46 protein-coding genes (1 of these 46 cut by a window edge) are annotated in these 48318 nt (G+C 70.4%); 33 read left to right on the plus strand and 13 right to left on the minus strand.

Going from position 1 to position 48318, the window contains the following annotated elements; all coding sequences use genetic code 11:
• The 3 genes in view from IF06_RS0127430 to ssd are tightly spaced (each overlapping or abutting the next) and all read right to left on the minus strand, a layout consistent with a single transcriptional unit that may run on beyond the window.
• On the minus strand, positions 1-108 hold the start of the coding sequence (locus IF06_RS0127430) for a hypothetical protein (RefSeq protein WP_030274456.1). 801 nt of this gene lie to the left of the window's left edge; 108 of the gene's 909 nt are visible here — the first part of the coding sequence; it begins with the start codon at positions 106-108; its stop codon lies beyond the left edge, outside the window.
• Positions 105-1316, minus strand: a complete 1212-nt coding sequence (locus IF06_RS0127435) for a TadA family conjugal transfer-associated ATPase (RefSeq protein WP_030274458.1) — start codon at positions 1314-1316, stop codon at positions 105-107. The genes IF06_RS0127430 and IF06_RS0127435 overlap by 4 nt, the downstream gene beginning before the upstream one ends.
• A complete protein-coding gene (gene ssd / locus IF06_RS0127440) occupies positions 1313-2416 on the minus strand; it encodes a septum site-determining protein Ssd (protein ID WP_030274460.1) in 1104 nt (367 codons plus the stop codon). Before ssd ends, IF06_RS0127435 begins: the two co-directional genes overlap by 4 nt.
• A 379-nt stretch (positions 2417-2795) precedes the next feature.
• Here ssd and IF06_RS32350 point away from each other — a divergent pair, with 379 nt between their 5' ends.
• Complete coding sequence (locus IF06_RS32350; protein ID WP_232236778.1) at positions 2796-3359, plus strand: hypothetical protein; 564 nt, start codon at positions 2796-2798, stop codon at positions 3357-3359.
• Between the two features lie 42 nt (positions 3360-3401).
• Positions 3402-4370 carry a phosphotransferase enzyme family protein gene (locus IF06_RS0127450; RefSeq protein WP_030274463.1) on the plus strand — a complete coding sequence of 323 codons (969 nt, stop codon included), beginning with the start codon at positions 3402-3404 and terminating at the stop codon, positions 4368-4370.
• A gap of 115 nt (positions 4371-4485) precedes the next feature.
• On the opposite strand, the gene IF06_RS33275 is transcribed toward IF06_RS0127450, so the two are convergent.
• The gene (locus IF06_RS33275; RefSeq protein ID WP_084588854.1) at positions 4486-5028 is read right to left on the minus strand and encodes a very short patch repair endonuclease; all 543 of its coding nucleotides are present in this window, start codon (positions 5026-5028) and stop codon (positions 4486-4488) included.
• 62 nt (positions 5029-5090) lie between these two features.
• On the opposite strand from IF06_RS33275, the gene IF06_RS0127455 reads away from it, so the two are divergent.
• The 5 genes from IF06_RS0127455 (at position 5091) to IF06_RS34995 (ending at position 11267) form a co-directional block, all read left to right on the plus strand.
• A complete protein-coding gene (locus tag IF06_RS0127455) occupies positions 5091-6188 on the plus strand; it encodes a DNA cytosine methyltransferase (protein WP_036311689.1) in 1098 nt (365 codons plus the stop codon).
• 177 nt (positions 6189-6365) lie between these two features.
• A complete protein-coding gene (locus IF06_RS33280) occupies positions 6366-7337 on the plus strand; it encodes a NaeI family type II restriction endonuclease (protein ID WP_198039688.1) in 972 nt (323 codons plus the stop codon).
• Between the two features lie 162 nt (positions 7338-7499).
• Entirely contained in the window at positions 7500-9506 is a 2007-nt protein-coding gene (locus IF06_RS33285; protein ID WP_084588856.1) for an ATP-binding protein, read from the plus strand.
• 643 nt (positions 9507-10149) lie between these two features.
• Positions 10150-10890: a TIGR02391 family protein gene (locus tag IF06_RS0127470; RefSeq protein WP_030274468.1), complete on the plus strand. Its 741-nt coding sequence runs from the start codon at positions 10150-10152 to the stop codon at positions 10888-10890.
• Between the two features lie 116 nt (positions 10891-11006).
• Positions 11007-11267, plus strand: a complete 261-nt coding sequence (locus tag IF06_RS34995) for a helix-turn-helix domain-containing protein (protein ID WP_084588857.1) — start codon at positions 11007-11009, stop codon at positions 11265-11267.
• Here IF06_RS34995 and IF06_RS0127475 read toward each other — a convergent pair.
• Positions 11254-12498, minus strand: coding sequence for a helix-turn-helix domain-containing protein (locus tag IF06_RS0127475; RefSeq protein ID WP_232236780.1), 1245 nt, complete (start codon positions 12496-12498; stop codon positions 11254-11256). The two genes, IF06_RS34995 and IF06_RS0127475, sit on opposite strands and share 14 nt — an antisense overlap.
• Positions 12499-12717: 219 nt before the next feature.
• Between IF06_RS0127475 and IF06_RS0127480 the strand changes: the two genes are divergently transcribed.
• From IF06_RS0127480 to IF06_RS0127545, 14 genes are all read left to right on the plus strand, one after another.
• Positions 12718-13035 carry a hypothetical protein gene (locus tag IF06_RS0127480; protein WP_030274472.1) on the plus strand — a complete coding sequence of 106 codons (318 nt, stop codon included), beginning with the start codon at positions 12718-12720 and terminating at the stop codon, positions 13033-13035.
• A gap of 297 nt (positions 13036-13332) precedes the next feature.
• Positions 13333-14226 carry a hypothetical protein gene (locus IF06_RS0127485; protein WP_036311691.1) on the plus strand — a complete coding sequence of 298 codons (894 nt, stop codon included), beginning with the start codon at positions 13333-13335 and terminating at the stop codon, positions 14224-14226.
• Between the two features lie 82 nt (positions 14227-14308).
• Positions 14309-15184, plus strand: coding sequence for an FtsK/SpoIIIE domain-containing protein (locus tag IF06_RS0127490; RefSeq protein ID WP_030274475.1), 876 nt, complete (start codon positions 14309-14311; stop codon positions 15182-15184).
• Positions 15181-15390 (plus strand): hypothetical protein, encoded by a 210-nt coding sequence (locus tag IF06_RS0127495; RefSeq protein WP_030274477.1) that lies wholly within the window; start codon positions 15181-15183, stop codon positions 15388-15390. Before IF06_RS0127490 ends, IF06_RS0127495 begins: the two co-directional genes overlap by 4 nt.
• Before the next feature lie 86 nt (positions 15391-15476).
• The gene (locus tag IF06_RS0127500; protein WP_030274478.1) at positions 15477-15917 is read left to right on the plus strand and encodes a DUF6197 family protein; all 441 of its coding nucleotides are present in this window, start codon (positions 15477-15479) and stop codon (positions 15915-15917) included.
• Complete coding sequence (locus IF06_RS0127505; protein ID WP_030274480.1) at positions 15914-16213, plus strand: hypothetical protein; 300 nt, start codon at positions 15914-15916, stop codon at positions 16211-16213. Before IF06_RS0127500 ends, IF06_RS0127505 begins: the two co-directional genes overlap by 4 nt.
• Complete coding sequence (locus IF06_RS0127510; RefSeq protein ID WP_052166222.1) at positions 16210-16614, plus strand: RRQRL motif-containing zinc-binding protein; 405 nt, start codon at positions 16210-16212, stop codon at positions 16612-16614. The genes IF06_RS0127505 and IF06_RS0127510 overlap by 4 nt, the downstream gene beginning before the upstream one ends.
• 70 nt (positions 16615-16684) lie before the next feature.
• Positions 16685-16978 carry a hypothetical protein gene (locus IF06_RS0127515; RefSeq protein ID WP_030274484.1) on the plus strand — a complete coding sequence of 98 codons (294 nt, stop codon included), beginning with the start codon at positions 16685-16687 and terminating at the stop codon, positions 16976-16978.
• Positions 16968-17720 carry a hypothetical protein gene (locus IF06_RS0127520; protein WP_030274485.1) on the plus strand — a complete coding sequence of 251 codons (753 nt, stop codon included), beginning with the start codon at positions 16968-16970 and terminating at the stop codon, positions 17718-17720. Before IF06_RS0127515 ends, IF06_RS0127520 begins: the two co-directional genes overlap by 11 nt.
• Positions 17717-17986 (plus strand): hypothetical protein, encoded by a 270-nt coding sequence (locus IF06_RS0127525; protein ID WP_030274487.1) that lies wholly within the window; start codon positions 17717-17719, stop codon positions 17984-17986. Before IF06_RS0127520 ends, IF06_RS0127525 begins: the two co-directional genes overlap by 4 nt.
• The gene (locus IF06_RS0127530; protein ID WP_030274488.1) at positions 17986-19764 is read left to right on the plus strand and encodes a replication initiator; all 1779 of its coding nucleotides are present in this window, start codon (positions 17986-17988) and stop codon (positions 19762-19764) included. Before IF06_RS0127525 ends, IF06_RS0127530 begins: the two co-directional genes overlap by 1 nt.
• A 28-nt stretch (positions 19765-19792) precedes the next feature.
• Complete coding sequence (locus tag IF06_RS0127535; RefSeq protein WP_052166223.1) at positions 19793-20065, plus strand: helix-turn-helix domain-containing protein; 273 nt, start codon at positions 19793-19795, stop codon at positions 20063-20065.
• Positions 20065-21336 (plus strand): site-specific integrase, encoded by a 1272-nt coding sequence (locus tag IF06_RS34470; RefSeq protein ID WP_157551542.1) that lies wholly within the window; start codon positions 20065-20067, stop codon positions 21334-21336. The genes IF06_RS0127535 and IF06_RS34470 overlap by 1 nt, the downstream gene beginning before the upstream one ends.
• Positions 21337-21669: 333 nt before the next feature.
• On the plus strand, positions 21670-22476 hold the full coding sequence (locus IF06_RS0127545) for an HAD family hydrolase (RefSeq protein WP_013283636.1): 807 nt from the start codon (positions 21670-21672) through the stop codon (positions 22474-22476).
• Positions 22477-22489: 13 nt separating this feature from the next.
• Here IF06_RS0127545 and IF06_RS0127550 read toward each other — a convergent pair whose 3' ends face one another.
• Positions 22490-23236 (minus strand): hypothetical protein, encoded by a 747-nt coding sequence (locus IF06_RS0127550; RefSeq protein WP_013283635.1) that lies wholly within the window; start codon positions 23234-23236, stop codon positions 22490-22492.
• 222 nt (positions 23237-23458) lie between these two features.
• Between IF06_RS0127550 and acs the strand changes: the two genes are divergently transcribed.
• The 5 genes from acs (at position 23459) to IF06_RS0127575 (ending at position 32795) form a co-directional block, all read left to right on the plus strand.
• Positions 23459-25447 carry an acetate--CoA ligase gene (acs, locus tag IF06_RS0127555; RefSeq protein WP_030274493.1) on the plus strand — a complete coding sequence of 663 codons (1989 nt, stop codon included), beginning with the start codon at positions 23459-23461 and terminating at the stop codon, positions 25445-25447.
• Between the two features lie 232 nt (positions 25448-25679).
• The gene (locus IF06_RS0127560) at positions 25680-28463 is read left to right on the plus strand and encodes an immune inhibitor A domain-containing protein (protein WP_225319751.1); all 2784 of its coding nucleotides are present in this window, start codon (positions 25680-25682) and stop codon (positions 28461-28463) included.
• Positions 28464-28819: 356 nt separating this feature from the next.
• A complete protein-coding gene (locus IF06_RS0127565) occupies positions 28820-31222 on the plus strand; it encodes an immune inhibitor A domain-containing protein (RefSeq protein WP_030274498.1) in 2403 nt (800 codons plus the stop codon).
• Positions 31223-31392: 170 nt separating this feature from the next.
• Positions 31393-31731, plus strand: a complete 339-nt coding sequence (locus tag IF06_RS0127570) for a hypothetical protein (RefSeq protein WP_013283631.1) — start codon at positions 31393-31395, stop codon at positions 31729-31731.
• Between the two features lie 131 nt (positions 31732-31862).
• Positions 31863-32795: an alpha/beta fold hydrolase gene (locus tag IF06_RS0127575; RefSeq protein ID WP_013283630.1), complete on the plus strand. Its 933-nt coding sequence runs from the start codon at positions 31863-31865 to the stop codon at positions 32793-32795.
• 1 nt (position 32796) lies between these two features.
• Here IF06_RS0127575 and IF06_RS0127580 read toward each other — a convergent pair whose 3' ends face one another.
• Positions 32797-33162, minus strand: a complete 366-nt coding sequence (locus IF06_RS0127580) for a hypothetical protein (RefSeq protein WP_013283629.1) — start codon at positions 33160-33162, stop codon at positions 32797-32799.
• A complete protein-coding gene (locus IF06_RS0127585) occupies positions 33159-36350 on the minus strand; it encodes an SseB family protein (protein WP_030274500.1) in 3192 nt (1063 codons plus the stop codon). The genes IF06_RS0127580 and IF06_RS0127585 overlap by 4 nt, the downstream gene beginning before the upstream one ends.
• A gap of 152 nt (positions 36351-36502) precedes the next feature.
• Here IF06_RS0127585 and mycP point away from each other — a divergent pair, with 152 nt between their 5' ends.
• Entirely contained in the window at positions 36503-37717 is a 1215-nt protein-coding gene (mycP, locus tag IF06_RS0127590; protein ID WP_030274502.1) for a type VII secretion-associated serine protease mycosin, read from the plus strand.
• A 61-nt stretch (positions 37718-37778) separates the two neighbouring features.
• On the opposite strand, the gene IF06_RS0127595 is transcribed toward mycP, so the two are convergent.
• Both IF06_RS0127595 and IF06_RS0127600 read right to left on the minus strand, forming a co-directional pair.
• Positions 37779-38072 carry a WXG100 family type VII secretion target gene (locus IF06_RS0127595; RefSeq protein WP_013473567.1) on the minus strand — a complete coding sequence of 98 codons (294 nt, stop codon included), beginning with the start codon at positions 38070-38072 and terminating at the stop codon, positions 37779-37781.
• Between the two features lie 20 nt (positions 38073-38092).
• Positions 38093-38410 carry a WXG100 family type VII secretion target gene (locus tag IF06_RS0127600; protein ID WP_018787788.1) on the minus strand — a complete coding sequence of 106 codons (318 nt, stop codon included), beginning with the start codon at positions 38408-38410 and terminating at the stop codon, positions 38093-38095.
• A gap of 245 nt (positions 38411-38655) precedes the next feature.
• On the opposite strand from IF06_RS0127600, the gene eccE reads away from it, so the two are divergent.
• The 4 genes from eccE to rarD all read left to right on the plus strand — a co-directional run bounded on the left by eccE (position 38656) and on the right by rarD (position 42427).
• Positions 38656-40458 (plus strand): type VII secretion protein EccE, encoded by a 1803-nt coding sequence (eccE, locus tag IF06_RS0127605; RefSeq protein WP_030274504.1) that lies wholly within the window; start codon positions 38656-38658, stop codon positions 40456-40458.
• 67 nt (positions 40459-40525) lie between these two features.
• Positions 40526-40912, plus strand: coding sequence for a phage holin family protein (locus IF06_RS0127610; RefSeq protein WP_013283623.1), 387 nt, complete (start codon positions 40526-40528; stop codon positions 40910-40912).
• A gap of 103 nt (positions 40913-41015) precedes the next feature.
• Positions 41016-41504 (plus strand): GNAT family N-acetyltransferase, encoded by a 489-nt coding sequence (locus IF06_RS0127615; RefSeq protein WP_013283622.1) that lies wholly within the window; start codon positions 41016-41018, stop codon positions 41502-41504.
• Positions 41501-42427 carry an EamA family transporter RarD gene (gene rarD, locus IF06_RS0127620; protein ID WP_030274506.1) on the plus strand — a complete coding sequence of 309 codons (927 nt, stop codon included), beginning with the start codon at positions 41501-41503 and terminating at the stop codon, positions 42425-42427. Before IF06_RS0127615 ends, rarD begins: the two co-directional genes overlap by 4 nt.
• A gap of 89 nt (positions 42428-42516) precedes the next feature.
• Here the strand turns inward: rarD and IF06_RS0127625 are convergent, their stop codons facing one another.
• Positions 42517-43206, minus strand: a complete 690-nt coding sequence (locus tag IF06_RS0127625) for an anti-sigma factor family protein (RefSeq protein ID WP_013283620.1) — start codon at positions 43204-43206, stop codon at positions 42517-42519.
• Positions 43203-43772: a sigma-70 family RNA polymerase sigma factor gene (locus IF06_RS0127630; protein ID WP_013283619.1), complete on the minus strand. Its 570-nt coding sequence runs from the start codon at positions 43770-43772 to the stop codon at positions 43203-43205. Before IF06_RS0127630 ends, IF06_RS0127625 begins: the two co-directional genes overlap by 4 nt.
• A gap of 170 nt (positions 43773-43942) precedes the next feature.
• Between IF06_RS0127630 and IF06_RS0127635 the strand changes: the two genes are divergently transcribed.
• Positions 43943-46069: a PhoX family protein gene (locus tag IF06_RS0127635; RefSeq protein WP_030274510.1), complete on the plus strand. Its 2127-nt coding sequence runs from the start codon at positions 43943-43945 to the stop codon at positions 46067-46069.
• A gap of 117 nt (positions 46070-46186) precedes the next feature.
• On the opposite strand, the gene IF06_RS0127640 is transcribed toward IF06_RS0127635, so the two are convergent.
• Entirely contained in the window at positions 46187-46969 is a 783-nt protein-coding gene (locus IF06_RS0127640; protein ID WP_013283617.1) for an IclR family transcriptional regulator, read from the minus strand.
• Positions 46970-47122: 153 nt separating this feature from the next.
• Here IF06_RS0127640 and IF06_RS0127645 point away from each other — a divergent pair.
• On the plus strand, positions 47123-48318 hold a 1196-nt coding region (locus IF06_RS0127645), incomplete at its 3' end, for an MFS transporter (protein WP_030274512.1).

A 48318-nucleotide genomic window follows, 5' to 3' on the forward strand; every position in this document is an offset into this window, starting at 1 on the left:
ACTGCCCAGGACCGCCAGCCGCCGGGCGCGAGCGGCCCGTACCGGCCAGGCGACGGCGACCGCCGCAGCCACCAGGAGCAGGACCGCCGGCCAGAGGTGGCCGGTCACGACGGTTCTGCCGGACCGGGCCACGCCGCCTGGAGGATCGGCGGTACCGGCGCTCCCCGCTCCCGCAGCAGGCCGGCGAGCAGCAGGGCCGCCGGGGCAAGACCCCGGCCGCGCGCCCAGGCCGGAACCACCGTCACCACCCGGTCGGGCCCGTCGGGCAGCAGCAGGCCGATGGAGTCGAGGACGCGCCCCTCGCCGGTACGGCGGAGCTGGAGGACGACCTGCAACGCGGCGGCGACCTGGGCGTGCAACGCGAGCCGGGGCAGGCCGCCGAGCATCCCGAGCGCCTCCAGCCGGGCCGGAACGTCGGCCGGGGCGTTCGCGTGCAGCGTTCCCGCCCCGCCGTCGTGGCCGGTGTTCAACGCGGCGAGCAGGTCGACCACCTCGGCGCCCCGGCACTCGCCCACTACCAGCCGGTCCGGCCGCATCCGCAGCGCCTGCCGGACCAGGTCGCCGAGCCCGACGGCTCCGGCGCCCTCGACGTTCGCCGTCCGGGCCTGCAACCCGATCACGTGCGGGTGCACCGGGCGCAGCTCGGCGGCGTCCTCCACCAGCACGATCCGCTCGGTGCCGGGCACCAGCCCGAGCAGCGTGTTGAGCAGCGTCGTCTTGCCGGATCCCGTGCCGCCGCTGACCAGGTACGCGAGGCGGGCCGCCACGAGTGCGGCGAGCAGCGGGGCGATCGGCCGGGGCACCGTGCCCCGCTCGACGAGTTCGTCGAGGGTGAACGGCCGCTGCCGGAAGGTACGCAACGACAGGTAGGGCCCGTCGGTCGCCACCGGAGGCAGCACCGCGTGCAGCCGGGTGCCGTCGGGCAGGCGCGCGTCGGCGTACGGGGAGGCGTCGTCGAGCCGGCGACCGGCCGCCGAGGTGAGGCGCTGCGCCAACCGGCGTACGTCGTCGAGCGTGCCCAGCGGCACGGCGACCTGCCGTAGCCCTCGTCCCCTGTCGACCCAGACCCGCACCCCGTTCACCAGCACGTCGGTGACCTGCGGGTCGGCGAGCAGCGGTGCCAGTGGACCGGCGCCGACCAGGTCGTCGTGCACCCGGTCGGCGATCCGCAGCAGCGTGGTGTCGCCGAGCACCGCCGTCGCCGGTTCGGCGCGTACCGCCGAGACGATCGCCGCGGGCGTGACCGGGGTGGCCTCGGCGGCGAACCGGTGCCGGACCCGGGCGGCCAGGTCCCCCGGGTCGGCCGGCGCGGTCATGCCGCACCCGCAGCCGACGACTCGACCAGCTCGTCCACGATCCGCTGACACAGCGCGGCGAGCGGCCCCTTCCCGCTCGCGCCCGGCGCCTCACCCCGCTCCAGCCCACGGCACAGCCCCGGCTCGGGTCGCAGCGTGCCGGCGAGCGGCAGCCCCAGCGCCCGGGACACCTCGGCCGCGCGCAGCCGACCGGGCGCCGGACCACGCACGATGACCGACAGGTCGACGCAGTGCGGCGCGGCGACGGCGGCGACCCGGGCCGCGGCGGCCGCCGCCCGCAGCTCGGCCGGTACGACGAGCAGCGCCCGGTCGGCGGCCTGGAGCGCGACCACAGCCGCGTCGTCGAGGTGCCGGGGCAGGTCGAGTACGACCAGGTCCCGCCCGCGTCGGCCGGCGTCGACTGTGGCGGCCATCGCCTCGGCCGGCAGGTGCCGCAGGTCGCCCCGGTCCCAGGAGAGCACCACCAGGTCGCCCCGGCTGGGCAACGCGCGGATCAGCGACGGCGGGTCGACCCGCCCGTCCGTGCCGGCCAGCTCCGGCCAGCGCAACCCGTCGAGCTGCTCCCAGCCGAGCACCAGATCGAGACCGCCGCCGAGCGGGTCGGCGTCGACGAGCAGCGTGCGGAGCCGGGACCGGGCCGCGCTGACGGCGAGCCCACCGGCAAGCACGCTGGCTCCGGCGCCGCCCCGGCCGCCGAGCACAGCCACCACCCGGCCCTGACCCGGGCCCGCCGGACCGGCCACGCACTCGGCGAACCGGTCGACCAGCCAGGGCTCGGCCGCCGGCAGCGTCGCGACGTGCTCCGCGCCGATGAGTTCGGCCAACTCCGTACCCGGATCGAGCTCTCCGGAGCGACCGACCAGGACCGTGCGGGCGCGGCGGGGAAGGCGCGCCCGCAGGCAGGCCGCCGCCTGGTCGGCGCCGATGAGCACCAGCGGCGCCGGCGCCCAGCGGGCCCGGGCGGCGGCCGGGTCGGCCGCCAGCTCGACCTCGGTGCCGCCGGCCGCCGCGAGTCGCAACAGCTCGTCGAGAAGGTCGCCGTCGGAGGTGACGAGCAGGGGCAGGCGACGGTACGGCGGGAGCGGGGTACGGGGCGGCATGGCGGCCTCCATCGGTCGGACTCGGACGTGCCGCGGTGCAGCCTGCCCGGCCGAGGGATGCGGGACCGGTGCCCTGTGGACAACGGAGGGCGTTGTGGACAGACCTCGGTGGCCCGGTTGATCTGCTATGTGCCGGAGACGGAGGCAACGAGTGGCCCGTCGGCCATTGACGACAGGGATGATCAGTAGCGGATAATCGGGGCCCCTCGCCGCTCGATGAACGGCACCGGCTTGCGGAATCGAGGCCATGACCGATTCACCGCACCCCCTCACGCCCCCCTCGGTACGACCCCACTCACGGTCCGCCCCAACGGCCGGCGGCGAGATCTGGCTCCGCGATACGTCGCCGACGTTGCTCGCCGCCATCGCAATCGGGCTCGTGGTCGTGGTACTGGCGAGCATCGTCAGCGTCTTCGCCACGCCGCGTCGCCCCGACCTCCCGCCGCCGCTCGAGGGCCAGGCGATCCTGGCGTCCCCGACGAGGGCGGGGTCGGTGACGGAGACGCCCGCCGAGTCCTACGCGCCGCCGTCGGTGTCGTTCTCCAGCCGCGCCGTCGCGCCCAGCCGCACCGCCGCACCGACCCGCCGCCCCACCCCGAGCAGCCGGCCGACCTCGCCGAAGCCGTCGATCCCCCGGTCGAAGCCGCCGGTGGTCGGCCCGGGGGAACTGGCCCCGCTACCGGCCTCGCGTGAGTCGCGGCTGCGCTCGCACGGCGGTGGCCCGTCGACCTTCATCGACTTCGTCAACAGCCACGGGTCGACAGTCGTGGTCCACTGGATCAACTACGACGGCCGTCGACAGCAGTACGCGGTGCTGCGGCCCGGGCAGTCCTACCGGCAGCAGACGTACGTCGGTCACCCGTGGGTCGTGGCCGACGAGCGGGGCCGAGGCTTGGTGTGCTTCGAGCCGGACCGGCAGACGCTGCGCGCGGTGATCCGGTAACTCCCTTGCCCGGCCCAGCCAGCGGCTGCGACGCTCCGCCGGGTGATCGACAAGCCGGACATCGACGAGCGGCTGCTGGCGGCCGAGGTCGCCGCCGCCTGGTCGGTGGACGTCGTCGACCTGGCGTTCATGCCGGTCGGCCTCGACGGGCACGCGTGGGCGTACCGGGTGGAGACGTCCGACGGCGGGCGCTGCTTCCTGAAGGTACGCCGCGGCGACTTCACTCCGGCCGCCGTCCTGCTGCCCGGCTTCCTCCGCGCGCGGGGCCTCCGGCAGGTGGTCGCGCCGCTGGACCTTCGCCTCGATGGCGGGGTTGCACGTCGGTTCGGGGACTACCGACTACTGCTCTACCCGTTCCAGGACGGCGACAGCCTGTGGGGCCGCGGTCTCACCGACCGCCAGTGGACCGAGTACGGCGATTTCCTGGGCCGGCTGCACCGGGTCACGCCGAGCGCTGAGGTAGCAGCCGTCCTGCCGGTCGAGACGTACCGATCGAGCGCGGGCGACCGACTGCGGACCCTCGGCGGGCAGGCCGCAACGAGCGAGGTCCTGGGCGCCTTCTGGGAGCGGTACGGTGCCGCGCTGCGCCGATTGGCGGAGACTGTCGACGACCTGGCGTCGCGCGTGACGCCGGGACAGCACGTCATCTGCCACGCCGACATCCATCCCGGCAACCTGATCGCCGACGGCGACGGTCCGCTGCACGTCGTGGACTGGGACGCGCCGATCCTCGCGCCGCGCGAGCGGGATCTGATGTTCGTCCACAGCGCCGACTTCGGCGAGCACCCGATCGACGCGCACCGGGCTGAACTCTTCCGCGAAGGCTACGGGGCGCTGGAGCCGGACCCGGTCCTGCTGAGTTACTACCGCGGCGAACGGCATCTCGACGATGTCGCCGCGTTTCTGGGCAGCATCCTCAGTCCCGAGGCGAGTGCGAAGTCCCGGGCCAACGATCTGCACTGGCTCATCCGCATCGCCGAGGCGGTCGCCGACCCCGGCTACGCGCCCTGAGCTGACGCGGAACGCTCGTCCCGCAAAGGGACGACCCCCGTCGGGGGGATGCGGTCTCAAGCTGTCGCGTGATGTCGGGCGGTGGCAGCCAGCAGCGACGAGCAGGCGTCGGAGGTTATCGGTTCGCGTCCGGGTCCGACCCGCGTCGACGCTTGCGCTGCCTTCTTGCTGCCTCAGAGTCAAGTCCTCGGAGGTTAACGCGCTCGGTCAGGCGTTCGTCGTGCTGGTCTGGCGGAGTGCTGCGCAACGCACGCACTGTGCTGGCGATCCTGCCAGCGGCTTGATCGGAGGGTTCATGCTCCCAGACTCGGACGACGGTCCAGCCCGCAGCTTCCAGGACTGCGTTCGTCTCAACGTCTCGTCGACGGTTGGTAGCGACCTTCTCCGCCCAGAACTCTGCGTTGGTCTTCGCAACCGTGTGATGTTCGGGACAGCCATGCCAGAAGCATCCGTCGAGGAACACGGCGAGTCGGAGCCGAGGAAAGACCAAGTCGGCCGTCCGGCGAACAGCCTTGATGGGGCGTCTGCCGACGTAGAAACGAAGTCCAAGGGCATGAACGGCCTGCCGCAGACGCACTTCAGGCTTGGTGTTACGCCCCGTGTTCGCCTGCATGCACTTTCGTACCGCTGGCGAAGACGCCCAGGATTGATCAGACATTTGTTCTATTCCACCGGTGCGGCTAGGGGATTCTCACGTGAGCGGAGGCTAGTATGTCGCGGATGAGCGACAGTCCCAGCATGATCGACCTCTTCGCAGGATGCGGCGGCATGACCGTCGGCTTCCACGCGGAGGGTTACCGTCCCGCGCTCGCCGTCGAGTGGGACCTGGCGGCTGCCGCCACGTACGCGGCCAACTTCGGAGAGTCACATACCCACTGGGGAGACATCGCCGAGGTAACTGAGGAGAAGATCCCGCAGGCCGACGTGATCATCGGCGGACCTCCTTGCCAAGGCTTCTCGAACCTGGGCAGCAAGGACGTGGACGATCCTCGGAACAAGCTCTGGAAGGAATACCTGCGGTTCGTAGTGACGGCTCGACCACAGGTCTTCGTCATCGAGAATGTCGAGCGGTTTTCGAAGAGCAGCGAGTTCCAGCTTCTGCTCGACGAGGCCGACCACGGCATCATTAAGGAGTACCAACTCACCCCCGGGGTCCTGCTCGCCGCTGACTACGGTGTAGCGCAACGCCGTCCACGCACCATCGTGATCGGCTCGCGAGTCGGCAAGATTCCCCTTCCGTCACCGACCCATGCGAAGGTCCCGACGGACGGACTGAAGCCGTGGGAGACGGTGCGCAGCCGCATCGCAGGGCTAGACGAACGGCCGGCCACGACGGAACTGCCGCAGACGACGACGGAGTACTTCGGCCAACGCATCCGTGGGGTCTTCAAGGGAAGTGAGATCCACTTCGGGCGTAACCCCACGCCGCTGTCCCTGGACCGGTACGACCACATCCCACCTGGTGGCGGCCGCTTCAACCTCCCTGACCATCTGCTATCCAGATGCTGGCGGGAGAAGAAGACCGGGACGACGGACGTCATGGGACGCATGCGCTGGGATGCCCCCTCGCTGACTATCCGCACCGAGTTCTTCAAGCCCGAAAAGGGTCAGTACCTACACCCGCAGTGGGATCCCGAAGACCCCACACGTCGGGTCAACCGCGTCATCACGCACTACGAGGCGTCCCTGTTGCAGGACTTTCCCAAGGAGTACCTGTGGTGCGGGTCGAAGACCGAGATCGCGAAGCAGATCGGCAACGCCGTCCCGTCAGGTCTCGCTGCGGCGATCGCTCGGCACATCAAGCCTCGGCTGACCTGACGCGGCAGCCAGCGAGCATGGCACGTTGACCTAGGGAAGCATCGCCGGCAATCTCCGTGGATGCCATTTCCACAAGATCCGCTCTTCCTGGCTGAGGCAGCGGAGGAGCCGGCGACTCTTCGCACACGTTTACGACGCCTTCGACCTCCTCGCCCCACCAGCAAGGACCGACCGAAGGTGGCCTACGGCCCAAAGCCCTTCGTCACCGATGCCAGACCCCCTACACGCGACGAAGATCCCGAGCTGTGGGCCGTCCGCGACGCGCTCGTTGACCTGGACCCCGACGGCGTCCGCACCGGCTACGCGATCCGCGAGGCGCTTGACCAGATCTACGACGGGCAGCGCACCGGCCGCTGGGACTACACGCAGCTGCTAAAAACCGAGAAAACCCATATGGGCACACTCGTCGAGATCTGGCTTCAGCGAGAGTTTTGTTTCGAGGACGGCATCGATCTGGACTACCTGATCGCAGGCGTCGACGTCGACTGCAAATGGTCACTCAACCTCTACGAATGGGAAATTCCAATTGAGATGTACAGATATGGAGCGAAAGTAGCACTCGTCGTCTGGGGCAACGACTACACGGCTCGCTGGGCGGCTGGGCTGATCCGCATTTCAGAGGCGGATCTGAGAGAAAAAGGCAAGCAGCGCGACGGCAAGCGCAAGCTCAATGATCACGGCCGGGACCGTATCCTCTGGCTTCATCGAGAGGCCGAGCTTGTCAAGAATACCCTATTGCACATCCCAAACCCCGCGAAGCTAGACAGCATTGTCTATGCCGACAGCGGCCAGACTGCCGTCAACAATCTGTTCCGAGAACTCACCGGCGAGCTGGTCAATAGGGCAACAGTTCTGACCGCGGCACAGCAGGTTGACAGCGCTAAGCGGGTTCGTGACGCACGTAAGCATCTCCGGCCCGATGGCATCGTAATCTTCGGGCATTACAACCCTCACCCACGCATGGCGGCTGAACTGCACCTACCGATACCAACCTTGGGCAGGTTTGTCAGCACACGAGTAGCTCCTTGGAGGACGGGCGACCCAGAGCCTTACACCGAAATTCAAGGGAATAGATGGCGACGTGCTCGCACCTCGGACGCGATCACGCCGGCGCCCTTGCTGCCACGTCAATCAAGGGAACAGAGCTGAGCATACCGGCAAGAAGGAGGGGTGGGGCGATGCAATCTGTCGCCCACCTCGACTGCATCAACACAATTCATCCCTTTCTTTCCCAAATCGCACATCTCTGCCACGACTGAGCCAGAATGCGAAGCGGAAGGCTCCTTACCCAAGGGCTTGTAAGCGTCTAACATGGACGGCTACCTGACTCATACGAGAGTGGTGGCGCACTTGGAAGCCAAACTTCGAATCGAGTTCCACGGCAGGGTCATCGAACACCTTGGCATCGACATGTACCAGTCTCCGGTAGCAGCCATTGCGGAGCTGGTTTCCAATGCCTGGGATGCAGATTCTACGGTCGTCGACATCTCGCTTCCGAAGAACGTACGAGACGGCGCAGAAATTAGAATTGCCGACAACGGCGATGGCATGACATTGGAGCAATGTCAGGATCGATACCTAAAGGTAGGTTACAACAGGCGCAAGGACAGAAACAGCGACAAGACCACGGCAGGCAGGCCCGTTATGGGTCGCAAGGGAATTGGGAAGTTTGCCGGTTTCGGAATCGCTTCATTAGTGCGGGTCGAGACAGTCAGCAAGGAAACCGGCGAGAAAACCGTTTTTCAACTTGACGTGGAAAGGCTGACCGGCGCTGGCGACGGACCAGAGAGCCGACGCCCCATGGAAGTCGAGGTGCTTCAGTACCTTCCGCCCGACGAGACTCGCAAATCCGAGCACGGGACGAAACTGGTTCTATCGCAGCTAACCATGAAGCAGACGCCAAACCCTGCCCAGTTCCGCAGGAGCATGGCGCGACGTTTCTTACTGCTTGAACGCGCTGATCAATTCTCAGTCCTGGTAGACGGAGTCCGGATATCCGAAGATGAGGACGCAGAGAAGATCCAGTTCGACTTTCCTTCAGCATACAAGGACGAGGAGATGCCTCCTGGTCTGGTTATCAATGATGGCTGGGGAGAAGAAGTGCTTAGCAATGGGCAGCACATCCGCTGGCGCTTCGTTTTCTACCGCGACACTCTTTCTGACGAGGACCTGTCCGGTATCGCGGTGTTCAGCCACGGAAAGCTGTCACAACGACCATTCTTCTTCAATCTAAGTGGCGGAATCGGCGGCCAGCAAGCACTCAGCTACATGTCGGGGAGAGTGGAGGCAGATTACATCGATGATCAAGAAAAGGACCTAATCTCAACAGAGAGACAACGGATTAATTGGGATGCTGAGGCCGCACAGCCCCTCCTGGACTGGGGGCAGAAGCGGGTCAAGAACCTGCTTTTGCGATGGCAGGAGCGAAGAGCCGAAGATAAGGTCAAGAAGATCAACCTAAAGCTTTCCCCCTTCTCGAACAGGCTTCAAAAGCTTGAATCTCATGAGAGGAGGATCGTCGATCGAGCACTAAAGGCTATAGCGAGAATATCGGTCCTATCTGACGATGATTTCGCTCAATTGGCAAATGCCATCCTTTCAGCTTGGGAAGGCGGCCGCCTCCGCGAATTGATCGACAAGCTGTCGCAGACCGCTGAGCTAGATGCCGAAGTGCTCGTGAAGATTCTGGCAGAGTCGCGGGTCATGAATGCACTGCATGCGGCTGAGAGGGTGCGGGTGCAGCTCAACCTAATTGCGGGCCTTGAAGAGAGGATCAAGAATAAGGAACTTGAGAATGCCGTGCGTGACTATATCGCCGAGAACCCTTGGATGATTTCCCCCGAGTGGGACACATATAAAGTCGAGAAGAGCCTTAATACGATTGCGCGGGATGCAGGCACTCACACTCTGGATCAGATGGACGGCTGGGACCGGAGAATCGATTTGCTACTGTCTTCCAATGACAAGGTCTTGGTCGTCGAATTCATGCGTCCAGGCCTAACCGCCAACTGGGATCACATTAGTCGCTTCAAGCAGTACGTCCTAACTCTGCGAAACTCCATTTATCCAAGCACTGCCGGGATCTTTAAACATGTCCAAGGCCTGATGGTTGCGGACAAGCTTGACAGCCAGGGGGCGATCCGGGAGGAGATCGACGACCTGAGGTCTCGGGGTATGGATGCCACCGACTGGAATGGACTGCTCTACAGCTCCAAGAAGCGTTGGCAGGACTATTTTGACATCCTGGTTGATCGGGCCCCGGATGATGAACGAGTTCTTGCTCTCGTCGACAGTGCGGGCAGTGAAGGCGAAGCTTGAGATTCGCTCAGCTTTAGCCTATTTCCATCCCGTCTGCCCTCGACCCGCCCTGCTGGGGAGCGGGCCGCCGCCCGGCCCGCCACGTCAAGCGGACCTTGACATACGTTCGGACGCTGGCGGGTCGGGCGGTGGTCTGCTCGGCTTGCTCGGGTCGATGGCAGACGGGATGGCCTACCGCAACCACCCACGGACCTGGACCCGCCGACGGAGCCCCGGCCATCCTGGAGCCGGAGCGCCCCCGCCGGAGGCGCAGTAGCCGCAACCCCCGACTGCCGCCAGCTCGCCGACGCGGCCGGCGTGCGCTCCCCTACGCCGCGCGGGCTTGTGGCCGCGCGGCCCGGCCGGCTGCCGGCCCACCCTCACCGGTAGACGCCCCTGTCGTTCTGCGGCGGCCCCTTGGGCTTCCCGCTTCCGCGCCAGACGCCGGGCGTGTTGCGTGGCCGGAGTCGGAGCGCCAGCGGAGCGACGGACGCGCGCCCAGGCGGCGGCGCGTGCGGCCCGTTGCGGGCCGCCTTGAAGACGTACAGAAACTTTGAACCACTTTCGCCGGCAGCCGCCGGCAGCCGACCACTTGCCCTATCGGTGGAGCAGGTCGAGCCGGTTCTGTCTGTGCTAAGCGCTGCGCTTGATCGATACTGCAACGGTGAGCAAGCTGGACAAAGATTGGGCGATCGAGCAGATCGATCGCTTCCTGCACGTGACGGAGCAGGTCGCGCCAGACATGCGCGGCTCAGGCATCGTCTACTTCGGCACCGTGCAGCGAGGTTCAGAAACCGAAGCGGCTGAGGCGGCCCATGTCGTAGAACAGATCCTCGACCGCGTTCTTCCTAGCTGGCGGGATGATCGTCGCTCCTCCGGTAAGAAGCACGAGGGCTGGGAGGATCTGCGAGAGTGGGCGTCTCGCGGCAAGGTAACGATCGAGCGGGACGCGGAGTTACGCGAACGGCTGGGCGATGGAGCACCCGAGATGGACGCCGGCAAGCTCCACCCCTGGGTCTGGGAGAGCGCTGCTCCCCTATGGCGCACCAAGCACTTCCGGCAGGCGGTGTCCCAGGCGGCGATCCAGGTCAACGCCGAGACCCAGGCGAAAATCGGGCGGCGAGATATCTCCGAGACGGATCTGTTCAACCAGGCTTTCTCTCTTGATCCACCTAAGAGCAGTGCTCCTCGACTGCGGGTGATGGTGGACGACGGCAGCAAGACCTACCAGAGCCTTCATCGAGGCGTTCGGTCGCTAGCTGAGGGACTCTATGCAGCCGTCAGGAACCCGGCCATGCACGCGGCCCTGGGCGAGGTAGACGAGCAGCAGGCCCTTGAACAGCTAGCCGCCTTCAGTCTCTTGGCCCGCTGGGTGGACTCGGCGAAGGTTGAATCTGTCCCCTGACGCTGCCCTACCCCCCGTCGGCGGCTGGGTGCTGCATCGGGACCTACCTCAGCCAATGACGCTTCCGTGCCGTGCAGCCTCCACCTGCACACCGGGGCTAATGCGAGAATGGCCGTGTGGAAGCTGGCCCTGACCTCACCGCGGAGTGGTGGACGACCTCTGATGTAGCTGCGTACCTCGGTGTCAAGGTGGCGACGGTCAGCAACTACCGGAAGCGGGGTCAGATGCCGGAGCCCGACGCGACGGTTGGGCGTACTCACATGTGGCGCCCGAAGCGGGTCGTTGAGTGGCATGAGAGTCGGCCGCGTCCTGGTGTCGGCGGTAGACCTGTACGGGAATCCGCCGAGGGTAATCCTGATGGAGTCAGCTCGCGCTGAGGGTCCGGACCTCGTCGAGGTATAAAACTGCCTCTGGCTCCGTCGGGTATCGATCCCGGAGCAGGGTCGCCAGTTCCTTGGAGCACATCAGCAGCGACGGCAGAGACTTGCGATCTCCCTCCAAGGCTCGACGGCCGTACGAGACCGCCTGGTCGAGATCCCCGCTGCGCGCCGCCACGACGCCGAGCGTGATCCGGGCTTCGGCGTTGCGCATGGGCTTGCGCTCGGTCCCGTCCGGGTCCGTAGACGAACGGATGACCTCACGGGCGTACATCTCCGCGAGACGGTCCTCACCGGCGATGCGGTAGCAGTCCATCGCGTAGAAGTCGAACTTCGCCGGGTCCACCACGAAGTGATGGTCGGTGTCCTCCGGGTACGGCAGCGACTCCAGCAATGATCGACCCTTATCCAGCGCCGTTTCGACCTGCCGCCTGTCGCCGAGCCGCGCCCAAGCCTTAGCGCGCTGCGCCGTCAACTGGACCGCCGCCCCATCGTGCGCTGCTACTGCTTCGCCGGCCTCGGCGGCTGCGATCACGCCTCGGTAATCGCCCTGGGTAAGCGCGTACCACGCCCGCATCTCGTACGCCCAGCCAGAGATGGCGGCGTTCCCGGCTTCGTCGCCCAGCGTCAAGGCAGCCTTGCGGGTGCCTTCGGCAATGCGGCGTAGCCCCATGTCGTACTCCACGCAGCCAACGAGAAGCGCGACCCATCCTGCGAGGCTCAACACCTCCTGGTGCTGGGCAAGAGTCAGCCGACGATCCATCAGTGCGGTGATTCGACGGAGCCAAGCCCGCCCCTCCACCCGTAGCTGCTCCGACGCCATATAGGGGTACTCGCAGCAGAGGCGGTCAGCGGTGATTCGGAGCGCTTCGAGCGTCGCTGCCGAGACGTCGGAGCTGCGCAGGCGAGCGAGAATCTCGACTGTCTCCATGCCGGTGCCTGCGATCAGTGCCGCGTCAGCCTCATGAGGCGTCGCGGGTGGGAAGAAGGCGGCGGTGACGGTGCCGAAGGTCTTCGCGATCAGGGCCTTGTAGAAGGCGTCAGGCTCGGAACTTCCCGCCTCCCACCGCTTCCAATTCCGCAGCAGGGTGCTATCGGTCGGAAGCTGTTCGGTGGCGTGCACCCGCATCGCTCGGACGGCTTCTCCCTGTGACCATCCTCGGGCAGTGCGTTCAGCCCTGAGCCTGGTAGCCCAGACGGGGCGGTCGAGGTCAGCAGCTACGTCAGCCATAGGGCCAGTATCGCCCCATCGCGGGGGCATGGCGAGGGGACTTAGACCTGTCACCAGAGTGACACCTGTCGTTCTATCGCAGCGAAAGAGATCGTTGTGTGTGCCAGCGAAACGCCGAAACGATTCCGGCAAGAGTCTGGCGTAGTACCAACTGAGTTGGTACTTTGACGGCAGGGCAGTCATCCAACAGGGGATGCGCCCAGACACAGGAGGTCTGTTGTGAAGCTGTACGTGGACACCAAGGGCAAGCAGGTGACGGTGTCGAAGGACCCGGAGCCGAAGAACGACCAGAACGGCAACCAGCGGTCGGAGAAGGGAACGGGCCGGCTCATGTGGGCGACCCAGGTCATCGTGCTCGACGAGACCGGCGGTGAGGTCATCAGCATCACGACGGCGGGAGAGAAGCCGGGTGTGATGGTGGGGCAGCTCATCGAGGTCGAGCAGTTGGAGGCCATTCCGTGGGCGACCAACGGGCGCAACGGCGTCGCGTTCCGTGCGATCTCGCTGAAGCCGAAGGCTGGTTCGGCGGCCAAGTAGTCCTTCGCACAGCGTGCTGTGTGAAGCCTGGTGGTGTCTGACCTCCAGCGGCCTGAGGTCCGCTGATCGAGCCAAGTGAACAAGCAGTCCGAGGACGGCTCCGGCGTCCAACGTTCTCGGCCTGGTGACCACGACCGGTGGTCACATCCCGCGAGAAATGGCGCGGGGTCGGTACCGGCGTCCAAACCTGCCGACCCCGTGCCCTCCAACTCATCCGACCCAACTCGCGATTGGGAGGGATTCGTCGTGTCCAAGTCTAGCCCTCGCCGCTCCTTCGGACGGAAGTCCAGCGGCACCATCACCGTGATCGAGGCCAGAGTTCACCGGTCCTCGGCACGGAACGCCCGGTTGGCGTTCATCCTCACGGCGGTCATCGTCGGCCTTCTGTCGGCCGTGGTGGCCGCTTCCTACATCCACCCCATCCTCGCCGTCTTCGTCGGCGCGCTGATCGGGGTTCCCCTCGGCGGCCTGGCCTGGCTGCTCGTGCGGATCTGGCCGGTGCTGCGGCTGCTGTGGTGGTGGACTCCCGAGATCGGGATCACCACGCTTCTCGGCGTCTGCTGGGTGCAGCTCGTCAACCACACTTCGACCCTGGTCACGCTCATCGTGGTCGCCCTGGTCGTCGGCGTCCCCGCCGCCGTGCCGGTGTCCCGCCGGTTCCTGGTCGCCTGGACCTGGTGCCTCGTGGTGCGGCACCGGCTGCGCGTGTGCTTCGCGCAGTTCATCATCGCCAACCAGTCCGGCAGCCTGCCGCTCATCCTCTGGGCCAAGCCCACGCCCGTCGGCGAGCGGGTCTGGGTCTACCTGCGCCCCGGTCTGTCCCTGGCCGACCTGGAAGGCCGCCTCGACCGCATCGCGGTCGCCTGCCACGCCTCCACCGCCCTGGTGGAGCGGGCCTCCGACCGTAACGCCGCCTATCTGCGGTTCGACATCAAGCGTCGTGAGGTGCTGACCGCTCAGGTCGGTTCCCCGCTGGTCGACGTCATCGACGACACCATCCCGGCAACCGAGCGGATCCCGGCCACCGTGCCGACCGCCCTGGACCTGCCCGACATCGACGCCCCGACCGTCACCCTGCCCACCCAGCAGGGCAGACCGGCCGCCAAGAAGCCGCCGGCCACGACCGCCAACGGCAGCAAGCCCGCGGCTGCGTCCTCGGCTGTCGAGGACGACGTCTCCGACTGGATCTGACCTTCACCCAACCGGTCGCGGAGAGCCCTGCGGGGTTCGTTCGTGTGGCTCTCCGCGCCCACACCTCGCCCAAGGAGGGCAACTGATGACCACCACACCCGCCCCGACCTCGGGGGTTCCGGTGGGGCCTGGCCTGTCGATGTTCGACCCCATCTTCGTCGGCATCGACGAGTTCGGTCACCCCGTCTACATCACCCTCGCCTACCGCAACCTGCTCGCCGGAGGCGAACCCGGCGGCGGCAAGAGCGGTCTGCTCAACACGATCGCCGCCCACGCCGCCCTGTCCGTCGACAGCCGCCTGGTGCTGCTGGACGGCAAGCTCGTCGAACTCGGCCAGTGGGAGGACTGCGCCGACGCGTTCATCGGCCCCGACATCACCGCCGCCCTCGACATCCTCCGCCGTCTCCAATTGGTGATGAACAACCGCTACGCCTGGCTGCGCGCCCACGGCCGCCGCAAACTCACCGCCGCCGACGGCCTGTCCGTCATCACCGTCCTCGTCGACGAGATCGCCTACTACTCCGCCACCGTCGGTTCGAAGCAGGAACAGGAAGAGTTCGTCGCCCTGCTCCGCGACCTGGTCGCCCGTGGCCGTGCCGCCGGTATCCCGGTGGTTGCCGCGACTCAGCGGCCCAGCTTCGACATCATCCCCACCTCGCTGCGGGACCTGTTCGGCTACCGGGCCGCGTTCCGCTGCACCACGCCGAACACCTCCAACATCGTGCTCGGGCACGGCTGGGCCGAGCAGGGCTACACGGCCACCGACATCGCCCCCACCAACCAGGGCGCCGCCTACCTCATCGCCGAAGGCGGCACCCCGAAGCGCATCAAAGTCGCCTACCTCACCGACACCCAGATCGCCGGGATCGCCGACTACGCCGCCTGGATCCGCCGGCCCCGCCGGTTACCGACCCTGATCCCGGACCTGACCCGGGTGGATTTCGAGGTGGCGGCATGACCACCCGCGAACAGGCCTACGCCAAGGCCAACCAGCAGCGTGCCGCCCAGTACGTCGAGATCTGGATCGTCGCCCAACCCGGCGAGATCGCCTCGATGGTCCAGGTCGCCTCGGCCAGCGGCCGACTCGTCTACCTCGGCCCACCCCACCCGGTGGGCGGCGACGACACCCGCCAACGCCGCTACCTGCGGCTCCGCACCCGATAAATCGGCCGACGGAACCGGCTTCAGCCCTGCAAAAGCGATCCGGTTCCGCCGACCTCCACCAACAGCCCCGAAAGGACGTGGCTGCCATGAAGGCTACCCAACACCCCACCACCGGAGTCCAGGTCACACCCGCTGACCTGCTGCGGATGGCTGCCCTCTACCTACGCCGGCACGGCTGGCACCAGGGCACCTACTACCCCCACCACACCGACACCCCGACCCCGCCGGCCTGCGCCGTCGGAGCCATCGGCATGGCCTGCACCGGACACCCGGTGCACCACTGGTACGACCTCGACACCGACGAGCGGATCACCTACCTCGCCGCCATCGCCGCGTTCGTCGACTACCTCGACGACTTCGCGCCGGTCTTCCACATCGACGAAGACGGCTACCTGCTCGACGAACACATCTCCCCCTACTCCTGGAACGACGACCCCGCCCGCACCGCCGAGCAGGTCATCACCGCCCTTGAGAACGCGGCTGACGAGTGGGACCGCCTCCACAACCAGGAAGGCGGAAACCGGTGAACACCGTCAAGAAGCCCTTGACTCCGCGCATCCCGGTACAGCGTCGCCGGGACGTCGTCGAGAACGACGCCTTCGCCGCCTTCGCCCGGCGCATCATCCGCGCCCACGGCCGCCGCGTCGCTACCGGCGACGTCGAAGCCCTCCGCGACCTCGTCGCCCTCTCCTCCGTCATCGACGACGCCATCACCGACGCCGTCATCGGGCTGCGGGCCTTCGGCTACTCCTGGGCCGAAATCGGCTCCCGGCTTGGCATCTCCCGCCAGGCCGCCCAGCAGCGCTGGGGAGGCCAGTCATGACCGACCTGCGTTCTCCCGAGCTGGAGCAGCTCGCCGACCGCACCGGCATCCGGGTCGAGTTCTACGACCCGACCGGTACCCGCTACGGGTTCCCCACCTTCCCCTTCCACACCGCGCCTGCGGGCCTGGCCACCCGCCGACAGTTGCGCGCCGCAGGCCTTCGCCCCGGCGGACACGACCCCGTCGCCCAGATCCTCTGGCGACACCGCACCAACCGCCGGGTCGCCTACCTCTACCGCCTCGACTGGGCCAAACCGAAGCGTGTCGCCACCCCCGCCCAGCGGGAGGCCATCGCCAAAGCCCTGCTCGCCCGGCGCACCTGCCGCGACTGCGGCCAGATCAAGCCCTACTACATCCCCCGCCGCTACGGCTGCTGCCTCGACTGCCACGGAGGCCACTGATGGCTGTCCTGATCACCTTCGCCGTCGTCCTGCTCATCGGCATCGCCCTGGCCTACATGGGAGGCGTCCGGTGACCACCACCACCGCCGTCAACTTCGCCGCCCAGGAGCGGATGACCCCGGACGACTACGTCGTCACCGCCATCGCCCGCGACTTCGCCGCCCGAGGCGAACTGTCCTTCGAACGGTTCCTGTCCGGCTACTACGCCGAAAGCCTGCGCCTCATCCACGACGCCCACCTCACTCAGTGCATCGCCGGACCCGACCAGCACTGCCCCACCTGCAACGGCATCCGCGTCGGCCTCGCCGGACTCGCCGCCGAACAGCACGCCGTCACCACAGGGCAGGTGACCCATGACCACTGACCGACACACCACCACCGGCCCCCGCATTGAGGGCCTGGTCCTGGTGCTCATCCTCATCGCGGTCGCCGGTTTTGCCGGGGCCGCCTCCTTCACCCACGTCAAAGACTGGACCCTCGCCAACAGCCCGGCTGGGACCGGGGCGTGGTTCGGCTGGGCCAACGCCGTGATCTCCGAGCTGGTCCCGATCGCGTGTCTGTTGACCATCCGCCGACGCCGCCGCAGTGGCGCACCGATCGGCTACCCGCTGTTCCTGCTCATCGCCGCTGCCAGCCTTTCCCTCGCCGCGCAACTCGCGGTCGCCAAGCCCGGCGTCTCCGGGTGGCTCCTATCCGCAGTCCCCGCGCTGGCCTTCATGGCCCTGGTGAAACTCGTCCTCGCCCCGGCACCCAGACCGGAACAACCCACCACTCCGGCGGCTGCCCCGGCTGAACCCATCCGGGTTCAGGTGGCCGAGCAGGTCACCACCGAGCCGGTACCACCGGCTGCCATCACCCCGACCCCGGCGGTCGAGCCGGAACCCGTCGCCACTCCGACCACCACGCCGGAGTCCGTCGCTGCGCCGGCCGAGCCGGTCGACGTCCCTGTCCCTTCTCATCTGCTGCCGATGGCTCGGTTTGCCGCCGTGCAGCACGAACAGGCCACCGGCCACCCGATCACTCCGGCCGAGCTGGCCGACCGCCTCGACGTCACCCCACCCGTCGCCGGACGCCTCCTGGCCAGCATTGGCGGTGGTGTCCGGTGAGCATCCACACCGTTGACGTCGTGCAGCTCCTGCACACCTGCCCGGCCGAGCCGGAGCCCCACCCCTACGACATCCGCCGCACCGTCATCGACGTCATCGACGGCGGACCCTGCCGTAACCCGGTCACCATCCGCTGCGGCGACACCACCACCACGATTCCGTGCCGACGGCACGAGCCGGCCAAGCGCCAGTGCGGCGCCTGCCGGGTCATCGTCATCGAACGCACCATCACCAACCTGCACCCCACCGTTGGGGTGGCCGGTTGATGGCCTCGACGCTGGACCTCACCCCCCGCGCTTCGGCCCGGGGGGTGGGCTCGAACGCCGATGTCCCACCCGTCTACAGCTGGACCGCTGCCGGGGCCGCGTTCGAACGCGCCACCCGACCCGACTACTACGGCTGGCTCGAACACGTCCGCGCCGCCGCCGGCTGCACCCGCCCCATCCGCCTAGCCGGCCAGATCCTCACCGTCGAAGCTTCGACCGGCCGGGTCCTGGACTCCCGGCACACCGACGCGATGCCTGACGCGGCGATCTACACCGCCTGCGGCAACCGCCGCGCCACGGTCTGCCCCGCCTGCGCCCAGACCTACCAACGCGACGCCTTCCAACTCCTCCGCGCGGGATTGGTCGGCGGCAAGGGCGTACCGGAATCGGTGGCATCGCATCCGGCGGTGTTCGCCACCTTCACCGCACCGTCCTTCGGCACCGTCCACACCCGGAAGGTCAAGCGGCACACCTGCCGCAACCGACGCCGCTGCGACTGCCGCGCCGAACCCTGCCACGCCCGCCGCGACACCGGCCTCTGCCCCCACGGCCGACCCGCCGTCTGCTGGGCCCGCCACGAGCAGGGAGATGCGGTGCTCGGGCATCCGTTGTGTCTGGACTGCTACGACCACGATCACCAGGTCGTCTGGAACATCTTCTCCGGCGAACTGTGGCATCGCACGAAGCAAGCCGCGGAACGCTGGCTGGCGAAGCTCGCCCAACGCCGTGGCGTCCCTCGGGTCGAAATCCGCACCGCCTCCGGCAAGACGCGCAAGGTCGCTCCGGTGCGGCTGTCGCCCGGGAAGGTCGCCGAGCTGCAGGCGCGGGGTGCGGTGCACTTCCATGCCATCGCCCGCCTCGACGGCGTCGACGCCCTGGACCCCGACAACGTCGTGCCCCCACCGGCCGGGTTCACCGTCGACGACCTCGTCGACGCGCTGCGCCACGCCGCCTGCCAGATCGCCTTCCACACCCCGCCCCACCCCGACCGGCCCGACGGATGGCCGATCGCCTGGGGCGAACAGGTCGACCTGGAACCGATCGCCACCGACGGCTCCGGGGAAGTCACCGATGGCATGGTGGCGGGCTACCTTGCCAAGTACGCCACCAAGAGCACCGAGGCCACCGGGCACACCTCCACCCGACTGACCGCCGACACCATCGGCGACTACGCCGACCCCGACGGCGACCACACCGCCCGCCTCATCGACGCCTGCTGGCGCATTGGCCGACCCACCACCCCGGCCCCACTCACGCAACGGCCCCGGGAACCCCGGCCACGGCCCGGCTTCGTCCAGCGCTGGGAATGCCCCGACTGCGGCACCCACACCCGATACGCCGCCTGCCCCGTCTGCATCGCTCAGCGTCAAGCCGCCCTTGACACCGAACCGACGAAACCAGCAACGACCAACCCTTACGCCCGGCTGCGCCGATGGGCGCACATGCTCGGCTACGGCGGCCACTTCCTCACCAAAGCCCGCCGCTACTCGGTGACCTTCCGGCTCCTACGCGACACCCGCATCGCCTACCGCCGTCACGAGCACCAGGACCACGAACACCCAGCCGCCAGCGGCCCACCCGTCGACCACGTCGACGAGGACACCACGCTCATCGTCGGCACCCTCACCTTCGTCGGAGTCGGCTGGCACACCTCGGGTGACGCGCTCCTCGCCAACACCGCCGCCGCTATGGCACGCGAACGACGAACCACCGGCCGCGAAGAACTTGCCCACGAACTCGCCACTACCTCGGCCGGTATCGCGCCGGCCGCCGCTTGATCCCGACAGACCGAGGAGGTCACCCGTCATGAGCACCACCGCCCGCCCCAATCCGGTCGTCCGGCTCGTCCCTCGTACCGGGACCGTCGTCGTCGAGCCGGTCACCTACACCGTCCGGGAGGTCGCCAAGCTCCTCGGCCTCTCGCTGGGCAGCACCTACGCCCTCGTCCGCGACGGAACCATCCCGGCGACCCGCCTCGGGGGTCGCTGGCTGATCCCGCGTGCCCGGTTCCACGCCTGGCTCGACGGCGTCACCGAGCAACCCGCCGCCACCGGCACTGAGCATGGCCGGAGGCGCTGATGGGCTTCGTCCGCAAGACTCCGGCCGGCACCTTCCGCGCCTGCTGGCGTGATCCTGCCGGTGGGCAGAAGTCCAAGAGCTTCCGCACGAAGAGGGAGGCCAATGCCTTCCTCTCTGAGGTCGAGGGAAGCCTCAATCGGGGCACCTATGTGAACCCACACGCCGGTCGTACCCGTTTCGGTGACTTCGCTTCGCAGTGGCTCGCCACCCGGGCGGTCGAGGCGCGGACGACTGAGCGGACCGTCTCCATGCTCCGCACGCACGTCCTGCCGAAGTGGGGTGACTGGCCGCTCGGAAAGGTTGACTTCATGTCGGTGCAGGAGTGGGTGACCGGTCTCGGTCGGGATCTCGCGCCCGCCACCGTGGCCAAGTGCTACCAACTGCTGTCGATGATCCTCAAGACGGCGGTACAGGCACGGCTGATCGCCACCAACCCCGCCGAGGGGGTGAAGCTGCCGCGTGATCGGTCCCGCGACGTCAGACCGGTCACGATCAGTCGGGAGGACTTCTTCGGTCGGCTGCTTCCGGCGGTCCCGCCTCGGCATCGAGGGATCGTCTCCGCTGCCGCTGGGGCCGGTCTTCGCTGGGGTGAGTGCGCCGGCCTGACGTGGTCGTCGGTGGACCTCGACCGGGCATCGCTGCGCGTCGTTCAAGTGGCCGAGGAGACGCACGGCGGGATCATGCTGCGCCCGTACCCGAAGAGTCGCGCCGGGGTCCGGACCGTGCCGCTACCGTCCTTCCTCCTGGCCGCGCTCCGCGAGCTGCACACCGCCGCCGACGATCCGGACCCCCGAGCCCTGGTCTTCCGCGACCGGGTCGGCCGGCCACTCCGACGCTCGAACTTCCGGCGCCGGGTGTGGCTGCCGTCGCTGGTCCGCGCCGGACTGCTCGGCCAGGTCGTCAACCCCGGCCCCCACCGCTACCGCGCGACCTGGCCGGACCGGGAGGGCATCGAGTGGTCGGCCGAGTTCACCACCGAACGGGAGGCCGTCGCCTGCGTGGCGGCCAAGGCTTCCGGCGGGATGCGCTTCCACGATCTGCGGCACGCCTACGCCACCTGGCTGGTCACCGACGGCGTGCCGATCAACCTCGTGCAGCGGGTCATGGGCCACGAACAGGCGTCGACGACGCTCAACCGCTACACCCACACCCCGGACGACTACGCCGCCCGCGTCCTGGAGGCGTTCAACGGCTCTGCTGCCTCTCTGCTGCCTCCGACCGGAGAAACACCCTCGGGGAGCCTGCTCGACGGCGACGGAGATGACCTGTGATCTGCGGCGGAGCGCTGACGGCGCAAAGGGACGACCCCCGTCGGGGGGAGACGGGGGTCGTCTTGTGGTTCGGCTCCGGGGGGGTCGAGCCGAACCGACTCAGCGGTTACGGGGGGTGCAACCGCCGAGGCCCATCGGCGCCGGGTCTGCGAACTCCCGCCGCGAGGACAAGCATGCCGCAGTCGACCCTTATACGTCGAGTGTTGTTCACTCCACGCAAAGCTAAATTCATCGATAGCTGCCTGTGACCGCCGTCACTCCACCGGGTGCTCATCGGCTTTCGCGACCCGGGCGGACGCCTCCGCGCCTTCCGTCGGGCTAGACTTTCGCGCCGTGGGCCGCAGCGCCGCTTTCTTCGATCTCGACAAGACCGTCATCGCCAAGTCGAGCGCCCTGGCGTTCGGTCGGCCGTTCTACCGGGACGGGCTGATCACCCGGCGTGACGTGGTCAAGTCGGCGTACGCGCAGTTGATGTTCCGGCTGGGCGGCACCGACGAGCAGACCATGGCCCGCACCCGGGACTACCTGGCCACGCTCTGCAAGGGCTGGCCGGTGGAACAGGTCCGCCAGATCGTCGCGGAGACACTGCACGAACTGATCAACCCCTACGTGTACGCCGAAGCGGCCGCCCTCATCGAGGAGCACCAGGCCGCCGGGCGGGACGTGGTGCTGGTCTCCGCGTCGGGCGACGAGATGGTCCGGCCGATCGGCGAGCTGCTCGGGATCACCGACGTGATCGCCACCCGGATGGGCGTGGTCGACGGCCGGTACAGCGGCGAGGTCGAGTTCTACGCGGCCGGTCCGAGCAAGGTCGAGGCGGTCAGCGAACTGGCTCTTGAGCGGGACTACGACCTGGCCGACTCGTACGCGTACTCCGACTCGTACTCCGATCGGCCGCTGCTGGAGTGCGTGGGGCATCCGACGGTGGTCAACCCGGACCGGGCGCTGCGCAAGCTGGCGGTGGAGAACGCGTGGCCGGTGCTGGAGTTCCGGCACCCGATCCCGCTGGGCCGCCGGCTGCGCGAGCGACCGGCGGTGCCGGTCGCGGCGGCGGCGCTCGGCGTGGGCGTCGGCGTGGCCATCGGCATCGCCTGGTACGGCCGGCACCGGCGCACCCGCGCCGCAGCACCCACCGCCTGACACCCCGCGCGCGTCAGGACGCGGCGAGGATCTCGTCGCCGATCAGCGTGATCTGGTCGGCGCCGACCTCCACCGCGCTCATGTAGTGCCGCAGCCAGGAGCGCAGGCCGTCGGGCGTGCCGGTGGCGAACGCGCCGGCCGCTCCCACGTACTCCGGTTCGCGCTCACGGTGCCCGACGTCCACCGCGACCAGCCCACGGGGGTCGAACCCGGTGGAGATCAGCACCAGCCGGGCGGCGGCGCGGGCCACCACCCCGGACGGGCCCGGGAACGGGCGCAGGTTCAGCAGCTCGCCGTGTACGACGGCGGCCAGCACCAGCGGTGGCACCTTGGTGCCGCCGGCGACGAGGGCGGCCAGGCCGTCGAGGCGGGCCGCGACCACCGGGTCGGCGACCGGGCGGCCCAGTTCCTCCTCGGTCACCACGTCGCGGGCGGCGAGCACGTGCAGCCGGGCCATCACCTGCCGGGGAGCCTTGGGCCAGAGGTCGCTCAGCCCGGGCAGCGCCCCGGCGACCCGGAGCGCGCCCTGGAGCACCGGGTCGGTGACGGTGCCGGCGCGTACCTCCTCGCGGTCGTGAACGCGGCCCTCCAGCGCGGCGCTGGCCACTGCCGAGCGGAGGCTGACCTCGGCGGCGACCTGGCCGCCCTGGCGGCGCAGCGCGCGGTGCCGGTGGGCCAGGTCGACCCGCTCGCGGGCCTGCTCGACGGCGGTGGCGACGTCGGCGAGCGCGAGCAGCGGGGCGAGCGGATCGGTGGTCACCCCGTCACGCTAGCGACCGCCGGGCTCCTCCCAAGCCGGGGGTTGTTAATAAGGGGCCCTTCCTCTACCGGAGGCGTTAAGAAGGGGCCCTTCCTTACACCTCGGCGCGAGGGAAGGGCCACTGGGCGCGCGGTGAGGGGCCGGGCGGTCGCGAGCGGGGTACGGCGGGACTAACCTTCCCCGGAGTAGGAGACGCAGGTCACGCGACGAAGGAGTCACCGCATGAGCGAGGCATTGGCCAACTTGCTGAACGAGACGCGCCAGTTCCCGCCGCCGGCTGAACTCGCCGCGAACGCCAACGTGACCGCCGAGGCGTACGAGGAGGCGACCGGGGACCGGCTGGCCTTCTGGGAGCGCCAGGCCGGCCGGCTGGCCTGGGCCCAGCCGTGGGAGCAGGTGCTCGACTGGTCGAACGCCCCGTTCGCGAAGTGGTTCACCGGGGGCAGGCTCAACGTGGCGTACAACTGCCTGGACCGGCACGTCGAGGCGGGCCTCGGCGACAAGGTGGCGATCCACTGGGAGGGCGAGCCGGGCGACACCCGTACCGTCACCTACGCCGACCTGCACAAGCTCACCTGTCAGGCGGCGAACGCGCTGACCGAGCTGGGCGTGACCGCCGGTGACCGGGTGGCGATCTACCTGCCGATGATCCCGGAGGCGGCGGTGGCGATGCTCGCCTGCGCCCGGATCGGCGCCACGCACAGCGTGGTGTTCGGCGGCTTCTCCGCCGACGCGCTCACCAACCGGATCCAGGACGCCAGCGCCAAGGTGGTGATCACCGCGGACGGCGGCTTCCGCCGGGGCAAGCCGTCGGCGCTCAAGCCGACGGTGGACGAGGCGGTGGCGAACTGCCCGTCGGTGGAGCACGTGCTGGTGGTCCGGCGTACCGGTGAGGAGGTCGCCTGGTCGGCGAAGGACCACTGGTGGCACGAGACGGTGGAGACGGCGTCGCCGGAGCACGAGGCGCAGGCGTTCGACGCCGAGCACCCGCTGTTCATCCTCTACACCAGCGGCACGACCGCCCGCCCGAAGGGCATCCTGCACACCACCGGCGGCTACCTGACCCAGACGTCGTACACCACGCACGCGGTGTTCGACCTGAAGCCGGAGACGGACGTCTACTGGTGCACGGCCGACATCGGCTGGGTGACCGGGCACTCCTACATCGTGTACGGCCCGCTCTCCAACGGCGCCACCCAGGTCATGTACGAGGGCACGCCGGACACCCCGCACAAGGGCCGGTTCTGGGAGGTCGTCGACAAGTACAAGGTGACCATCCTGTACACCGCGCCGACGCTGATCCGCACCATGATGAAGTGGGGCGAGGACATCCCGGCCGGGTACGACCTGTCGTCGCTGCGCCTGCTCGGCAGCGTCGGTGAGCCGATCAACCCGGAGGCGTGGATCTGGTACCGGCAGCACGTCGGCCGCGGCGAGCTGCCGGTGGTGGACACCTGGTGGCAGACCGAGACCGGCGCCATCATGATCTCGCCGCTGCCCGGCGTGACCGAGGCGAAGCCCGGCTCGGCGATGAGCCCGCTGCCCGGCATCGTCGCCGACGTGGTCGACGACCAGGGCCAGTCGGTGCCGAACGGCGGCGGCGGATACCTCGTACTGAAGGAGCCGTGGCCGTCGATGCTGCGGACGATCTGGGGCGACGACAACCGGTTCCTGGAGACGTACTGGTCCCGGTTCGGCGCCGGTGCGAACACCGGGGACGAGTGGGTCTACTTCGCCGGTGACGGCGCGAAGAAGGACGACGACGGGCACATCTGGCTGCTCGGCCGGGTGGACGACGTGATGCTGGTGTCCGGCCACAACATCTCCACCACGGAGGTGGAGTCGGCGCTGGTCAGCCACCCGTCGGTGGCGGAGGCGGCGGTGGTGGGCGCGACCGACCCGACCACCGGCCAGGCGATCGTCGCGTTCGCCATCCCGCGCGGCAGCGCGGAGATCTCCGGTGACGCGGGCGAACAGCTCATCGCCGAGCTGCGCAACCACGTGGCGAAGACGCTCGGCCCGATCGCCAAGCCGCGGCAGATCATGCTGGTCCCGGAGCTGCCGAAGACCCGCTCCGGCAAGATCATGCGTCGGCTGCTGCGGGACGTGGCGGAGAACCGGTCGCTCGGCGACGTGACCACGCTCCAGGACTCCTCGGTCATGGAATTGATCTCGTCGGGGATGAGCGGCGGGAAGTCCGACGAGGACTGACGTCGACCGACGACGAGGGGGCGGGCCGCCGGACGGTCCGCCCCCTCGTCGCATCCGGGATCCGCGCCGGTCGATCGGGGGATCCGGGACTGACCTGATCGGCCAGAGGGCCTGATCAACTCTGTCGATGTCGCTCGTCGTCGGTTACGTTCAGCCAACCGGCGGATTTCGACGAGCGTCACTGAGACGGCCGGTCCCCACCATTCCCTACGAACGGAGTGGCATGCTCCCCATGTCGCAGCACAGGGCACGGCGACGCTTACTCGTCGCACTGCCCGCCATCGCGCTCGCGGCCACGTCGCTGACCGTGACGGGCAGCGCGGCGGCCCAGCCGGCCCGCTCCGCACCGGTCACGATCGGGGCGGACGAGCACTACATCAACTACGCCGAGCCCGAGGTCCAGCCGGACACCGGCGGCAAGGAGGTCAAGGGCCGCGACGGCGTCTTCTCCTCGCCGGCGGACGAGGCCCGCGCCTACGACCGCAAGTACGCCGGGGGCAACCCGATCGCGGCCCGCGAGCTGGCCAAGCTGGAGGCCAAGTCCATCCGGACCGGCCACAGCCCTCGGAAGATCAAGAAGGCCAAGAGCACGCAGACCGCCAAGCTGCTGACGCTGCTCGTCGAGTTCAACGACAAGGCCAACGACGACTTCACCGACGTGATGGTCCCGAAGACGGTGTTCGAGGACCGCACCTGCGTTCCCGGCACCGTGCAGAACGGGCCGCGGCACAACACGATCCCGAACCCGGCCACGCTGCCGCACAAGGACAACAACTCGATGTGGGTGCCGGACTTCTCTCCGGCCCACTACGACAAGATGCTGTACAGCAAGAAGGGCATCACCGAGCGGGTCCGCAAGGACCTGAAGGGGCCGGACGGCAAGCCGGGCATCAGCCTCGCCGGGCGGACCATGCACAACATGTACCTGGAGATGTCCAAGGGCGCGTACACCGTGGACGGGCAGGCCAGCCCGTGGATCACGGTGCCGCACTCGGAGGGCTGGTACGCCGCCTCGCGCTGCTTCCAGGACGAGAACGGCAACTGGGTCGCCGGGCGTGAGCAGTCGATGAACGGCCACCCGGACAACCCGCAGGGCGCCGGCCGGCTCGCCACCGACGCGATCGACGCGCTGGCCGCGGCCGACCCGAACTTCCCCTGGGCCGACTACGACATCGAGGACCAGAGCGACCGCGACGGCGACGGCAACTACCACGAGCCGGACGGCGTGATCGACCACCTCGTGCTGGTGCACGCCAACCAGGGCAAGTCCCGCGGCGGCGGCGACGTCGGCATCTACTCGGTCTGGGCGCACTCGTCGACCGTGACCGGTGGCTACACGATTCCGGGCACCAACCTGAAGGTGTCGAACTACATCGTGCAGCCGGAGGACGCCGGCGTCGGCGTCTTCGCCCACGAGTTCGGGCACGACCTGGGCCTGCCGGACCTCTACGACACCTCCGGCAACGCCGACTCCGACGTGGACTTCTGGGACCTGATGGCGTCCGGCTCGCACTCCGGCGAGATCTTCCAGGCGCTGCCCACCCACATGGGCCTCTGGGACAAGTGGGTGCTCGGCTGGGCCGAGCCGAAGACGTTCGGGCCGGGTGACCGGTCCAAGCTGGTCAAGCTCGGGCAGACGTCGCGTACGCCGGTCGGCACCGAGGACGGCATCAAGATCGACCTGCCGGACAAGGTGATCTCGCTGGCCACGCCGCACAGCGGCTCGAACATGTGGTACTCCGGTGCCGACCAGAACTGGGCCGACGTCAAGCTCAGCCGCACGGTGACCGTCCCGAACGCCGCTGATGCGAAGTTCTGGATGTGGAACAACTACGTCATCGAGGCGGACTGGGACTTCGGCTTCGTCGAGGTCTCCACCGACGGTGGCGCCACCTGGAGCGAGCAGAAGGTGTACGCCGAGGGCGGCGCGCTGGTCTCCACCAACGACGGCTACGCCGACCCGAACGGCCGCATGGTCGACTTCGGCAACAAGAAGTACGGCCTGACCGGCAGCACGAACGGCTGGCGGCACGACTACGTCGACCTGTCGTCGTACGCCGGGCAGACCGTGCAGGTGCGGCTGCGCTACGCCACCGACGAGGCGTTCGTGGAGCGCGGCTGGTTCGCCGACGACTTCTCGGTGACCGGCGGCGGCGCCACCACCTGGAGCGACGACGTGGAGAGCGGCGCGGCGGGCTGGACCCAGACCGGCGGCACCTTCACCGACACCAGCGGCGCGGGTTGGTACATCGACTCGGGCACCCAGGTGAAGTCGCACTACTACCTGGCCGAGTGGCGTAACTTCGACGGCTTCGACAAGGGCCTGAAGTACACCTACGACACCGTCTACTCGCACGAGGCGTGGAAGGTCGACCGGATCGCGTACAACGCGCCGGGCATGCTGGTCTGGTACCGGGACACCCAGCTCGGCGACGTCAACCACGTCACCGCGCAGATGACCGCGCTGCCCAGCTACGGCGCCAAGGGCGGTCTGCTGATCGTCGACTCGCACAACGACCCGTTGCGCCGCAAGGGCGTCGCGGCCGAGAAGGACCCGTCGGTGCTGAAGAACCTGCCCAGCCGGCCGCAGTCCTCCAACGCCGCGTTCGGCCTGAAGCCGACGTACCCGTTCAAGGAGTGCCTGGAGGCGGCAGACGAGCCGTACAGCGAGTACTGCACGAAGTTCGGCCCGCAGGCTCCGGTGCGCGGCTTCACCGACGCCAAGGGCTGGTACCCGGGCATCGAGATCCGTGACGGCGCCGCGTACGCGCGGGACAACGACGCCTCGGTGGTCGTCCCGTCGCGGGGCAACCAGCAGTACACGACCCGGGTGGTGAACCCGGACGGCACCCCGGCGACGGACTACTACGGTTCGACGCTGGGTGGCGGGGCGATCGTGCTCGGCACCGGCAACCCGGGTGACGCGGGCGTCCAGTACGGCGTCTCGATCATCATCAAGCGGGCCGCCAAGGACAACTCGTACGCCACTGTGTACGTGGTTCCGCCGCGGAGCTGAACCGTACGTTCAAACCGGAACCGGAATGACCGAAAAATGAGCTGAACAGGCTCGATGGGGGAAGGGTCGGGAGCGCGAGCGCTCCCGACCCTTCCGCGTTAGCGCTTAATCCATGACTGTCACTGCAATCCATGATCCAGGCATCGCTGCTGGTCAACGGCTCGGTGACAGGCCGGCGTGTGACGGTGAAAAGCATCCCCAACAAAAAGTTGCTACAAATCGACGCACACATCTTCCCACCAGTCGCAGCAGTGTCTATGTTCACCCTTGGTCCCACTAGTGGGACGTTCCACCGGCCCGTACCCCCAGTTGGGCCGGTTCCCTCACACCGGAGGTACCACGTGCGCAAAGTCGCAGTGGGTCTGCTCGGGCTTTCGCTGACCGCGACGGGACTGGTGGCAGGCACGTCCGCCAGCGCCGCGCCGACGCCGAAGTTGCCGGCCGCCGCCCCGTCGGTGGCCGAGCCTGCGCAGGCTGAGCACGACCTGCCCAACCCGCTCGAGGAGAAGCGGCGCGCGCTGCGCCAGGAGGGCCTCAGCGAGGTCCTGTCCGGCAGGGCGAAGGCCCAGAAGATCAACGGCAGCACGGTCGTCAAGGTCGGCGAGCGGGCTGCCGAAGGTGCCGCGGCGGGCAGGTCCGCCAAGAGCACCAAGGCCGGCAAGGGTCCGACCAAGGACCAGTACGTCGAACTCTCCCGCGAGCGGACCGACAAGATCTTCGTCATCCTCGCGGAGTTCGGCGACGAGCGGCACCCGAACTACCCGGACCAGGACACCGACCCGGACACCCCGGGCCCGTCCCGGTTCGACGGTCCGCGCGTCAACCAGATCCCGGAGCCCAACCGGGCGGTGGACAACTCCACCGTGTGGCAGGCCGACTACAGCGCCGACCACTTCCGGAAGCTGTACTTCGGCACCGCCCCCGGTGACGAGTCGGTGAAGCAGTACTACGAGGCCCAGTCCTCGGGTCGGTACAGCGTCGACGGCGAGGTCACCAACTGGGTGAGGGTGCGGTACAACGAGGCCCGCTACGGCCGTTCCGACGGCTACCCGTGCGCCTCGAACGTCTGCACCAACACCTGGGCGCTGGTCCGCGACGCCGCCAACCAGTGGGTCGCCGACCAGAAGGCGCAGGGCCGCTCCGACGCGGAGATCGCCGCGGACGTCAAGGCGATGGACGAGTGGGACCGGTACGACTTCGACGGCGACGGCAACTTCAACGAGCCGGACGGCTACATCGACCACTTCCAGATCGTCCACGCCGGCGGCGACCAGGCCGACGGTGACCCGTACCAGGGTGAGGACGCCATCTGGAGCCACCGGTGGTACGCCTTCGCCAGCGACCAGGGCAACACCGGCCCGGAGAACTTCCCGGCCGGCGGCACCCAGATCGGCAACACCGGCGTCTGGATCGGTGACTACACCATCCAGCCGGAGAACGGTGGCCGGAGCGTCTTCTACCACGAGTACGGCCACGACCTCGGTCTGCCGGACGACTACAACGTGGTCAGCGGTGGGGACAACAACAACGAGCACTGGACCCTGATGGCCCAGAGCCGGCTCGGCGCCAAGAACGACGGCGGCATCGGCGAGCGCGGTGGCGACCTCGGCGCCTGGAACAAGCTCCAGCTCGGCTGGCTCGACTACGAGGTCGTCGTGGCCGGGCAGAAGCGCACCCTGGAGCTGGGCCCGCAGGAGTACAACTCCAACAAGGCCCAGGCCGCCGTGGTGGTGCTGCCGCAGCGGGAGTACACGTTCCAGAACGGCAAGCCGTTCGAGGGTACGAAGCAGTTCTTCTCGGGCAACGACGACGACCTGAACAACACGATGACGCGCACTGTCGACCTCACCGGGAAGACCAGCGCCGCGCTGTCGATGAAGGGTCGTTACAGCATCGAGGCGGACTACGACTACCTGTTCTTCGAGGCGTCCACCGACGGTGGCCAGACCTGGACCTCGCTGGCCGGTACGGCCAACGGCACCCCGCTGAAGGAGATCTCCCCCGGGCGCTACGCCCTGGACGGCTCCAGCAACGACCAGTGGGTCGACGTCAACATCCCGATGGACGCGGTCGCCGGCAACGTCGTGCAGTTCCGGCTCCGCTACCAGACGGACGGCGGTGTCTCCGAGGGCGGCTTCTACGGTGACGCGATCACCGTGACCGCCGACGGCCAGACGGTGCTCACCGACGGCGCCGAGGCCGGCGCGAACGGCTGGACCCTCAGCGGCTTCAGCATCGTCGAGGAGACCTACACCCGTAAGTTCGACAACTACTACATCGCCGGCAACCGGTCGTACGTCTCGTACGACAAGTACCTCAAGACCGGCCCGTACTTCTTCGGCTACGCGAACACCCGCCCGGACTACGTGGACCACTACGCGTACCAGGAGGGTCTGCTGATCTCCTACTGGAACCTCCGGTTCGCGGACAACGACACGTTCGCGCACCCGGGTGAGGGTCGGAACATGATCATCGACGCGCACCCGCGGCCGATCTACAACCTGACCGGGCAGCCCTGGCGGGCCCGCGTCCAGGTCTACGACGCGCCGTTCAGCCTGAAGAAGGCCGACTCGTTCACGCTGCACCTCAACAGCCAGCCGCAGTACATCCGCGGCCAGGCGGCGCAGCCGCTGTTCGACGACACCAAGCAGTACTGGTACCCGGAGCTGCCGAACCACGGCGTCAAGCTCCCGGCCACCGGCACCAAGATCAAGGTTCTGGAGCAGAACGGCACCTCGGTGAAGGTCCGCTTCTCCTGATCCACTGATCGACGCACCACGCGATGCCCGGGCGGTTCACCCGCCCGGGCATCGCCCTTTCCGGGGAACCCGGCGTACCCCACCCGCGTCCCATCCGTTCGACACCCGCACCACGCTGCCGGCCGCTCCGCGATGGCGCTGATCGCCGGCGCGGCCGAGACGGAGGATCCGTGTCCGACGACCACCAGCCGGCCGCGAGCGGCCCCGCCTCGCCCGCCGGCCGCCCCACGCCGCTGTCCGCCACCGACCTGCCGACGCTGCGCCGGCCCGCCGGCCCGCCGAAGAGACCGACTGACAACCGGCCCACGGGCGTCGTCGCCGGCTGGATCACCCGGGGCGGTCCCGGGCCGTGCTACGGGCTGATGGACGAGAACGGCACGGAGTACGCGGTGTACGGCCCGAACGCCGGCGAGCTGCGCAAGGGCGACCTGGTCACGCTGCGGCTCACCGCGCGGGACCGCTCCGTCGACTGCGGACCCGGCATCCCGATGCGGATCATCGAGGAGTGACAGGCGGTATCGGCGCCCTCACGCACCCGGCGGGCGGCCGGGTATGCGGTTCCGGGTGACCGCCCGGAGAAATCCCTGATCCTGGTCACCTGCGGGGCCGGTGGGTGACCGGCGGCCCTAGGCTGTGCCCCATGACCGACCAGCGCGGCGGACCCGTCGACGAGTCCTGCGTCCTGCCCGAAGGGCCGTGGACGCACCGGTTCGTCGGCGCCAACGGCAGCCGGTTCCACGTCGTCGAGGCGGGCACCGGCCCGATGGTGCTCTTCCTGCACGGCTTCCCCGAATACTGGTACGCCTGGCGCGAGATGCTGCCCGCGGTCGCCGACGCGGGCTTCCGCGCGGTCGCTGTCGACCTGCGCGGTTACGGTGCGAGCGACAAGCCACCCCGGGGGTACGACGGCTACACGCTCGCCGCCGACGTCGCCGGCCTGATCCGGGCACTCGGTGAGCGGTCGGCCACCGTGGTCGGCACCGGCGCGGGCGGGCTCATCGGCTGGACCGCCGCCTCCTTCCACCCGACCCTGGTCCGGCGGCTCGTGGTGCTCGGCGCGCCGCATCCGCTGCGGCTGCGGGCGGCCATCTTCGCCGACCCGCGCGGCCAGTTCACCTCGGCCACCGCGACGCTGAAGTTCCAGCTCCCCCGCTACGAGCACGTACTGGCCCGGGACGGCGCCGCCGAGGTGGAGGAGATCCTGCGCCGGTGGGGTGGCCCGCGCTGGGTGTCCGGCCCGGACTTCGCCGACTACGCCCACTGCTGCCGGGTGGCGATGCAGATCCCGCAGGCCGCGTTCTGCGCGATGGAGGGCTACCGCTGGGCGTTCCGCTCCGTGCTGCGGCTGCACGGCTACCGCTTCGTGAAGCTGATGCAGAAGCCGCTGGTCACGCCGACCCTGCAACTGCACGGCGCGCTCGACCGGGCCTCGCTCCCCCGTACCGCCCAGGGCTCCGGCCGCTACGTCACCGCCCCGTACGAGTGGCGGCTGCTCGACGACGTGGGCCACTTCCCGCACGTGGAGGCCCGGGACGTGGTGCTCGGCGAGATCCTGCGCTGGGCGAAGTCCTGACTCAGACCCGCTGCTCGCCCAGGTCGGCCACCTCGGCCGCCGGCGCCCAGCCCTGGTAGACGCCGAAGTCGAACGCCTCCAGCCCCATCGCCTCGGCCACCGGCCAGCGCCCGCCGGTGTACTCCAGCCGCAGCCAGCCCTCGTGCTCGGCCAGCACGATGAACGGCTGGCCCTGCCAGGTGCAGGTGGTCCGCACGTACGCCAGATCGTCGACCTCGGCGGCCGGCACCACCCGGACGTACCGGCCGGGGCGCACCTCGGTGAATCCCTCGTCCGGGCCGGGCTGGTACAGACGGATGTCGTCGCCGTCGGGGCTGGCCTGGTACTCCCGCCCCCGCCAGCGGGCCACGTAGCCGTCGCGGCTCACGCCTCGCCCGCCTTCCGCCACAGCAGTTCGTCGGTGTCCAGGACCGCGACCAGCCTGCTGTCACCGTCCGCGCCGACCCGCCACAGCTCGGCGCCGTGCGGGAGCCGGGCGCTGTCCACCTTGAACTCGGCGATCACGTCGCTGCTCTCCCCCGGCGCGAAGCCGTTGCCGCGGAACGGGGACCGCTCGATCACCCAGCCCTCCATCGCCCGCATCGCCGCCTCGTTCGGGCCGCCGTACGGGATCCGGTAGAGGCTCGGCCGGTAGGCGGGCCAGCGCAGCAGGTAGATCTCGTCGTCGTCCGGGGAGAACGGCGAACCGGGGTGGCCGAGGCCGAGCGCGCGGTACAGCTCCGCCGGGGTACGCAGGTGTGCCAGTTCCCCGGCCCGGTGCACGAATCCGGAGACCCGGTCGTAGCCACGCTCCAGGTAGTACGCGAGCTGGCTCGCCGCGATCGCCTTCTGCATGGTCACCGGCCGGTCCGCAGTGGTCGTGGGCGCCTCCGGACGCTGCCGCTCCGCCGGCTGCGGCGCGGCGGCCGGCTCCGGGTCGTCGCCGAGGCCCACCTCGGCCGCCCAGTTGGCGAGCGCGAGGACCTGCTCCCCCGGGTACGTCGCGCCGACCGGGCTGCCCGGGTTGACCCGGAACGACCACGCCACGTCCGGCCACCTGCGGATGAGCTGGACGAACTTGACCCGTACCGTCTCGATCTGGCCCTCGGTGTGCTCGGCCAGGCGTTCCGGCGAGGTGTAGACCGAGACGCACCTCCCGCCGTCGACCTGGTCGGCGTGCCAGACGAAGCCGGGGTCACCCGGCCGGCTGCCGGTGGCCGAGTCGGGCGCGACCGGCAGCAGTACCCGGGCCAACAGCAGGGTGGTGAGGAAGCCGTCGGTGCTGCCGCTGCCCGCGGCGGCCAGCAGGTCCTCCTCGACGTCGTTCGCCGGTACGAACTCGGCGGCCGACTCGTCGCCTGACGGCGGCTCGTCAGTCGTTTCGGAGGCCGCGGGCCCCGCCGTGTCCGGCGCCTGCGTGGACAGCGCCACGGTCGGCTCACCGGGCGCGAACAGCGACGTGGTGACCGGTTCGTCGCCGGTCGCCGGCTCGAAGAGGGACACGGTCGGCTGTTCCGCCGGCACGGGGTCGGACAGCGACGCGGTCGGCTCGGCCGGCGGGCTGGTCAGTGGCGCAGTGGGGTCGTCCGGCGCGGGGTCCGACAGCGACGTCGTCGACTCGGACGGCACCGGATCGAACAACGACACGGTCGGCTCCGCCGGTGCCTCGTCGAACAGCGGGGCGGTCTGCTCGGTCGGGGCCGGATCGAACAGCGAGACCGTCGGCTCGGCCCCATCCGGACCAGCCAGCGGCGCGGTCGACTCGGTCGAGACCCGATCGAACAACGAGACCGTCGGCTCGGCCGACGACGCCGACGACGACGCGAACAGCGGCGCGGTGGCCTCGCCTGCCGGGGGCGGCGGCTCGAACAGCGACGTCGTGGGCTCGGACTCCGACCCGAGCGACACGGTCGGCTCGTCGGGTGGCGTACTCCGGTCCGTCGCGGCGGTGGCCCCGGTACGGGCCGGCGTCGGCTCGGTGAGGTTCACCGTGTCGTCTGCGACCGGCGGGTCCACGGAGAGCGGCATCGTCGGGTCGGTGGTTCCGGCCCAGGGCGTGGCCGCGCCCTCGGCCGGTTCCGCGCGTACCGGACCGGCCGGCTGCGCGGACCAGAGCGGCGCGGGCTCGGTCAGGTCGCGGGCCTCGATGACGGTGCCCTCGATGACGATGGGTGTGAAGTCGCGGCGCGGCGCGGGCGGCGCGGAGACCGGTTCGGCGATCGACGGAGGCAGTTCCTCCGCCGGCTCGTCGATCGTCTCCCACCGCGTGGTCTCGTCCTCGGTGCCGCCCGGCGCGGCCCTCCATCCGTCAGCAGTGGCCGGTCCCGCGTGGGCTGCCACGGCCGGTCCGGCGTGCGTCGCCGCAGCCGTTCCGGCGTCTGCCGGTCCGGCGTGACGGCGGGGCAGCGCCTCGGTGGCGTCCTCGGGCGGGCGGGTCGGCCGGAACGCCTGCGTCGCCTCGTCCGGCCGGGGCACTGGCGGCTCGTCCGGCCGCGCCGCGAACGCGTGGGTCGGACCCTCGCGTACCGGCTCGTTCAGCGGCCGTCGGCGCGGGAACGGCTGCCCGCCGGCGAACCGGGTCGGTGGGGTGGCCCGGTCGCCGGCCCGGCGCGACGGGTCCAGCGGCGACGGGCGCCGGGCCGAACGGCCACCGGACGAGGGCTCGAAGAAGGAGCGGGCCGGCGGCGGAGCGGAGGCGGCCGGCGGCTCGTCGGCCGGTGCAGCCGGGGCGGCGGCGAAGGGGTCCGGCTCGTCCGGGCGGCGGCGCAGGTCGGTGAGCCAGCCGTCGAGGGCGTCCGTATCCGCCTCGGCGCCGGAAGTGGTCCGGCTCGGGACGTCGCTGTCCGCCGCTCGGCGGCGCGGCGGCACGGTGGGCAGTCGCCGTCCCAGGACCGAGGCGGCCCGCATCGGCACCGTGGCCGGCTCGTCGGTCTCCATCAGCCGCTCGTCCCGGCCCGGCGCACCAGCACCAGCACCAGCAAGGGGTGGCACGGCCGGAGGCGGCACCGCGGGTGGCGGCACGACCGGAGGCGGAGCAGCGGCCGGCGGGACGACGGCAGGGGGCACCCGAGCAGGGGTGACGGCGGCCGGCGGGACGGGAACGGCGGGCGGGCGGGGCGCGGCCTCGGGCACCGTGTTCCGGGCTCCCCGGGTGGCGTTCTCCACCCGTTCCAGCCGGGCCCGGGCGCCCATCGTGCGTCCGGGCAGCCGGACGTCGCCCCGGGAGAGCTGAGCCACGTACCAGGCGGGCAGGTAGCCCTCGATCGGCAGCCCGGGGTTGACCGCCAGCCACCACTCGGGGTTCGGCCAGCCGGCCGCCAGGTCCGGGTAGGGGACGCGGCGGGTGGGGCCCGCGTTCTCCCCCAGGCTCGCACGCAGCGCGGCGACGGAGGTGAAGGCCAGCACGTGGGTGCGGCCCCCGGAGGTCCAGGTGCCCCACCCGGCGGTCGGTCCGTTCGCGACCGGAAGCAAGAGATCGACGCGGGTCAGCGCACGGAAGTACTGCTGCTGGTCCTGCGCGCGCAGCGCGTCCCGCATCGCCACCTCGGCCTCGGTGGCCGGCTCCCATCCGGTCACGGCCACCTCTCCTTCCGCGAACAGGCCACAGGCATCGCATACAACCTACAAGGTGGCAGCAAGATCAGGACTTCTGGCCATCGACGGTCGGCCCCGACGTGAGTGAGCCGCTAACATCCCGTTCCGGAGCCGACACGTTACGGAGGTCGTCGATGTCTCGGCCAGTCGCGTACCCCGTCGTGGCCGCCCTGGCGACGCTCCTCGTCGCCGGGGTTCCGGCCGCTCCGGCGACGGCTCGCGCACCCGCCGGCTGCGCCTCGCCGCCCGCGCCGGCCCGCCCGGTGGCGGACCAGCCGTGGCCGCAGCAGCGGTACGCCCCGGAACGGCTCACCCCCCTCGCAACGGGGGCCGGGGTCGTGGTCGCGGTCGTCGACTCGGGAGTGGACCGGTCCCACCCGCAGCTGGCCGGTCGCGTCCTCGACGGCGCCGACTTCCTCGATCGGAGCGGGGACGGCACCCGGGACTGCGCCGGGCACGGCACCGGGGTGGCGAGCATCATCGCCGCCGCGCCGCAGCCCGGCGTCGCGTTCCGCGGCCTCGCGCCGGACGCACGCATCCTGCCGGTACGGGTGAGCGAGCAGCAGGTGGTCGACGGGCGGGAGTCGGGGCGTACCGTCGACGCGGCCGGGTTCGCCCGGGCCATCCGCTGGGCCGTGGACCACGACGCCGACGTGCTCAACCTCTCGGTCGTGCTGTACGCGGACGACCCGGCCGTACGCGCCGCCGTCGCCTACGCGGTGCGGCGGGACGTGGTGGTGGTGGCCGCCGCCGGCAACCTGCACGACAACGGGGATCCCCGGCCCTACCCGGCGGCGTACGACGGGGTGCTCGGCGTCGGCGCGATCGGGCGGGAGGGGACACGGTCGGCGTTCTCCCAGACCGGCTCGTACGTGGACGTGGTCGCCCCTGGTAGCGAGGTGCTGATGGCGGCGCCCAGGTCGGGCCACCAGCGGGCGGAGGGGACCAGCTACGCCACTCCGTTCGTGGCGGGTACTGCCGCGTTGCTGCGCCAGTACCGGCCCCGGCTGAGCGCGGCCGAGGTGGCCGGCCTGATCGTGGCCGCCGCCGACCCGGCGCCCGGGCGGGACGCGGGCTACGGCGCGGGGGTGCTCAACCCGTACCGGGCGGTGACCGAGTCGGCCGGCGCGACCGATTCCCGCACCCGGCCGGGGGCGGCGCTTCCCGCCGAGCGGCCCGATCCGGCCGCGCTGGCCCGCCAGTCCCGCCGGGACACGGCCCGGGACCGGGCGCTGCTGGCCGCCGCCGTCGCGGGCGGGGCGGTGGCACTGGTGGCGGCGCTCGCCCTGGTGCTGCCGCGCGGCGCACGCAGGCGCTGGCGGGCGGCGGACCCGGCAGTTCCGAGCTGATCGCCGGCCACGCGCGACGCCGCGCGGCCCGGGTCACCTGCCCGGGCCGCGCGGCGTCGGTTCACTGGAACAGGTTGGCGTTGCGCTTCTCGGTGTCGAGGTAGTCGGTCGCGGAGTCCTCGACGGCGAGCTTGATGTCACGCAGCATCGCCTGGAGGTCCTGCGAGGCGGCCCGCCACCGGGACTGCCGCACCTCGTACGCCTCGCGGGCCTCGCCGTTCCAGCTCGCCACCAGCGGGGCGGCGTCGCGTTCGAGCTGACCGAGCTGACTCTCCAGCGTGGACAGCGCCCGTTGGATGTCGGCGCCCGCCTGTTGCAGGGCGGCGAAGTTGACGACCAGCACACCGTGCTCCATGGATTCGATCCTTCCGGTTGTCAGAGCGGCAGCTGGATGCCGCGGTTGGTGCCCGCCACCCGGCCGGCGGCCTCGGTGTCGGAGACGTCGTAGTGGCGGCCGGCGCTGCGGATCGCGGTCGCGGTCTCGCGCAGCGCCCGCTGAAGGGCGGCCTGGTCCTGCGCCCACTGCTGCTTGACCTGCGCGAACGAGCGCCCACCGGCACCCCGCCAGGCCTGCTGCAACACCTCCAGCTCGGCCATCAGGCCGCTGAGCATGGTCTGGAGCGACTGATCGACCTGCTCGAACTTCGCGGCGGTCTGCTGCATCACCGCGGCTTCTGCCTGGGTCTGGGACATCCCGGACGTCACCTCGTCTCCTCGGTCGTGGCTGGCCACCGTGTGACCACCGTGGACTCGTCGGCGGGGGTCCGGGGCCGGTGGAGGGGGAAGCCCGGTGGCGGCGGACACGCAACTCGACGATTTCGTCGCTGACGGTAGCCGCCCGACTCCGGTTCTGCTACCCCCTCGGGCTCCCCTGTGGACAACCCGCCCACTACGATGAGCCACGGCAGCGTCACGCGGAGGCCCGGCGAGGAGGTGCGGTGACCGCGAGCACGTCCGAGCGGCCCGCGTCCGTCCCGGTCCGCACGCCACAGTGGACGAGTCGTCCGACCGCTCGACTGCGCGCCGGCCAGATCGTGGCCACCCAGGTCGCGGCGGCAGTGCTGGTCGCAGCCGCCGGGCGGGGTGTCGTGCCGACGGCCGTCGCGCTGCTGTCGGCGGCCCTGCTGCTGCCGGCCGCGTGGGTCCGGGTGCGCGGCCGCTGGCTGCACGAGTGGCTCGTCACCGCTGCCGCGTACGTGACGCGGCGGCGCGCCCTGCCACCGGCGGCCGATCCGGCGGCGCTGCTGGGGCTGCTCCGGCCGGGCTCGGTGGTCGGCGCGACCGAGGCGTCCGGCGGGGCGGCCGTGCTGCACGACGCCGCCGGGCTGACCGCCCTCCTGGAGCTGGGCGACCCGGACGACCTGCTCGGCGACCACGCGCACGAGCTGCCCACGCCGTTCGACCTGCTTCCCCCGGCCGGTCCGGACGCCCCCGCGATCCGGCTGCAACTGGTGTTCTCGTCGTCGCCCGCACCGGTGCCCGCGGTTGCCGGCGGTCCGGCCGGGACGTCGTACCGCCAGCTCACCGACGGGCGGGTGGCCGCGCGGGCACGGGTGGTGCTGGCCGTCCAGGTGCTGCGCGCAGACGGCTGGCCGGACGAGGACCTGTTGCGGGCACTGTCCGGCACCCTGCGGCGACTCGTCCGCCGGCTCGGCCCGCTCACCGCCCGGCCGCTGGGCGGCGACGCGGCGCTGCGGATGATCGCCGAACTTGCCCACCACGAACCCGGAGCCCCGGTACGGGAGACCTGGCCGCTGCTCACTGTCGGTGGCTTGACGCAGGCCACCTGGCGACTGCGCCGGTGGCCGGATCCGCGTGGCGAGGCGGCCCGGGGGCTGGTGGGCCGCCTGCTCGCACTGCCCGCGACCGCCACCACAGTCGCGCTCACAGCCGGTCCGCGCACCGGCACCGCGCCGGTCCCGGCCGAGCTGGCGGTACGGGTGGCGGCCGGGAGCGCGGCCGGGCTGTCGACGGCGGAACGCACGCTGCGCCGGATCGCCGGTGACGTCGGCGGCGAGTTGCGCCGGCTCGACGGTGAGCACCTCGCCGGGCTGGCCGCCACGCTGCCGTTGGCGGTGACCGGTGGGGCCGCGTCCCCGGCCGGGTCGCCTCCGCCCGCGCTGGACCTGCCCTCGGCCACCGCCGGCCTGATGGTGGGCGCGAACCGGCACGGCGCCGCACTCACCGTCCGCCTGTTCCGCCCGGCCACGACCCGGGTGCTGCTCGTGGGCGGCGTGCCCGCGGCGCAACTGCTCGTGCTGCGGGCGCTGGCGCTCGGCGCGCGCGTGGTGGTGCAGACCGGCCGCCCCCGCTTCTGGGAGCCGTTCGTGCGGGGTGTCGGGACGGTCGGCGGCGGCGTACCGCTGCTCCCGCCGGGCCGTCCGGCCGGTGGCGCGCCCGGCTCGCCGCTGCACCCGCTGCTGGTGGTGGTGGACGCCGGCCCGGTGCCACCGGAGGCCGGACCGGCAGCCGCCTGGCAGTCGGTGCTGGTGGTCCGCGACGAGCTGACCTCGGCCGACACGCCCGCGCTGGCCCGCGCCGACCTGGCGATCCTCCAGCCGCTCGACCCGGACGAGGCCGCGCTGGCGGGCGCGGCGCTGGGCCTGGGCGGTTCCGCCGAGTGGCTCACCCGGATCCGCGACGACATGGTGGCTGTGGTCAACCGGCGGGCCCTGCGCTGGGCGCTGCTCTCGCCCACACCTGTCGAGTCGCAACTGGTCGGTCGCCCGGCCCGGCACTGACGAGCCGCACCGCCGCGTACCAGGTCGAGCCTTCCCCTGGTGGTACGGCCGTGGCACGATCCCGGCCATGGATTTCCTGAAGGGTCTTCTGATTCGCGTGGGTTCGACGGCGGTGGCGTTCTGGCTCGCCACCCTGCTCATCCCGGGCATCTCGCTCGACTCCGACTCGGCCACCGAGACGGTGATCACGCTGGTGCTCGTCGCGGTCATCTTCGGTGTGGTGAACGCGGTGCTCCAGCCGATCATCAAGACCGTGGGGTGCGGCTTCTACCTGCTGACCCTCGGCCTGATCGCGCTCGTGGTGAACGGCCTGCTCTTCCTGCTCACCAGCTGGATCGCCGGTGAGGCCGGACTGCCCTTCCACGTGGACGGGTTCTGGCCGGAGGCGGTGCTGGGCGCGCTCTTCGTCGGCATCGTCACCTGGATCCTCGGCGCCGTCCTCGACCGCGACTGACACCGGCCCCGGCCGGCCGCCTTCGCGGCCGGCCGGGGCCACCAGGCCAGCAGCAGGGAATTGGCTGGCGAGGGCCCCGGCCGGGGGTACTAGCCTCGGCCGGGTGTTCACCCTGACCCGCGCGGACGGCTACGAGATCAGCACCGACCCGGATCGGATCGACCTGGACCGGGTGCACGTCTGGCTCTCCACCGACGCGTACTGGGCGCTGGGGCGGGAGCGGGAGACGGTGGCGCGCGCGTTCACCGGCTCGATCGGCTTCGGCGTCTACCGGCCGGGTGACGGACGGCAGGTCGCTGTCGCCCGGGTGGTCACCGACGGGGCCACGTTCGCCTGGCTCTGCGACGTGTACGTGGACCCGGCCGAGCGGGGTAGCGGGCTGGGCACCTGGCTGGCCGGCGCGGTCCGCGACCACCTGAACGAGCTGGGCGTACGCCGGATCCTGCTGGCCACGCTCGACGCGCACGGGGTCTACGCGAAGATCGGCTTCAAGCCGGTCGCAGCGGATCGGTGGATGGAGCTGGATCAGCGGGTGACGCCGGTCACCGATAAGGACCAAGATAAGGATCCACCACTTACGGTGGAGCGGTGAACCAGCTCCGGCTCGGCTACCTGTACGGCGTCGGCGCGTACCTGATCTGGGGTTTCTTCCCGATCTACCTGAAGCTGCTGCGCCCGGCCGGGCCGGTGGAGATCCTCGCGCACCGGATCCTCTGGTCGGTGGCGTTCGTGGCGTTGCTGCTGGCCGCCACGCGGCACGCCGGCTTCCTGCGCAAGCTGGCCCGGCGACCCCGGGCGCTCGCCGGCATCGGGCTCGCCGCCGCGCTGATCGCGGTCAACTGGGGCACGTACATCTACGGCGTGAACTCCGACCGGGTGGTGGAGACGGCGCTCGGTTACTTCATCAACCCGCTGGTGTCGGTGCTGTTCGGCGTCCTGGTGCTGCGGGAACGGCTGCGCCGCGCCCAGTGGGCGGCGCTCGGCGTGGGTGCGCTCGCGGTCGCGGTGCTCACCGTCGACTACGGCCGCCTGCCCTGGCTGGCGCTCACCCTGGCGTTCAGCTTCGCCGGGTACGGGCTGGTCAAGAAGCAGCTCGCGCTGCCCGCCACGGAAGGGCTGTTCGTCGAGTCAGCGGTGCTGGCGCTGCCCGCACTGGCGTACCTGGGGTGGCTGTCGGCGCGCGGCGACTCGACGTTCGGGCACGTCTCGGCCGGGCACACCGCGCTGCTGGTGCTGGCCGGGACCGCCACCGCGATCCCGCTGCTGCTGTTCGCCGGGGCGGCGAACCGGCTGCCGCTGTCCACTGTCGGCATGCTGCAGTACCTCGCGCCGATCCTCCAGCTCGGCTGCGGCGTGCTGATCTTCCACGAGCCGATGCCGCCGGCCCGGCTGGCCGGCTTCGCCCTGGTCTGGCTCGCCCTGGTGGTCTTCACCGCCGACGCCCTGCGCCACTCCCACCGCACCCGCCAGGCCGCCCGCACCCCGACCGCCCCCACCCCCACCCCGTCCCGCTGATCTTGCACTTACCGCCCCGGCGAAAGGGGCGAACCACCCGCACCGAGGGCCACAAGTGCAAGATCAACGGGGAGAGCGGGCGGGCAGGGTCAGCGCAGGTCGTAGGCCAGGACGGGGGCGTTTGTTCCTCGGAGGAGCTCCAGGCGGACCAGCTCGCCCTTGGTGAAGCGGGTGACGCCGGAGAAGCGCAGGTCGTCACCGGGGGCGGCGAGCCACGAGCCGATCTGCTCCGTCGCGCCGTCCGGGCCGTGCGCCACCAGCCGGAACGTGTACGCCTCCCGGTGCCCGGCCCGCCTGTCGTACCCGCAGTGCATGGTGACCTCGGTGCCCCACGGCGTCTCGGTCAGCCCCACCTCGGCGTGCACCGGCACCGTCCCGGCCACCGGCCGCATCGAGGCCAGCGCCACCGGCGGCTTCGTCGGCTCGGCCGGCGACTGCACGAGTCCCACGCCGACGCCCGCCAGCACGGCGAGCGCGGCGGCGGCGAGCGCTGTCAGCGCGTACCGTCGGCGGGAGCGGGACCGCTCGCGGCGCTTGCGCTCGCGCGCGGCGTCGAGCAGCGCGGGCACCCGCGACGTCTCCGGCCCGACCTCCAGGAACTGCTCCAGCCCGGCCGGGTCGAGCCGCCCCAGCAGGCCGGGCAGCACGGCGATCTCCGCCACCGCCTCCCGGCACTGGGCGCACCCGGCCAGGTGCCGCTCGTAGGCGACCCGGTCCGCCGGGGCGAGCGCGCCGAGCACGTACGCCCCGTCGTCGTGCGCGAACTCGCAGCGTGTCACCCGGTCACCCCCATCTCGGCCAGCGCCAACCGTAGTGAGCGCAGCGCGTAGTGGGTACGCGACTTCACCGTCCCCGGCGGTACGCCCAGCCGTGCCGCCGCCTCCGCCACCGAACGTCCCTGGTAGAAGCACTCGACGAGCACCTCCCGGTGGGTCGGGCTGAGCCGGTTGAGCGCCTCGGCCACGGTCCACGCCTCCACCGCGCGCTCCGTCTCGTCGACCGTCTCGGCGGTCTCGGGCAGTTCGTCCGTGTAGACCTCGCCGACCCGGGCCGAGCGCCGCCGCCAGGCGTCGATCGCCAGGTTCCGCGCGGTGGTGAACAGCCAGGCGCGTACCGAGCCGCGTCGCGGGTCCAGCGACTCGGGGTGCCGCCAGGCGCGCAGGAGCGTCTCCTGCACCAGGTCCTCGGCCCGGGGCCGATCGCCGTTGACCAGCCGCAGGGCGTGCGCGTACAACGCGTCGGCATGCTCGTCGTGCAGCGCGCGCAGCAGTTGGGCGTCGTGGTCGCTGATGGCGGTACCTCGCTTCCGGCGGCGGGGAAACCGGCGATGCGTTCGCCCTTCCATACGTGCCGTGACGCCGAACGGTTCATCCGCAGGTCAACGCGGAGCTGTTCACGTCCGGTTCAGGTCCGGGCCGATCCCCGCTCACCGTGCCCTGGCAGCGTCCGGCGGGTGAGCGCCCGGGCCGTCTCGCCCGCGCGCCTTCCGACGTTGAGATCAGGAGGCTCCACCTCATGAGCGACCGGCCTCGCCTGCTTCCGCTGCTGGGTGGCACCCGCCACGGCAGCCGCGACGCGATGACCTGTCTGTACCGGTGCGGCAACGCGTGTGACCACCCGGTGCCGAACCCGACCGACAACCCGTACTTCGGCGACGTGGTCGACACCGAGATCTCCCGGCGCGGCGTGGTCCGGGCCGGCGCGGTCGGCGCGCTGGTGCTCGGCTTCGGCGGCGCCGCCGCGGGCGCGCTCGCCGGCGCCGCGCCGGCCGCCGCTGCGCCCGCCGCCCCGCCCGTGCCCGGCGGCGGCGAGGTCTCGCCCGCCGGCGCGGGCCGCCCTGGTAGCGGCGCGTTGACGTTCAAGCCGATCCCGCCGAACAAGCTCGACACCCTCGTGGTCCCCAACGGGTACGACCACTCCGTGGTGATCCGCTGGGGTGACGAGGTCGTGCCCGGCGCGCCCGCGTTCAGCCTCGGCCGGCAGACCGCCGCCGCCCAGTCCAAGCAGTTCGGCTACAACAACGACTTCGTCGGGGTGCTCCCGATCGACCGTCGGCGCGCGCTGCTCGTGGTGAACCACGAGTACACCAACGAGGACCTCATGTTCCCCGGCTTCACCAGCCAGGACGCGCTCACAGTGGAGCAGTTGCGGGTGGCGATGGCCGCGCACGGCATGTCCGTGGTGGAGCTGGAGCGGGTGGAGAACACCGGGCAGTGGCAGCCGGTACGGCGTGGCCGGCGGGAGTACAACCGCCGGGTCACGGCGCTGGCGACGAAGTTCGAGCTGACCGGCCCGGCCGCCGGCTCGGCGTGGCTGCGTACCGCCGCCGACCCGAAGGGCCGGACGGTGATCGGCACGCTCAACAACTGCGCCGGTGGCGTCACCCCGTGGGGCACGGTGCTCTCCGGCGAGGAGAACTTCAACCAGTACTTCGTCGGCGGAGACGGCGCGCCGGAGGAGCAGAAGCCGAAGCTGGCCCGGTACGGCATCCCGACCGACGTGCGCCACCCGAGCGGCAGCCGCAAGTGGGAGCGGGCGGACGAGCGCTTCGACCTGGCCAAGCACCCCAATGAGGCGAACCGGTTCGGCTGGATCGTCGAGATCGACCCGTTCGACCCGCAGGCCAAGCCGCGCAAGCACACCGCGCTGGGCCGGTTCAAGCACGAGGGCGCGAACGTCATCGTGGCGCGCAACGGCCGGGTGGTCGCGTACATGGGCGACGACGAGCGCTTCGACTACCTCTACAAGTTCGTCTCGGACAAGAAGTTCATGCCGGGGAAGTCCTCGGTGGCGCGGCGGCACAACCTGACGCTGCTGGAGTCGGGCACGCTCTACGTCGCGAAGATCGAGGGCGACAGCCCGGCCGCCGAGATCGACGGTTCCGGCAAGCTCCCGGCCGACGGTGGGTTCGGCGGCCGGGGCCGCTGGATCAAGCTGGTCAGCGGCAACCGCTCGTACGTCGACGGCATGACCGCCGCGGACGTGCTCACCTTCACCCGGCTGGCCGGGGACAAGGTCGGCGCCACCAAGATGGACCGGCCCGAGGACGTCGAGCCGAGCCTGCTCACCGGCAAGGTCTACGTGGCGCTGACGAACAACAGCGACCGCGGCAAGGCCGGCAAGGCGCCCGCCGACGAGGCGAACCCGCGCAACAGCAACAAGCACGGGCAGATCCTGGAGCTGGTCGAGGACCGCGGCGACAACACCGCCGAGACCTTCGCCTGGTCGCTGCCGATCGTCTGCGGCGACCCGGCCGACGCCTCGACCTACTTCGCGGGGTACGACAAGACGAAGGTCTCCCCGATCTCCTGCCCGGACAACGTCGCCTTCGACGCCACCGGCAACCTGTGGATCTCGACCGACGGCAACGCGCTGGGCAGCAACGACGGCCTGTTCGCCACCGCCGTCGAGGGTCCGGAGCGGGGCCACCTGAAGCAGTTCCTCACCGTGCCGCTCGGCGCGGAGACCTGCGGCCCGTTCATCACCGGCGACAACCGTTCGGTCTTCGTGGCCGTGCAGCACCCCGGCGAGGTTTCCGGCGCGTCGGTGGAGAACCCCGCCTCCACCTGGCCGGACGGCGACTTCGCCAAGCCCGGCGTGGTGGTCACCTGGCGCCTCGACGGCGGCCCGGTCGGTAGCTGACCCACCCCGGGGGCGGTCCGGCGCTGGACCGCCCCGCGAGGGGCCGCCGACCCACCAGGTCGGCGGCCCCTCGTCAGTTCTCGGAGGCGGTCCCGGCGGGGATCGGCGCGCGGCGAGTCAGTTCTCGGAGGCGATCCCGTCGGCGATGGCGCGCGCGGCGGTGAGGAGCTTGGCGCGGACCACCCGGGCCGATGTCATCATCTCGCCGGCCGGCAGCGCGCAGGCCAGCACCACCCGGCGCTCGATGTCCTTGTCCGGGCTGACGAGCACCGCGGCGCACGCCACGCCCTGCCGGAACTGCCCCAGCTCCAGCTGCATGCCGCGCCGGTCACCGGCGGCCAGGTCCGCCTCGAACGCCTCGACAGTGGTGAGGGTGGCGGTGGTGAACGGGCGCATGCCGTACTCGCGCAGGTAGCGGAAGCGCTGTTCGGTGGTGAGCGTGGCGAGCAGGCTCTTGCCCAGCGCGGTGGCGTGCGCGCCCTCGTCGAAGCCCGGCACCAGGTCCTCCATGTAGGGCGAGCGCGGCCCCTCGGCGGACGCGGTCACCGCCACCTGCCCGCCGACGAAACGGCCGAGGTAGTGGCTCCAGCCGGTGTCCGACGCCGCGCGGCGCAGCGCCTCGCCCACCGCCGGCGGCCCCCGGAACGCGGTGACCAGCTCGCGGTAGCGGTCGGCCACCTCCAACCCCACGATGTACGTCCCGTCCTCGCGCCGGATCACGTAGCCCTCGTACGCGAGCGTGCGCACCAGGTGGTAGGTGGTGGCGACGGTCAGCTCGCAGCGCCGGGCGATCTGCTTCACGGTGAGCCCTCTCGGCGCACGGCCGACCGACTCGAGCACTCGAAGCGCGCGAGACACGCTACGGATCAGGTCCGAAGGTTCCGCCAAGGGGTCGCGCACAACCACCTCCGCCGCCGGGGACTTACACCATATGAAAAACCGGCCGAGTGCGAAATGCCTGTTCGGATGGAGGATGCCAGAAGACCGGACACAGACCGTGTGTCGACGGACACGATGAGCAGCCAAAACGTCCGGGCGTAAGGTGTGCTCGCGATGACTGAAACAGTTTCGCGAGTCGCCTCTCCGGCGTCCCGCCACGCCGTCACGGTCGGCGCGGGCGCCACCCTCACCACGATCGTGTGCGTCCTGCCCGTCTTCCTGGTCGGTGGGCTCGCCGTCCAGCTCGCTGACGAACTCCGCTTCAGCCCGGCCGGGCTGGGCCTGGCCGTCTCGATCTACTTCGGCGTGAGCGCGCTCGCCTCGGTGCCCTCCGGCGCCCTGGTCGAGCGCTTCGGCTCGGCCCCGGTCGCCCGGGCCGCCATCCTGCTCTCCGCCGCCTCGCTGCTCGCAGTGGCCGGGCTGGCCCGGTCGTACCCGATCCTGGTGGCGCTGCTGGCGCTCAGCGCCGCCGCCAACGCCCTCGGGCAGCTCGCCAGCAACGCCGCGCTGGCCGAGCACGTACCCGCCCACCGGCAGGGCCTCTCGTTCGGCGTGAAGCAGGCCGCCGTACCGGCCGCTACGCTGCTGGCCGGTCTGGCGGTACCCACTGTCGCGCTCACCGCCGGCTGGCGCTGGGCCTTCGTGGCCGCAGCGGTGGCCGCGCTCGCCGTGCTGCCGGCCGTACCCCGGGCCGGACGGGACCGGCGGGCCCGGACCGCCTCCGGTCGCGGTCCCGGCGGCACCGGCCCGCTCGTGGTGATCGGGCTGGCCGCGACGCTCGCGGCAGCCGCGGCGAACGCCCTCGGCACGTTCCTGGTCGACTCGGCTGCGGCGCGAGGGCTCTCCCCCGGCCTGGCCGGCCTGACGCTGACCCTGGGCAGCGTGGTGTGCGTGCTCGCCCGGGTGGGCGTCGGCTGGCTGGCCGACCGGCGCACCAGCGGGCACGTCGGGCTGATCGCCGGGATGCTGCTGACCGGCTCGGTCGGCCTCATCCTGCTCGCGGTGGCCGGATCGGCGCCGCTGGTAGCGGGCGTGGTGCTCGGCTTCGGTCTGGGCTGGGCCTGGCCCGGGCTGATGAACTTCGCCGTGGTCCGGCTCCACCCGCAGGCCCCGGCCGCCGCCACCTCGATCACCCAGACCGGGGTGTACGCGGGCGGCTGCCTGGGTCCGCTCGGCCTGGGCGCGCTGGCCGGCGCGGCGGGCTACCCGGCGATGTGGCTGACTGCTGCCGCGGCGATGCTCCTGGCCGCCTTCCTGATGCTGCTGGGCGCCCGCCTCCTACGCCCCACCCCCACCCCCACCCCCACCCC

It is taken from the genome of Micromonospora globosa (assembly GCF_000717585.1).
Taxonomy (GTDB): Bacteria; Actinomycetota; Actinomycetes; order Mycobacteriales; family Micromonosporaceae; genus Micromonospora; species Micromonospora aurantiaca.

Bases quoted from the DNA above. Each gene is read 5' to 3' on its own strand.
- IF06_RS33285 (WP_084588856.1), top strand. From the start codon at position 7,500: ATGGACGGCTACCTGACTCATACGAGAGTGGTGGCGCACTTGGAAGCC.
- IF06_RS0127595 (WP_013473567.1), bottom strand. From the start codon at position 38,072: ATGGAGCACGGTGTGCTGGTCGTCAACTTCGCCGCCCTGCAACAGGCG.
- ssd (WP_030274460.1), bottom strand. From the start codon at position 2,416: ATGCCGCCCCGTACCCCGCTCCCGCCGTACCGTCGCCTGCCCCTGCTC.
- IF06_RS0127435 (WP_030274458.1), bottom strand. From the start codon at position 1,316: ATGACCGCGCCGGCCGACCCGGGGGACCTGGCCGCCCGGGTCCGGCAC.
- IF06_RS0127510 (WP_052166222.1), top strand. From the start codon at position 16,210: ATGACCGACCTGCGTTCTCCCGAGCTGGAGCAGCTCGCCGACCGCACC.
- IF06_RS0127455 (WP_036311689.1), top strand. From the start codon at position 5,091: ATGAGCGACAGTCCCAGCATGATCGACCTCTTCGCAGGATGCGGCGGC.
- IF06_RS0127635 (WP_030274510.1), top strand. From the start codon at position 43,943: ATGAGCGACCGGCCTCGCCTGCTTCCGCTGCTGGGTGGCACCCGCCAC.
- IF06_RS0127600 (WP_018787788.1), bottom strand. From the start codon at position 38,410: ATGTCCCAGACCCAGGCAGAAGCCGCGGTGATGCAGCAGACCGCCGCG.
- IF06_RS0127530 (WP_030274488.1), top strand. From the start codon at position 17,986: ATGGCCTCGACGCTGGACCTCACCCCCCGCGCTTCGGCCCGGGGGGTG.
- acs (WP_030274493.1), top strand. From the start codon at position 23,459: ATGAGCGAGGCATTGGCCAACTTGCTGAACGAGACGCGCCAGTTCCCG.
- IF06_RS0127575 (WP_013283630.1), top strand. From the start codon at position 31,863: ATGACCGACCAGCGCGGCGGACCCGTCGACGAGTCCTGCGTCCTGCCC.
- IF06_RS34470 (WP_157551542.1), top strand. From the start codon at position 20,065: ATGGGCTTCGTCCGCAAGACTCCGGCCGGCACCTTCCGCGCCTGCTGG.
- IF06_RS0127495 (WP_030274477.1), top strand. From the start codon at position 15,181: ATGACCACCCGCGAACAGGCCTACGCCAAGGCCAACCAGCAGCGTGCC.
- IF06_RS0127630 (WP_013283619.1), bottom strand. From the start codon at position 43,772: ATGGAAGGGCGAACGCATCGCCGGTTTCCCCGCCGCCGGAAGCGAGGT.
- IF06_RS33275 (WP_084588854.1), bottom strand. From the start codon at position 5,028: ATGTCTGATCAATCCTGGGCGTCTTCGCCAGCGGTACGAAAGTGCATG.
- mycP (WP_030274502.1), top strand. From the start codon at position 36,503: ATGTCTCGGCCAGTCGCGTACCCCGTCGTGGCCGCCCTGGCGACGCTC.
- IF06_RS0127610 (WP_013283623.1), top strand. From the start codon at position 40,526: ATGGATTTCCTGAAGGGTCTTCTGATTCGCGTGGGTTCGACGGCGGTG.
- IF06_RS0127520 (WP_030274485.1), top strand. From the start codon at position 16,968: ATGACCACTGACCGACACACCACCACCGGCCCCCGCATTGAGGGCCTG.
- IF06_RS0127560 (WP_225319751.1), top strand. From the start codon at position 25,680: ATGTCGCAGCACAGGGCACGGCGACGCTTACTCGTCGCACTGCCCGCC.
- IF06_RS0127475 (WP_232236780.1), bottom strand. From the start codon at position 12,498: ATGGCTGACGTAGCTGCTGACCTCGACCGCCCCGTCTGGGCTACCAGG.
- IF06_RS0127535 (WP_052166223.1), top strand. From the start codon at position 19,793: ATGAGCACCACCGCCCGCCCCAATCCGGTCGTCCGGCTCGTCCCTCGT.
- IF06_RS0127500 (WP_030274478.1), top strand. From the start codon at position 15,477: ATGAAGGCTACCCAACACCCCACCACCGGAGTCCAGGTCACACCCGCT.